This is a genomic window from Methanosarcina sp. DH1 (assembly GCF_020804205.1).
GTDB classification, from domain to species: Archaea; Halobacteriota; Methanosarcinia; order Methanosarcinales; family Methanosarcinaceae; genus Methanosarcina; species Methanosarcina vacuolata.
This window is the reverse complement of sequence record NZ_WJBJ01000031.1, coordinates 1-57671: the sequence shown is the minus strand read 5'-3', so window position 1 is coordinate 57671 and position 57671 is coordinate 1. Positions and strand designations below refer to the sequence as shown.

47 protein-coding genes and 1 pseudogene are annotated in these 57671 nt (G+C 39.3%); 25 read left to right on the top strand and 23 right to left on the bottom strand.

Translation table 11 applies throughout. The annotated features are described in order from the left end of the window. Positions 1-827: 827 nt before the first annotated feature. From FXW07_RS17130 to FXW07_RS17110, 5 genes are all read left to right on the top strand, one after another. Positions 828-1349: a thioredoxin family protein gene (locus tag FXW07_RS17130; protein WP_229396663.1), complete on the top strand. Its 522-nt coding sequence runs from the start codon at positions 828-830 to the stop codon at positions 1347-1349. A gap of 111 nt (positions 1350-1460) precedes the next feature. Beyond that, a complete protein-coding gene (locus tag FXW07_RS17125; RefSeq protein WP_048121153.1) occupies positions 1461-1694 on the top strand; it encodes a hypothetical protein in 234 nt (77 codons plus the stop codon). Between the two features lie 515 nt (positions 1695-2209). Continuing rightward, on the top strand, positions 2210-2677 hold the full coding sequence (locus FXW07_RS17120; protein WP_229396662.1) for a peptidylprolyl isomerase: 468 nt from the start codon (positions 2210-2212) through the stop codon (positions 2675-2677). Positions 2678-2989: 312 nt separating this feature from the next. After that, positions 2990-4675: an adenosylcobalamin-dependent ribonucleoside-diphosphate reductase gene (locus FXW07_RS17115; RefSeq protein WP_229396660.1), complete on the top strand. Its 1686-nt coding sequence runs from the start codon at positions 2990-2992 to the stop codon at positions 4673-4675. 175 nt (positions 4676-4850) lie between these two features. After that, a complete protein-coding gene (locus FXW07_RS17110; RefSeq protein ID WP_229396658.1) occupies positions 4851-5816 on the top strand; it encodes a DMT family transporter in 966 nt (321 codons plus the stop codon). A 291-nt stretch (positions 5817-6107) separates the two neighbouring features. Here the strand turns inward: FXW07_RS17110 and FXW07_RS19415 are convergent, their stop codons facing one another. Continuing rightward, on the bottom strand, positions 6108-6236 hold the full coding sequence (locus tag FXW07_RS19415; RefSeq protein ID WP_255679123.1) for a hypothetical protein: 129 nt from the start codon (positions 6234-6236) through the stop codon (positions 6108-6110). A 193-nt stretch (positions 6237-6429) separates the two neighbouring features. Here FXW07_RS19415 and FXW07_RS17105 point away from each other — a divergent pair, with 193 nt between their 5' ends. From FXW07_RS17105 to FXW07_RS17095, 3 genes are all read left to right on the top strand, one after another. Beyond that, positions 6430-8628 (top strand): PKD domain-containing protein, encoded by a 2199-nt coding sequence (locus FXW07_RS17105; RefSeq protein WP_229396656.1) that lies wholly within the window; start codon positions 6430-6432, stop codon positions 8626-8628. A gap of 1157 nt (positions 8629-9785) precedes the next feature. Continuing rightward, entirely contained in the window at positions 9786-11666 is a 1881-nt protein-coding gene (locus tag FXW07_RS17100; protein WP_229396653.1) for a HEAT repeat domain-containing protein, read from the top strand. A 953-nt stretch (positions 11667-12619) separates the two neighbouring features. Further along, positions 12620-14491, top strand: a complete 1872-nt coding sequence (locus FXW07_RS17095) for a tetratricopeptide repeat protein (protein ID WP_229396651.1) — start codon at positions 12620-12622, stop codon at positions 14489-14491. 118 nt (positions 14492-14609) lie between these two features. Here the strand turns inward: FXW07_RS17095 and FXW07_RS17090 are convergent, their stop codons facing one another. Beyond that, positions 14610-14912, bottom strand: coding sequence for a phage integrase N-terminal SAM-like domain-containing protein (locus tag FXW07_RS17090; protein WP_229396649.1), 303 nt, complete (start codon positions 14910-14912; stop codon positions 14610-14612). A gap of 65 nt (positions 14913-14977) precedes the next feature. Here FXW07_RS17090 and ileS point away from each other — a divergent pair, with 65 nt between their 5' ends. The 4 genes from ileS (at position 14978) to FXW07_RS17070 (ending at position 22085) form a co-directional block, all read left to right on the top strand. Then, entirely contained in the window at positions 14978-18154 is a 3177-nt protein-coding gene (gene ileS, locus FXW07_RS17085; RefSeq protein ID WP_229396647.1) for an isoleucine--tRNA ligase, read from the top strand. 71 nt (positions 18155-18225) lie between these two features. Beyond that, positions 18226-18858, top strand: a complete 633-nt coding sequence (locus tag FXW07_RS17080; protein ID WP_048123948.1) for a 6-hydroxymethylpterin diphosphokinase MptE-like protein — start codon at positions 18226-18228, stop codon at positions 18856-18858. A gap of 1601 nt (positions 18859-20459) precedes the next feature. Next, the gene (locus FXW07_RS17075) at positions 20460-20681 is read left to right on the top strand and encodes a hypothetical protein (protein WP_229396645.1); all 222 of its coding nucleotides are present in this window, start codon (positions 20460-20462) and stop codon (positions 20679-20681) included. Between the two features lie 1182 nt (positions 20682-21863). After that, on the top strand, positions 21864-22085 hold the full coding sequence (locus tag FXW07_RS17070) for a hypothetical protein (RefSeq protein WP_048121128.1): 222 nt from the start codon (positions 21864-21866) through the stop codon (positions 22083-22085). Between the two features lie 332 nt (positions 22086-22417). Here the strand turns inward: FXW07_RS17070 and FXW07_RS17065 are convergent. Then, a pseudogene (locus FXW07_RS17065) lies at positions 22418-22666 on the bottom strand (IS5/IS1182 family transposase); the annotation flags it as partial. 975 nt (positions 22667-23641) lie between these two features. Between FXW07_RS17065 and FXW07_RS17060 the strand changes: the two are divergent. Continuing rightward, a complete protein-coding gene (locus FXW07_RS17060; protein ID WP_229396643.1) occupies positions 23642-24136 on the top strand; it encodes a hypothetical protein in 495 nt (164 codons plus the stop codon). Between the two features lie 1307 nt (positions 24137-25443). Further along, entirely contained in the window at positions 25444-25749 is a 306-nt protein-coding gene (locus FXW07_RS17055; protein WP_048156397.1) for a DUF3303 family protein, read from the top strand. A gap of 317 nt (positions 25750-26066) precedes the next feature. Here the strand turns inward: FXW07_RS17055 and FXW07_RS17050 are convergent, their stop codons facing one another. Continuing rightward, the gene (locus FXW07_RS17050) at positions 26067-26747 is read right to left on the bottom strand and encodes a LysE family translocator (RefSeq protein ID WP_229396641.1); all 681 of its coding nucleotides are present in this window, start codon (positions 26745-26747) and stop codon (positions 26067-26069) included. A 137-nt stretch (positions 26748-26884) separates the two neighbouring features. Then, positions 26885-27682 carry an alpha/beta hydrolase gene (locus tag FXW07_RS17045; protein WP_229396639.1) on the bottom strand — a complete coding sequence of 266 codons (798 nt, stop codon included), beginning with the start codon at positions 27680-27682 and terminating at the stop codon, positions 26885-26887. A gap of 211 nt (positions 27683-27893) precedes the next feature. On the opposite strand from FXW07_RS17045, the gene FXW07_RS17040 reads away from it, so the two are divergent. Both FXW07_RS17040 and FXW07_RS19410 read left to right on the top strand, forming a co-directional pair. Further along, positions 27894-29108, top strand: coding sequence for a multidrug effflux MFS transporter (locus tag FXW07_RS17040; RefSeq protein WP_229396638.1), 1215 nt, complete (start codon positions 27894-27896; stop codon positions 29106-29108). Between the two features lie 47 nt (positions 29109-29155). Beyond that, complete coding sequence (locus FXW07_RS19410; protein ID WP_255679120.1) at positions 29156-29278, top strand: hypothetical protein; 123 nt, start codon at positions 29156-29158, stop codon at positions 29276-29278. A gap of 24 nt (positions 29279-29302) precedes the next feature. On the opposite strand, the gene FXW07_RS17035 is transcribed toward FXW07_RS19410, so the two are convergent. The 9 genes from FXW07_RS17035 to FXW07_RS16995 form a co-directional block, all read right to left on the bottom strand. Further along, positions 29303-30658 (bottom strand): NosD domain-containing protein, encoded by a 1356-nt coding sequence (locus FXW07_RS17035; protein ID WP_229396636.1) that lies wholly within the window; start codon positions 30656-30658, stop codon positions 29303-29305. 778 nt (positions 30659-31436) lie between these two features. Further along, on the bottom strand, positions 31437-32045 hold the full coding sequence (locus tag FXW07_RS17030; protein WP_229396634.1) for a HemK2/MTQ2 family protein methyltransferase: 609 nt from the start codon (positions 32043-32045) through the stop codon (positions 31437-31439). Positions 32046-32110: 65 nt separating this feature from the next. Then, positions 32111-32947, bottom strand: coding sequence for a 16S rRNA (adenine(1518)-N(6)/adenine(1519)-N(6))-dimethyltransferase RsmA (rsmA, locus tag FXW07_RS17025; protein WP_229396703.1), 837 nt, complete (start codon positions 32945-32947; stop codon positions 32111-32113). A gap of 200 nt (positions 32948-33147) precedes the next feature. After that, positions 33148-33870, bottom strand: a complete 723-nt coding sequence (locus FXW07_RS17020) for a DUF655 domain-containing protein (protein ID WP_048156383.1) — start codon at positions 33868-33870, stop codon at positions 33148-33150. Between the two features lie 355 nt (positions 33871-34225). Next, on the bottom strand, positions 34226-34579 hold the full coding sequence (locus FXW07_RS17015) for an RNA polymerase Rpb4 family protein (RefSeq protein WP_048121107.1): 354 nt from the start codon (positions 34577-34579) through the stop codon (positions 34226-34228). 636 nt (positions 34580-35215) lie between these two features. Further along, entirely contained in the window at positions 35216-35509 is a 294-nt protein-coding gene (locus tag FXW07_RS17010; protein ID WP_048106216.1) for a 50S ribosomal protein L21e, read from the bottom strand. Between the two features lie 148 nt (positions 35510-35657). Further along, positions 35658-36953, bottom strand: coding sequence for a tRNA pseudouridine(54/55) synthase Pus10 (locus FXW07_RS17005; RefSeq protein ID WP_229396632.1), 1296 nt, complete (start codon positions 36951-36953; stop codon positions 35658-35660). A 139-nt stretch (positions 36954-37092) separates the two neighbouring features. Next, positions 37093-37728 carry a tRNA (pseudouridine(54)-N(1))-methyltransferase TrmY gene (trmY, locus tag FXW07_RS17000; RefSeq protein WP_229396630.1) on the bottom strand — a complete coding sequence of 212 codons (636 nt, stop codon included), beginning with the start codon at positions 37726-37728 and terminating at the stop codon, positions 37093-37095. A gap of 256 nt (positions 37729-37984) precedes the next feature. Further along, entirely contained in the window at positions 37985-38353 is a 369-nt protein-coding gene (locus FXW07_RS16995) for a hypothetical protein (protein WP_229396629.1), read from the bottom strand. A 173-nt stretch (positions 38354-38526) separates the two neighbouring features. Here FXW07_RS16995 and FXW07_RS16990 point away from each other — a divergent pair, with 173 nt between their 5' ends. After that, positions 38527-38799: a hypothetical protein gene (locus FXW07_RS16990; RefSeq protein ID WP_229396627.1), complete on the top strand. Its 273-nt coding sequence runs from the start codon at positions 38527-38529 to the stop codon at positions 38797-38799. Between the two features lie 339 nt (positions 38800-39138). Here the strand turns inward: FXW07_RS16990 and FXW07_RS16985 are convergent, their stop codons facing one another. Next, entirely contained in the window at positions 39139-40443 is a 1305-nt protein-coding gene (locus FXW07_RS16985) for an ISNCY family transposase (protein WP_229396625.1), read from the bottom strand. 408 nt (positions 40444-40851) lie between these two features. Further along, positions 40852-41118, bottom strand: a complete 267-nt coding sequence (gene trxA, locus FXW07_RS16980; RefSeq protein WP_048123938.1) for a thioredoxin — start codon at positions 41116-41118, stop codon at positions 40852-40854. A gap of 43 nt (positions 41119-41161) precedes the next feature. Between trxA and FXW07_RS16975 the strand changes: the two genes are divergently transcribed. Together FXW07_RS16975 and FXW07_RS16970 are read left to right on the top strand one after the other, a co-directional pair. Continuing rightward, positions 41162-41305, top strand: coding sequence for a hypothetical protein (locus FXW07_RS16975; RefSeq protein WP_157206079.1), 144 nt, complete (start codon positions 41162-41164; stop codon positions 41303-41305). A gap of 1098 nt (positions 41306-42403) precedes the next feature. Continuing rightward, positions 42404-42598 (top strand): hypothetical protein, encoded by a 195-nt coding sequence (locus FXW07_RS16970; RefSeq protein WP_229396623.1) that lies wholly within the window; start codon positions 42404-42406, stop codon positions 42596-42598. Between the two features lie 342 nt (positions 42599-42940). Here FXW07_RS16970 and cofE read toward each other — a convergent pair whose 3' ends face one another. From cofE to folP, 4 genes are all read right to left on the bottom strand, one after another. Next, positions 42941-43750: a coenzyme F420-0:L-glutamate ligase gene (cofE, locus tag FXW07_RS16965; RefSeq protein WP_229396621.1), complete on the bottom strand. Its 810-nt coding sequence runs from the start codon at positions 43748-43750 to the stop codon at positions 42941-42943. A gap of 473 nt (positions 43751-44223) precedes the next feature. After that, positions 44224-45102, bottom strand: a complete 879-nt coding sequence (locus tag FXW07_RS16960) for a methylenetetrahydrofolate reductase (protein ID WP_229396619.1) — start codon at positions 45100-45102, stop codon at positions 44224-44226. A 306-nt stretch (positions 45103-45408) separates the two neighbouring features. Then, entirely contained in the window at positions 45409-46023 is a 615-nt protein-coding gene (locus tag FXW07_RS16955; protein ID WP_229396618.1) for a methylenetetrahydrofolate reductase C-terminal domain-containing protein, read from the bottom strand. A 2-nt stretch (positions 46024-46025) separates the two neighbouring features. Continuing rightward, positions 46026-47252 carry a dihydropteroate synthase gene (folP, locus tag FXW07_RS16950; protein WP_229396616.1) on the bottom strand — a complete coding sequence of 409 codons (1227 nt, stop codon included), beginning with the start codon at positions 47250-47252 and terminating at the stop codon, positions 46026-46028. A gap of 1464 nt (positions 47253-48716) precedes the next feature. Between folP and FXW07_RS16945 the strand changes: the two genes are divergently transcribed. Next, complete coding sequence (locus FXW07_RS16945; protein ID WP_048121095.1) at positions 48717-49124, top strand: DUF1699 family protein; 408 nt, start codon at positions 48717-48719, stop codon at positions 49122-49124. A gap of 646 nt (positions 49125-49770) precedes the next feature. Here FXW07_RS16945 and FXW07_RS16940 read toward each other — a convergent pair. Both FXW07_RS16940 and thiD read right to left on the bottom strand, forming a co-directional pair. Further along, on the bottom strand, positions 49771-51069 hold the full coding sequence (locus FXW07_RS16940) for a TrpB-like pyridoxal phosphate-dependent enzyme (protein ID WP_229396614.1): 1299 nt from the start codon (positions 51067-51069) through the stop codon (positions 49771-49773). 790 nt (positions 51070-51859) lie between these two features. Further along, the gene (gene thiD, locus FXW07_RS16935; protein WP_229396699.1) at positions 51860-53206 is read right to left on the bottom strand and encodes a bifunctional hydroxymethylpyrimidine kinase/phosphomethylpyrimidine kinase; all 1347 of its coding nucleotides are present in this window, start codon (positions 53204-53206) and stop codon (positions 51860-51862) included. A 436-nt stretch (positions 53207-53642) separates the two neighbouring features. On the opposite strand from thiD, the gene FXW07_RS16930 reads away from it, so the two are divergent. From FXW07_RS16930 to purF, 3 genes are all read left to right on the top strand, one after another. After that, the gene (locus FXW07_RS16930; RefSeq protein WP_048121098.1) at positions 53643-53861 is read left to right on the top strand and encodes an LSm family protein; all 219 of its coding nucleotides are present in this window, start codon (positions 53643-53645) and stop codon (positions 53859-53861) included. 148 nt (positions 53862-54009) lie between these two features. Next, on the top strand, positions 54010-54180 hold the full coding sequence (locus FXW07_RS16925) for a 50S ribosomal protein L37e (protein ID WP_080942245.1): 171 nt from the start codon (positions 54010-54012) through the stop codon (positions 54178-54180). A 49-nt stretch (positions 54181-54229) separates the two neighbouring features. Further along, the gene (gene purF / locus FXW07_RS16920; RefSeq protein ID WP_229396612.1) at positions 54230-55663 is read left to right on the top strand and encodes an amidophosphoribosyltransferase; all 1434 of its coding nucleotides are present in this window, start codon (positions 54230-54232) and stop codon (positions 55661-55663) included. 75 nt (positions 55664-55738) lie between these two features. Here purF and FXW07_RS16915 read toward each other — a convergent pair whose 3' ends face one another. Next, positions 55739-55879 (bottom strand): hypothetical protein, encoded by a 141-nt coding sequence (locus FXW07_RS16915; RefSeq protein WP_229396610.1) that lies wholly within the window; start codon positions 55877-55879, stop codon positions 55739-55741. A 278-nt stretch (positions 55880-56157) separates the two neighbouring features. Here FXW07_RS16915 and FXW07_RS16910 point away from each other — a divergent pair, with 278 nt between their 5' ends. Both FXW07_RS16910 and FXW07_RS16905 read left to right on the top strand, forming a co-directional pair. Next, positions 56158-57222 (top strand): hypothetical protein, encoded by a 1065-nt coding sequence (locus FXW07_RS16910; protein WP_229396608.1) that lies wholly within the window; start codon positions 56158-56160, stop codon positions 57220-57222. A 110-nt stretch (positions 57223-57332) separates the two neighbouring features. Beyond that, on the top strand, positions 57333-57602 hold the full coding sequence (locus FXW07_RS16905) for a hypothetical protein (protein ID WP_229396606.1): 270 nt from the start codon (positions 57333-57335) through the stop codon (positions 57600-57602). The last annotated feature ends 69 nt before the right edge of the window (positions 57603-57671 follow it).

Sequence of the window (57671 nt, the reverse complement as noted above, 5' to 3'; positions counted from 1 at the left end):
TTCTTATGATGGTTCACTTTACTTTCTTCATAGTATTCTTATCCTAACCAGTTATCAAAGCTAGGTTCCTTGAGTTCTTGATATTGTCGTGAGCTTCACACACAAACGTTACCATTTATGCATGTCACAGTAGGATTACCTCAAATGGAAAAGGTAGCGCATGACGCAATTCATAGTATAGCTTCTTGTCGCACTGCGGAAAGTGGGAAAGAAGTATCAATTTCCAATTTTTAATACATAATCTTTCAAAGACAGGCAATAAAGCAAGAAAATTCCTTAACCGATGGCAGTGAAATCTATTCAGGCTTTACCGAAGCGAGGAACAAAAAGCTAAAAACGATATCGTGTGTACCTGAAAACAATATTAACCAAATTCATAAAAAGATATCTATTTTTGTAACTATTCAGCCTATATAATACAGAATCAATAGCCATCTTTGCAAAAATTCAATAGACAAATTTCTGCAAATTGATTTTATGGAACTGTTGGCAAATGACTGCGTTTCGTCTTCTTTTATAGGTTATTTCTTTGATTTCTTGCTTTCACTAGAATCAATATCAATAGACATATTTTGATAGGCTGAATAGTTACCTATTTTTTAAAGTTTTTAATAATAAGGATAAATTGTTCGGCTGTTTTTATTTATTATCTAGTTATATACATTTATGCTCTTAAGTGGAGTAAATTTTGGCTCATTATTTCAACAATATGAATACATAGTCCAGATGACTTTATAAATTAATTATTGAAACTGTTACGAGATGTTTAACACTTACAGATTTTAAAAAATCAATCATCTAATATTGAAATTAATGGAAGACCAAACATGAAGAAATCAGTTACATTACTGATCTTGCTTGTATTAGTACTCTTTACGGCTGGATGTGATGAAAAAAATCCAAAAAACTCAACAAGCTCAGAAGCAAACACGGAGAATAGTGTTGTGGCTATAACTCAACTTGAGCAAGTAAACACATCACTCCAAAAAACTCCCGTCTTTGTGAAGATAGGATCTAGATGGTGTCCAGAGTGTCGGTCTTTAAAACCTGTTCTTGATAACTTAGCAGTAGAATACCAGGGAAAAGCGACTATTGCTGCCATAGATGCAGACAAAAACCCTGAACTTGCAGAATATTTTGAAGTAGAGTTTATTCCTGACTCTTTTGTGATTGTGGGCATTGAAAATGGAACATATGTCTATATGCAGGAGAATGGAAATCTCAGCGCAGACAGATATAAGGCCAGGTTTGTTGGACGAAATGATACTGACGAAGAAATGTTTAAAAAAGTTCTGGATCTTGCCCTTGTTCAACAGGAAAAAACAGATGCAAATGAAACGAAACGTTGACTAACAACTTTAATCACAACGTCCATATATAAATCGAAAACTAAAGCTTAAAAACTAAAGCTTAAGGTAAAATTAAGGTTCCGAATAAAATCAAAGACCAAGAGGATAGCTATGGTTTGCCCAGTATGTGTAGTTGGAGGAATCGGATTTATTCTCAGTCGAATTTTTGGGTTCCCTGATGTTTGTGTTGCTTTCGTGGTTGGGATGCTGGCGACTTCGATGGCCTACTGGATGAATCATGTCATGGCAAAAAGATGGAGGAAAAGGAAAGGTCAACTTGTAGCACTCAATATCCTGTCAGGGATTATGTTTTTGTATTCTCTAAAATTGATCGGACTGTGGTAAGGTAGAGATACGCTTTCAATCTCTTACATTTATTTTATTCTTGAATCAATTTTCCTCAGTAAAACTTCACTCTGTCATAATTTTTATGTAATCCATTTTCTGTTGACCTGCAACCGTTGCGCCGTTTGATCACAAACCGTTGCGCCGGTTTATCACGCCGATAGGGTTTGGGGCTAAGTTCATCAAATTCAAATGTTGCTGAGGTTTTCGGTCAAGCCTTTTTTGAAAAGGGTTGCAGTAAATCCTTTATTAAAAAGGGTTGTAATCACTCCCTCCACAGGCCCAAAAAGAAATTAGGGTAAATCAACCTGAATGCATTGAAAATGTGGCTTTTTTACCTTCCCCGAATTCAGCCCTCTTGAGCGAACGAAGTGAGCGAAAAGGGCTCCGTCCTCCCGAGACGGGACTCGGGCAGCGAAGCATTTACATGTAAGGTGAACATAAAGTGCACGAAAAGCCGACAAAAAGACAGGCGAAAATAAAAATAAAACTGGATGACTAGCTGAGGAAAAGCAATGGCTGTATGGAAAGGAAAGAAAGTGGTTCTACATACCACTATGGGTGATTTAACAATCGAGCTCTTTGAAGACATGCCGATTACGGCAGGAAATTTCGCAAAACTGGTGGAAAAAGGTTTCTATGACGGAGTTGTTTTCCACAGGGTAATCGACAAATTCATGATCCAGGGCGGAGACCCAACAGGTACGGGAATGGGAGGTCCAGGTTATGAGATCCCGGATGAATTCACAAGCCATAACCGCAATGATAGGGGCACTCTATCCATGGCAAACGCAGGCCCTAATACCGGCGGCAGCCAGTTCTTTATCAACCTTGTGAACAATAATTATCTCGACAAGATGCACCCTGTCTTCGGAAAGGTAGTGGGGGGCATGGATGTTGTGGATTCTATAGGAAAAGTGAAAACTGACCGTCAGGACCGCCCGAAAACCGAAGTAAAAATTATAAAAGCTGAGCTGGTCTAAAACTTCTTATACTTAGGGGCAACCCCCGCTTTTTATATTTCCTATCTTTCCAGCTTTCTATTTTTATACATTCTGCTTCTTATTTCTATTTTTTACCATCATTTTGGATATTCGTCATTCTCTATGGATAAAATGATTTTTAATCCCGGACCGCATTGGTTTTTATGAGAAAGTTAGGTTTTGGTCATTATTTCTGACCATTATTTTTGACCATTATTTCTGATCGCAATTTCTGATCATATTTTCGGATACAATGATAAAAAAGCCCGCCTAATAAGAGTAACTTCTTTTATCGGAGACTAAGCCTGTTGAATGCTCACAGGAGAAGAGATTTTTGTGTGGGAAACAGAAAAGGGACTGGATTTTCTGGCAAGTGAAACCCTTAAAGCCAGGTATCTGCGTGAGGGAGAAAAGGATTGGGAGGAGGTATGTGAGAGAGTTGCAAAGGCAGTAGCAGCAACTGAGGAAGAGTATCTTGATTTTAAAGACCTTATGGTCAGAAAGATTTTTCTTCCGAGCTCACCCACGCTCATGAACGCGGGCACCGAACTCGGACAGCTTGCAGCTTGTTTTGTAATTCCTGTGGAGGACAGGGTTGAAGAAATCTTCGATTCGATAAAAACTGCAGCCCTGATCCAGAAAACCGGAGGGGGCACAGGTTTTGATTTCTCAAAAATACGCCCTGAAGGGTCTTCCAGCACATATGACAATGACACGACGAGCAGTCCTGTAGCTGTCATGAAACTTTTTAATGAAGCGACGGAGATCGTAAAACAATTTGGAAGGCGACGGGGTGCCAACATGGGCATCCTTGATATTTCCCACAACGATATCCTTTCTTTCATCAGGGCAAAGCATGTCGAAGGCGAGTTGAGCAACTTCAATCTCTCGGTTATGGTACCTGATGCTTTCATGGAACTTGTTGAAGCAGATAAGGCTGACGAAGTTTGGAACAGGCAAACCGGTGTAACAGTTGGGCGCATATTTTCCGAGATTGTAGATGGGATCTGGAGAAACGGCGAACCGGGTATTCTTTTTTATGACCGAATAAACAGGGATAACTTCACGCCTGCACTTGGTGATATCACGGCCACAAACCCCTGCGGGGAAGAACCACTTCTGCCTTTTGAAGCCTGTAACCTGGGCAGCATAAACCTTTCCCTTTTCGTTATGGACGAGAAAGTAAACTGGGACTTTCTCAGAGAAGTAGCTGGAAAAGCTATCCGTTTTCTGGATAACGAAATTGATAAGAACACATATTCTGCTCCGGAGATCGAGGCTGCAACTAAGAGGACCAGGAAAATAGGGCTTGGAGTAATGGGGCTTCACGACATGCTTTTAAAGCTAGGGCTGCCCTACGACTCACAGGAGGCTCTCAAGCTTGCGGAAAAGCTTATGGAACAGATTACATGGGCTTCTATCAGGGAATCAAGGAAGCTTGCTGTGGAAAAAGGAAGTTTTCCGGAATATGAGAATTCCACATGGGAACTTCCTATGAGGAATGCTGCATTAACCGCAGTCGCTCCGACAGGCACGATCAGCATTCTTGCCGGTTGTTCGGCAGGAATTGAACCTGTTTTCAGCTGGGTCTACAGGCGAACTCAAACCGTAGGCAGAGAATTTATGCTTGTGCATCCGTTTTTCAAGGCTCATTTCAAATCAAAACTGTCGGAAGCTGACTATAACTGGCTTCTGGATCATGTCTATAAATACGGTACGTTGCAGGATGTGGAAAGTCCAGAACTTGTAAGCGAAGAGGAAAAGCAGCTTTTCAGGTCAGCCCTTGACATTGACTGGAAGGCCCATATTGATATGCAGGCTGCATTTCAACGACACTGCCATGCCGGTATTTCGAAAACTATAAACATGCCTGGTTCTGCAGGAAAAGAGGATATCAAACAGGCTTTGGTTTATGCCTGGAAACAGGGGTTAAAGGGGCTTACTATCTATAGAACTGGAAGCAGACAGCATGTGGTGCTCAGCCTCCAAAAATTTTGAAATTAAAGCCGATCTAACCTGTAAAAAATACAAAGGTTGTAGCCTGTAAAAACGTTTGTGATCTCAAAACTGAGTTTGGGACCTGCAAAGAATTATATTTTTAAACAGTGTAATAAATATTAAAAAGTGATATCTTACTAAAAATATATATACATTTGATCACTCTAAATAATCTATGACTGATACTTCTAAACATCACCTTGAATTGCTAGTCGCATGCGTCATTTACGGCACCGTTGGGATCTACATGCAACAGCTTGAGGATATGTCCATAGGCTCAATTATTTTCTACAGAATACTCTTTGGACTAACAGCTCTTTTATTCTATCTTGCAATTTCCGGGAATTTAGGCCAGCTCGCTCTAAAAAGAAAGAAGAAGTACCTGCTTCTCCTGGGAGTCTTCTATGTTTCGCAAATGTTTTCCTATTATTCGGCAATTCGGTATCTAGGAGCTTCTTCAGCTGTTCTTCTTCTCTATACAGACCCGATTTATCTGACTATTCTTTCCCCTCTGCTTCTGGGAGAAAAGAACACGGGAAAAACTATTCTTGCCCTTTTCCTTGGTTTGATAGGGATCTTTTATATAACAAGGCCTGAAGGAGGTTTTGAACAGCTTGAGTTTGGCAGTAGTTATCTTAAGGGAGTGCTTTTCGGGCTTATTGGAGGTCTTTTCAGCAGTGGCGTAATAATCTCGGTTCGTTATCTCAGAGATGAATATAACGGACTTACTCAGCTCTTCTGGCAGAGTGCAATTAGCCTTTTCTTCCTTTCACCGTTTGCAGTTTCCGTTCCACGGGATACACTTACAACAAACCTTCCAGTCTTGGTGCTCTTTGGGGTATTAATCACAGGAATCGGTGCAGTATTTTATATAAGGGGTGTAGCAGGCGTGAATGCTATTACAGGCAGTCTCCTTACTCTGCTTGAGCCGGTTTCCTGCATATTCTTCGATTATACGGTACTTGGAAGCCCGATTCACAGTGGGATGCTTATCGGCTGCGTTTTCATCCTTGCTGGAGCAATTGTAATAAGCCTTGATGATTCATTTTCCATGAAAAAACTGCTTTTCCGGGACAGGGCAGCCTTTGGCAAAAGGACTTTTGTCAGAAAAAAACCGGTTTTAAGATCTCCGGATAAATAAAACTCTATATTTAACAGGTTGTCTCAAAACTACATTTAATTCTACAATTGAGATAAAATATCTTACTATAAGGTTAATTGCTACCTGAATTTAGGAACAATTCCCTATCTCAATTTAAAGTCAACAATGTCCGGTACCCAATTGTAGAAATGAGCTGAGTTTTGAGGCAGCCTGAGTTGTTCCATTTCCTTTTAGCATATTTTTGAGTAAAAAATAGAACTTGAAGCTTAAAAACAATTGCTTGCTTCACTGGACATCAATCCTGATGAAATTGAGGTAAAAGGGCAATACTTATCGGGCGGCCGCAGGATATCTGCAGGACAGGAGCAGATAACTTGTCGAGCACCACGGCCCAAAATAGATCAATACACCGATTACAACGATCCTTTCGACGTATTTGATTGTTTCTTCCGTTGACATTTTTTAATTCTCAAGAATGTTTTTTCGTTTTTCCTCTTTTTGGTTTATATCCGGTCCTCTACCTTTCGATAAATTATCTCATGTTACATAATTTATAAAAGTTTCAATTTAAATAAGAAAGTTTAAAAAGTATTTGAGTCATTATTATTGACCTTTCTTAAATAAGAAATAAATAAAGATAAGGAGCAGGATAATGAAAGATAGCAAAAGATTGAGTTCAGTGGCTTTAGTATCGGCAGCTCTGATTTTATATTTAATTATCGTTTCTTCCGCGGCTTCAGCCTCTGTAGAACAGTGGAACATGACCTTTGGTGGACCTGATGACGAATGTGCAAGATCAGTTCGACAGACTTCGGATGGAGGATATATTATAGCAGGATACACTAAGTCATACGGAGCTGGTGGTTTTGATGGTTGGTTAATAAAAACTGATGGTAATGGTAACAAGAAATGGAGTAAGACCTTTGGGGGAGAAGATTGGGATGATTTTTATTCAGTTCAACAAACTTCTGATAATGGATACATTATAGCAGGAGTGACAAAACCATACATCGGTAGTTGGAATGATGCTTGGTTAGTTAAAACTGACAAAAATGGAAATAGACAATGGAGTAAAATATTTGGCGGATCTGATGAGGATTATGCATATTCAGTTCAGCAGACTATTGATGGGGGATATATACTGGCAGGGGCTACTCCATCTTATGGAGCTGGTGGATCTGATGCCTGGTTAATTAAAACTGATAATAATGGAAATGAAATGTGGAATAAAACGTTTGGTGGAACTAATTGGGATTATGCAAATTCTGTTAAGCAAACTTCTGATGGTGGATATATACTGGCAGGACATACAAGATCGTATGGAGCTGGCCAAGAAGATTTTTGGTTAATTAAAACTGATAGCAATGGAAATGAAATATGGAATAAGACCTTTGGAGATACTGCCGGTGATTTTGCATATTCAGTTCAACAGACTGTAGATGGTGGATACATTATAGCAGGAGATACGTGGTCTTACGGAGCTGGCAATGATGACGCCTGGTTAATTAAAACTGATAGTAGTGGCAACAAGAAATGGAGTAAGACCTTTGGAGGACCTTCTTTTGATGCTGCATATTCAGTTCAACAGACCTCTGATAAAGGATACATAATGGCAGGGACAACCTGGTCTTACGACAAATATAATTGGGAAGATGCTTGGTTAATTAAAACTGATAGTAATGGTAATGAAAAGTGGAATCAAACGTTTGGTGGGTCCAGTTGGGAGAGAGCGTACTCAGTTCAACAAACCTCTAATGGAGGATATATTCTAGCAGGAATTACTTCTTCATACGGAGCTGGAGGTACTGATGCTTGGTCAATCAAAGTTGCTCCTGTAATTGATAAACCTCCGGTTGCAAACTTTGCTGCTAAACCTACTTCAGGAAAAGCACCTTTAACGGTTGCCTTTACTGATACAAGCACAGAAAAACCGACTAAATGGAAATGGACTTTTGGAGACGGAACTAATTCAACCAAACAGAATCCAACGCATAAGTATTCAAAAGCAGGAAATTACACAATATCACTGACAGTGACAAATGCGGCAGGTAGTAATACTTTAACAAAATCCAATTTCATAAAAGTCACATCATCTACCCCAAAGCCTGTTGCTGCTTTTTCTGCCTCTCCAACCTCAGGCAAAGCCCCATTAAAAGTTCAGTTTACTGACAAAAGTACAGGTTCGCCAACTTCATGGAAATGGAGTTTTGGAGATGGAAGTACTTCAACATCCAAGAGTCCTGCATATACCTATAAAAAAGCAGGAAAATACACTGTTAGCTTAACAGTAAAGAATGCAGCGGGAAGCAATACGAAAACAATAAAAGAYTATATTACTGTCACAACAACTGTAAAGCCTGTTGCTGCTTTTTCTGCCTCTCCAACCTCAGGCAAAGCCCCMTTAAAAGTTCAGTTTACTGAYAAAAGTACAGGTTCGCCAACTTCATGGAAATGGAGTTTTGGAGATGGAAGTACTTCAACATCCAAGAGTCCTGCATATACCTATAAAAAAGCAGGAAAATACACTGTTAGCTTAACAGTAAAGAATGCAGCGGGAAGCAATACGAAAACAATAAAAGATTATATTACTGTCACAACAACTGTAAAGCCTGTTGCTGCTTTTTCTGCCTCTCCAACCTCAGGCAAAGCCCCCTTAAAAGTTCAGTTTACTGATAAAAGTACAGGTTCACCAACTTCATGGAAATGGAGCTTTGGAGATGGAAAAACTTCAACATCCAGGAGTCCTGCATATACCTACAAAAAAGCAGGAAAATACACTGTAAGTTTAACAGTAAAGAACGCTGCTGGAAGTAATACCAAAACTATGTCTGGATACATTAAAGTATCGTAACTATTCAGCCTATATAATACAGAATCAATAGCCATCTTTGCTAAAATTCAATAGGCAAATTTCTGCAAATTGATTTTATGGAACTGTTGGCGATTGACTACGTTTCGTCTCTTATATAGGTTATTTCTTTGATTTCTTGCTTTCACTATAATCAATATCAATAGACATGTTTTAATATGCTGAATAGTTACACAGTATCTAAAAAATGAAATTTTACATTGAAAAAACGATAACATGATCAAGTCTAAAGAGGAGTGGGGGAATTTATATAAAGTTCATTTGAGTTCCTGCTATTCTTGATCTGGTAACTTCTTCCAACCACAAAACTTCATTTATCGGCTTGCTGTTGAGGTTAACTTCGATTTTTACTCATTTTACCACTTGATTAAATTCGGAATAATTCCTGGCAAGCTGAGCTCAATTCATACAGGATAACCATGGAAAAACCTTACAACCTGAAAAAATTGCGTCTTTCTTACTTTAATTCTGTGTTTTTCACTTTCCACTGGTTTTAGCTCATTTTAGATTTCTAGCCGCCGAAAAGATGTAAAGAAAAATCTTTTTGCCTTTATCATAACAAAGCTTAAATCAAGTACAGTAATTACTGAATAAATTGATTGACGCGTGGAAGGTCCGTTTCCTTCAACAGGTAAAGGCATTCTTTCCCGAATACTGATATTGTGTTCGTTAAATACTTATTTGAAGTTTAATATATAAGCGGCCGGTAGTAAAGTTTTCCAACAGTCCACCGGTTAGAAATCTATTGTCAATACTTATCGGGCAGCTGCAGGACATCTTCAGGACGAGACTGCACTGACCGCACTTTCACTTTAGCTAATCTTCTTCAGGGAGACCCTATATGATAGAGGATAGTTAAACCTGAGATCTTTTACTTTCTCTTTGAAGAAAAACGATATAAATTCCTTCACGAAAACTAAAAAGGAAAATTTTTAAACACCAACTTGATATGATTTTACGGTGTTTGGCAGTTGATCGATCAAGATAAAATGWCWYAACYTATRWCTRARCAATGATSWAGATTRGWRYGTGAGGTCYARGSMTGCTRAAGCWMTTRAWWCTKMATTTTTCWCAMRTGCCAGAYAARCARCAGGYATGGAAWGACTTAATTAAACTGAACAATRATGAAAATYSGTGMTGTGAGGTATAGGGCTGTCTCTGCTCTTGATTCTGCATTTTCTCAAGTGCCAGATAAACAACAGGCATGGAATGACTTAATTAAACTGAACAATGATGAARATTGGTATGTGAGGTCTAGGGCTGCTGAAGCTCTTAGTTCTGCTTTTTCTCAAGTGCCAGATAAGCAACAGGCATGGAATGATTTACATAGACTGACCAACGATGAAGAAAGGTCTATGAGGTCTATTACTGCCTCTGCTCTTAGTTCTTTGTTTTCTCAAGTGCCAGATAAGCAACAGGCATGGAATGATTTACATAGACTAACTAATGATGAAGACAATTTTGTGAGGTCTATTGCTGCCTCTGCTCTTAGTTCTGCTTTTTCTCAAGTGCCAGATAAGCAACAGGCATGGGATGACTTACATAGACTAACCTCTGACGAGGCCCGTGATGTGAGGTCTAGGGCTGCTAAAGCTCTTGGTTCTGCTTTTTCTCAAGTGCCAGATAAACAACAGGCATGGGATGACTTACATAGACTAACCTCTGACGAGGCCCGTGATGTGAGGTCTAGGGCTGCTAAAGCTCTTGGTTCTGCTTTTTCTCAAGTGCCAGATAAACAACAGGCATGGAGTGACTTATGTAGATTGATCTATGATGAAAACGAATATGTGAGGTCAGGTGTTGCAGAAGCTCTTGGTTCTGCTTTTTCTCAAGTGCCAGACAAACAACAGGCATGGAATGACTTACGTGGACTGACCTTTGATGAAGACGAGTTTGTGAGGACAAACTCAATTCATTCTCTTGGAAGAGTTTCTATATTCAAGGCTTCCCAGGCAGAAACAGATGAAGATTACAAAAAGGAATTGGAAAATGCAATTGAATTTTTTGAATTTGCAGCAGAGGAAACACCTTACTATAGTCCATCAAAATTTTGTCTTCCTTTTTATCGTTCTTTCTATACAATAGTTTTCAGAAAACAGGAAACTAGAGAAGAAGCGGATCAATATTTGGAAGAAGCTAAAGCTGCAATTGAAGGCTCTGAGAGCAAGAAACAGCTTTTTGAAGCTGTTGAAAACCTCGCAGAAGCACTAAAAGAAGTCCAAAGTTTAGGAAATCTAGATTTTCAGGCGATGAAATATGAGCTTAATTTCTATAGGAAGTATTGTGATCGTGCTACAGAACTAATTAAACACGCTGATGAAAAAGCACTGTTTGCTACAAAAGTTCTAAGAAAAGGGCTACCCATTCTGGATAGAAATCTAAAAGAGCTTCTCGAAGAAATACAGGAAAAAGCAAAGAAAGTATGTCAGGCATCTCAAAAAACTGCTATCAAAGAAATTGCATGTTCTGTCAATAAAGAAGTTCGAAAATGGGAAATAAAAAGTCAGGAAGAAATGAGTTTTTATGTAAACAGTCTTGTTGCAGTTCTTAAATCAAAAATTCCTCACAATACCGAAAACAAAGAAATTCTTGATATGATTGAGGACATGAAGTTTGAAAAAGACCTTACGAAACAATATAGAACCTTATCTGTTATTGTTGGGCTAATACCTACAGTTAACGTGGTTGCAGTAGATCCTATTGTAGAAAGTATAAACAAAGCAGGAACAAAAGTAGACGGTCTTTCTCAGAAAGTGGACGAAATAAGAATTAGTCTGAAACCTGGCATAAAAGAAGAAATTGAGATATCTGTAGGAACTGAGATTTTAGGTACTGGAGTAACACACAAAATTATGATTCCTTTGCAGGAAATTTCTTATGCGGAACTAAAGGACGATTTAATAAGAATAAAGGGGAAGCACATTACTAAATTATCCAAGCTTCCGGAAAGATTAGCTCGAAAAATTAAAGGTTATTTATTACTGAATGACAGAGAAGACATTATTGAGCAGTTAACTTGAAGTGGGTTATCTCTAGCAATCAGTTAACGATATAACTATTTGATCAAAGCATTTAAACTGATAATGCAGAAATTGTTACATCTACTTTCCAGTTATCCCAATTACGAAAGTTTCTACAACCTAACTTTGTTGATGTACAAAGAATAGTCAACAGAACTCTTTTTCTCACTAGAAAGATACAAATAAACTAAATTTTGAAAGGAGGGAAGGCAAGCCTTCCCTCCCGCTTCGGCTTAACTTCCTCTTTTACCAATTTAGGCAATCAATCTGTACCAAATCTAGAAAGGATTAAGAAAAATACCTCTTTTTGCTACCCTGCCCGCAGGGAAAGACCGGACAAAGAATCCAGCTCTAGGAAAACCTATAGAGATATACCTAAAGTTTCATCCAGTCTTTACACGCAAAGAGCAAGACCAGCCTACCCACATGCACCGCCCAAGCCATGCGACAGGTCTTAGACCCTTAGCACCCGCACCTGATACCAACTGCCCACAGATACCACCGCGAGCCATACGTAGGTATTAAGAAACCCTTATACCCTCATTGAGACATTACCCGCCAGCCCAAGCCATACGTTCTCAAACTCTAGAACCCCGATTTTGTACCTTAGATCATGTATAACAGCCCTATCGTTACCCGTTATTTAAAACAAGTACATGCCTAAGGCGACAGGGCATAGTGTTTTATCAAGTCACCTTAAGTATGGGACTTGCACCTAAATTTAGGAACTAATAAAAACTGTTCTACTTTGGGCAATAATTTTAATTTGTAAAGTCATTAGCTAAAATACAGATATAAATAAACTTTGTGGAAATTCTGGTAAGACGTCTTATTTAGTTATCAGTATTTTTATAAAGGCCATATTAAAATAGAAAACTTTAGCAATTATTTGTATAATTCCTGTATTCATTCAATACTTTTCGAGAATATTGCAACCGGAGGATAAAAATATAATGAAAAAGAGGGAAAAATTATATCCACTTGTTTTAGCTTTAACAGCCCTCTTTTTATTTTTAATTATTTTCTCATCGACTGCACTGGCAGCCAACAATGAGAATGCTCTTGTATTTCAGGGGAATTACGAAGAGGCAATAAAGGTCTATGATAAAGCCATTGAAAACAATTCTCAAAACTCAGAAGCATGGTATAACAAAGGACTTTGTCTTGCAGAATTAGGTAATTATGAGGAAGCAATAAAGGCCTTTGATAAAGCAATTGAAATTACACCTCAAAATACGGATGCTTTGGACAATAAAGGATATTATCTTGAATGTTTAGGCAACTACGAGGAAGCAATAAAGGCCTTTGACAAAGCAATTGAAATTAATTCTCAAAATTCATACGCGTGGTGTAATAAAGGACTTTGTCTTGGGTATTTAGGTAATTACGAAGAAGCAGTAAAAGCTTTTGATAAAGCAATTGATATTAACTCTCAAGACTCAAAGGCATGGTACAATAAAGGATATTCTCTTGAATGTTTAGGCAATTATAAGGAAGCAATAAAAGCCTTTGATAAAGCAATTGACATTAACTCTCAATATTTAGATGCATGGTACAATAAAGGATATTCTCTTGAGTGTTTGGGCAACTACGAAGAAGCAGTAAAAGCCTTTGACAAAGCAATTGATATTAACTCTCAAGATTCAGACACGTGGTACAATAAAGGAACTTGTCTTGCACATTTAGGTAAGTACAATGAAGCAGTAGAAGCTTTAGATAAAGCTATTGAAATTGATCCTCAATACTCATATGCTTTGAGTCTAAAAGAATCAATTCTCTTAAACTCAAATAAATCGCTTTTCTCTAATAGCAATATGTTTGTGGAAGAAGATGATTTACTTGAATATGCGCAAATTTATTTGAAAACCTATGAAGATATTATAAATGAATCTAATCTCACAAGTGATGATTTAGGGCTATTTTCTTTCTATCAAAACTATCCATATTCAGTGAACGCAACTATTTCTAACACAAATGGGGCATCTGTAACGTTTATTCCACATTCTACTGACAAAAGCAAGGTAACTAAAGTACCATATCCAATTGAAAAACTGATTCCTATAATAAATAATGAAGAATTGAATAGCCCCTCGATAAAGGGCGTATCGATAAATGGTAATAGTTCTGATGTTTGTGCAGTACAAAATATCTATGGGGGTAATGTTTCTAGTATTTCTGATATGAATAACTATAGCTTTAGGGATGGATTTGTTTACACTAATAACTCTAATAATAATTCGTTACATCAACTTACGAATAACGCCCCCATCATATTGGGCGAAGGAGCCTATTTTAATGGCCTTACCTACATTGATTCCAATAAGGTGTTCCGAAAAGGAGAATTAATTATCAACGGCACTTTAGTATTGAATGATTCAAAATTAATTATAAAAAGTGATTTGAAAGAAGATTGGACAAAAGAAAGGGCAGAAGAAGATGCTATAGGCCTTATATACAAAGAACAAATCGATAGAATTTTTAACTACAGTAAATTAACAGGAATAGGTTATCGTGAGATTGGCAAACTAGTTGCTGATTATAAAGAAAAGGAAACGACTGGATATTATGAAACAAATAGTTACGCCAGATTGAGAGATGCAAACGTAATATTCAGTAAAGCTGATCAATATGGAATCACACGTGATTCGGTTTCAGAGTTATTAAAGAATAAGCAAGAAGAAACATCAATTGATAAAATTTTTAGCCTGATGGAGCGATTTTTAACAGTTATTGGAATTATTAGTTTGATTAAAATAAAATATATATACCAAAAGTTGAAAAAATATTTTTGCAAATTTTTTAATGCCTCACATAAATCTTCATAAGGGACTTGAGGCTTTACTAAGTTCTTCTTGTGTACTTCTCCCTACTCCGCACATGCCGGCTGAATGTGGAGTGATGGAGCTTCGAAAGGGGAAATTGACACCCTCCAAAAGTTAGGTCTTAGTTCTTCTGTGATAAAATAATGGGCGGTTCTCTCCTTTTTACTTTGAGTTTTATACTACGCGCCCCTTCGGGTGATATAGTGGATAGAAACTTTTTTAAAACAGCTTTGTATTGGTACAATGTACTATCACTATAATTTTTGGGCTTTAGTGATCTGAGGTAAGCCAAAACAGTTTTGTCTGTAATCTCTTGTCCATCAAGCCATTTAATAAAAGGTTTTAATATGAATATGTTATTATCCAATGTTCGTTTACTTAATCCATCATCCTCTAACCGTTGCAAGTATTCATCAAAGATCAATTCGTTCCCCATGTTTAGATATATAAACTAGATCCTATAAAAGATATCACGTTTGAGGATTTTCTATGATAAAAGAAATCACTGCCAAGTATAACGCAGAGCAAATCGAAAAAAAGATAACGCAGCTCTGGAAAGATAGCGATGCTTATCGAAAGACCCGAGAGCACCGCAAGACTGGAAAAAGACTTTTTTTTGTTGACGGCCCCCCGTATACGACCGGACATATCCACCTGGGAACTGCCTGGAATAAGATCATTAAAGATTCCATTCTTCGCTATTACTCCATGAATAACCGTAATATTCTCGAGCGTCCTGGCTGGGATATGCACGGCCTGCCGATTGAGGTCAAAGTTGAAGGCGTGCTCGGCTTCAAGTCCAAAAAGGACATTGAGAGCTTCGGGGTAGAGAATTTTATTGAGAAATGTAAGGAATTTGCCATCAACCAGAAGCAGGAAATGACTGAACAGTTTCAGAGGTTAGGGGTCTGGATGCAATGGGATGCCCCCTACATGACCTTAAAAGACGATTACATTGAAGCTGCCTGGTGGGCCCTCAAGCAGGCCAGTGAGAAAGACCTTCTGGACGTGGGCAAACGTTCAGTCAACTGGTGCCCTCGCTGTGAGACTGCAATTGCAGACTCAGAGGTCGAATATGCCGAGAGGACAGACCCTTCAATCTATGTGAAGTTTAAGATCAAAGGTGAAGAAAATACTTTCATAGTCATCTGGACAACAACCCCCTGGACAATTCCCGCAAACGTAGCTGTAGCCGTACATCCTGGTTTTGAATACTCGAAATTCAGGGCAATCAGGCAGGACGGCTCTGAAGAAATTTTGATTGCAGCTACCGACCTGATCGAGAACGTCCTTAAACAGGGCAGGTATGTTGACTACGAAGTGCTTGAGACAATGTTCGGGGAAGACCTGACGAAACTTGAGTATGAAAGCCCTGTTGGGGACCTGGTGCCTGTGCAGAATGAGATAAAGCATGGCATTTATCTTGCCGATTACGTAACTGCAGAAAACACAGGCTGTGTACATATTGCCCCAGGGCATGGTATGGACGACTTTAATGTTGGCGTGAAGTATAACCTTCCAATCCTCTGCCCTGTGGGCCCGAACGGTGCCTATACTGAAGAAGCCGGGGAATATGCGGGCAAGAACGTCAGAGAGGCAAATCCGATTGTTATTGAAGACCTGAGAAAACGCAACAGACTGCTTGCAGAAGGAACGGTTACGCACAGGTACGGGCACTGCTGGCGCTGCAAAACTCCCATAATCTACCTTGCAACCGAGCAGTGGTTCCTCAAGGTTACAGAGATAAAGGACAAAATGCTTGAGGCAATTGATGCCGTAGACTGGTACCCTGACTGGGCAGGTTCAGCCAGATTCAGGACCTGGGTAGAAGGTGCCCGAGACTGGTGCATTTCCAGGCAGCGCTACTGGGGAATTCCGATTCCGGTCTGGAAGTGCAAGAAATGCGGAAAACTTGAGGTAGTAGGAACTAAAGCCGAGCTGCTGGAAAAAGCCGGAATAGTCGGCGATGTTGAACTTCACCGCCCCTATGTGGACAAACTAACTATCCCCTGTGAGTGCGGTGGAGAGAAAAAACGTGTTGAAGACGTTTTCGATGTCTGGTTTGATTCGGCTGTTGCTTCCTGGGCTACCCTGAAGTTCCCTCAGACCAGGGAGGAGTTCGATAAATGGTGGCCTGCTGACTTTATCACTGAGGGACATGACCAGACTCGCGGTTGGTTCTACTCCCAGCTCGGAGCAAGCATGGTGGGCTTCGGAAAAGCTCCTTACAAGAGTGTACTCATGCATGGTTTTACGCTTGATGCCGGCGGAAAGAAAATGTCCAAAAGCCTTGGAAATGTGGTTTCCCCTCTTGAGATCATCGACAGATACGGAGCTGACACCCTGCGTGCCTATGTGCTCTCTTCAAGTGCGCCCTGGGATGACCTTAAATTTAACCTGGAAGAAGTAGAAACCGTCAATCGTTCAATCAATATCCTCTGGAATGTCTTCAGGTTCCCGCTGCCTTATATGGCACTTGATAATTTTGATCCGCTTAAGGTCAGCCTTGATTCCGTAAAAGACGCTCTCAGGGAAGAGGACAGGTGGATTCTCTCAAGAGTTCAGTCTGTTGTTAAGGCCGTAGATGAAGCAATGAGTGGGTACTTTTTGCATAAGGCAGTGCGTGAGATTCTTGAATTTACTCTGGAGGACCTCTCACGCTGGTATATTCAGCTTATCCGCCCGAGAACCTGGACTGAAGCTGATGACCCTGACAAGCTTGCAGCTTACTGCGTGCTTTATGAAGTCTACGTGACCCTTACAAAATTGATCTCTCCTTTCATGCCTTACCTGGCTGAAGAGATGTATCAGAACCTTATGAGAAATGTAGACCCGAATGCACTGGAATCGGTTCATATGTGCGACTGGCCAAAAGTCAATGAAGCCTATCTTGACCCTGAACTCGAAGCGGCCATGAATACTGCACGTTCTATTGTCGAAGCTGCTTCAAACGCCCGCCAGAAAGCAGGAAGAAAGCTCAGGTGGCCTGTTTCCCGAATAGTTGTTTCCCCTGAAAATGAGGATTCAGCAAAGGCTGTCGAGAAACTGCGCTCAGTCCTTATGGACCAGACAAATTCCAAGGCAATTGTCCTGACGCCAGTTGGTGAGAGCTGGGATGAACTTGGGCTTGAAGTAATCCCTGACCCGAGCAAAATAGGTCCTGTGTTTAAGAAGGATGCAGGAAAAGTCATTCCTGCCCTGCAGAAAGTTGACGGTTTTGTTTTGAAGAAAGCCTTTGCCGAGGCTGGTGAGTTTGAACTCTCTCTTGCAGACGGAACAACAGTTACAGTTACTCCGGGTATGGCAAACTTCAAAGAAACTCTGCCAGAAGGTACAGCAAGTGCAGAATCTGATGCCGGTCTTGTCTATGTGGACGCAAACCTTACTCCAGAACTGGAAGCTGAAGGATATGCAAGGGAAGTAATTCGCAGGCTTCAGGACATGCGGAAAGAACTTGACCTTGTAGTGGATGAAAACATCCGTGCCTCAGTCCAGATCAAAGATGAAAGAGTCCTGAAACTTATTGAAACCCTCAAAGACCTGATTGCAGAAGAGGTCAGAGCCGATATCCTTGACCTTGGCAGTGATATCGATGTTTCCGGAGCCCTTGTAAAGGATTGGGATGTCGAAGGCATTGCCATGAAGATGGGAATTGCAAAGAAATAAACTCTTAAAAATAGTTGGAAATTTAAGAAATTTTGAATTCAAACTGTAAAACGGAAAGGAAACTGATTCATATGGATTTTGCTACCTGGGAACCGATTTACGAAAGAATCCTTGAGGATTTCGGGTTCGACCGAAAAGGCGATGAAAAGGCAGCTCTTTTCCTTTCCCATAAGCTGACAGAAGAAAACACGGTCAGCCTGTCTGAACTCAAAGCAGTAATTTCCGGAAAGCCTGTCCTGGTCTGTGGAAATGCTCCAGGGCTCAGGAGTGACCTTTTGGAAATCAATTTTTCTGCTTTTACGGTAATTGCAGCCGATGGAGCCGCTGCTGTACTAATGGATATGGGCATAGTGCCTGAGGTCATCTGTACCGACCTTGACGGCAATTCCGAAGCTGATATCGAAAAAGAGATCCTTGCCTGTGAAAAGGGCTCAATAGTCCTTATTCATGCGCATGGGGATAATATAGATAAGCTTGAGAAATATGTTCCCCGCTTTAAACGATTTATTGCAACTACCCAGGCAAAGCCTTTTGATGATATCTATAATTTTGGCGGCTTCAGTGATGGAGACCGATGTTTTTTTGTAGCCAGGGAATTTGGAGCTAATAAAATCAGACTAGCAGGTTTTGATTTTGAAGATAACAATGTAAACCCGATTAAGAAAAAGAAATTGAAATGGGCAAAGAAACTGATAGGGATCTAAGATTTTTAAAAAGAAACCATTCTAACTGAAAGTGCCAATTCTCCCACTGAAACTATTATAAAGACAATAAATTGACAAATCCTATTTTTTTTTATTCATAAGCTGAATCAAAAAAATTATCCTATTTAATAGTCGCCCTTTATATTGATATTTTGCATAAAATAAAAAGACTAAAGTTATAAAGTTAAATACTAAAAAGAGTTATACTACTTTTTCAACAAAATTCAGTTATTTTCAGGCTTTAAATTGGATTTAGCCAGGAAATAGAGCTGATTAAGATTATTAAGGTAATATTTTTTGGCTGAATATTCAATTACAGATTTTTATTCCTGATTTATTGAGAGTTTTTATAGAACTAGAGATTGTAGAGTAAATTCAAAAGTAAGCTTGTTTAATTGATAGAGGGTTTCTTCAATTTTATATAGATTATTTATATTCAGAAACAGTTATTCTAGATCTTTTATATAATTTCTAATTATATGTTTAATTGTACTTTCATGGGAGAACATGGGAGAACGGTTTCTCTCTAAAAAGAAATGAGTACTCTAATAATTTCTAAAAAGTTGCCATGAAAGTATGATTGGGGGTGGGTGAAAAAGTTTGATTAGAGCGTGCAATTCTCTAATCTAAAAGCCTACCTGTATAGTATCTGAAAAGTATAAAATAACATAGCAAAATCCTGGAGGTAAATATAATGTGTGGATGGTTTGGTGGCTGCGGCTGGGGCGGCGGCTGGGGCTGGCGTCGTGGCTGGCGCCGCTGCGGCTGGGGCGGCGGCTGGGGCGATTGGTGTTAAGAATAATCGCCAGGTCAATCGTTGAGCCCGTGAAATGTTAAGTATGGATGAATAAAAATAGCTATCAATTCAAGATAGAAAGATAACTTCTGATTAATTATCTTGAATTGATGGCTATGCATTTTATTAACTGCAAGTTAGCAACTACGAGCTTCATGTGTTTGAAAGTGGGTTTCTATTCAGGCTAATTAAATCAAAAGTTCACTATTTTGTAGGAATAATTTATTTTAGGAACATTTATACTTTCGTCTTAATTTTTAAGAGTTGCCAAGTTAAAAAACAGAATGAGTAGTACTCTTTTCTTTTACTAAACGCATACGCTTTGAGCCCCCAAATTGATTATAATTAGAAAATATGGCATATCTATACCATCCAGGTTTTATTTTTGCATAAATATTAAATTTCAGACTATAAATCCTGATTTCTTGAGAGATTTAAAAACTCAAATTCCATAAATTAAATACAAAACTAAACATGACTCATCAGCGCATGGTTTCCCAGCTTTTTCAATGACTATTTAATGTTAAGAATTTATTATTCTATTCGATTTATATAATTTACAATTATATTATCGATTGTACTTTCTGGCAATTAAAGTTAAATCTGCTTCTTTTTAAGTGAAGATAGGTTACAACGTGATTGTCAGGAGTAATAATAGAGTTGGGGAGTCGATATAAAATTTGGTTGGAGAAACATGTACTCAAATCTAAAATTATATCTTTCCCAATATATAAAATATTATATAAAAATAGAAAGAAAATAATAAAAAATCTATAAAAATATAGTAAATATGGAGGTAAATATTATGGGTGGAGGATTTGGATTATTTGGAAGAGGAAAATTTGATGGTTGCGGCGGCTGTGGTGGCGGCTGGGGCGGCTGGGGCGGCTTTGGCGGCTTTGGCGGCTGTGGCGGCGGCTGGGGCGGCTGTGGATGTGGTAAGCCCGAGGCTAAATGCATAACAGCAGTTCGTGCCTGTAAGATTAAAGGCGGCGGCTGTGGTGACGGCTGGTGGGGCGACTGTTAAGAGCAATCGCCAGGCCAATAGCTGAATGCTGACTAATCGAACCATGGATTGAATAGATAAATGTAAAACATAAAACCAACGATGGCTCATTCATACAGCCCTTTTCCAGATATAGAATCAGGGAAATCTTGATTGCATCAGAGTTATAGATGTATTCAAAGACCTCTTCTGCAACTAATCGGTATCCTTTAAAATGGATTAATGAATGAGCCCATCTCTCTTTATTCATTAGCATTAACACAGTTTAATTGAAAAACCAGTCGCATAAGAGTTCAAAAAATATAATTCTGAGAATTTTTGCAGATCTGTTTTTGGATCTGCATTTAATTTGCTTTTCCACAAGCTATCCTGACTTTTCATATTACCTACTTGCTAATCATATAATAGTGTTAAATACTGTTGAGTCAATCATCAAGGATTCATTAATTTGAATAATTGCAACCGGTTTTATACGACATTTTGCGGTTGACTCAACACGACTCAACAATAGAGTCTCATCTTGTTTTCCTAATTACAGCTTCAGATTACAGCTTTAGATTACAGCTTCAGAGTAGTTTTTTAGTTCAGTTTTATAAGTAATTTATCGAAAATTAAGTGTTTAGAAGAAACAGTCAACTTTATCAATTATTTACTTTTCTATAAACACATTAGAGTATTAAAGTTCAAAAATTAGATAAGTAATAGTATTTTCGTCTGCTAAATTCACATGTATTAAGCCTCTAAAAAGGTTATAATTGGATAATATAATTTCTTTATGCCATAGAGACTATATTTTTGAATAAATCATTAATTGGAAGCTTGAAATCCTGATTTTATATAAATTAAAGGAACTAAAATTCGTAAATTAAACGTAAAATTAAACGCATTTTACCGAGCATGATTTCCCAGCTTTTTCAATGACTATTTAATATTAAGGACATATTATTCTATTATGCTTATATAATCTACAATTATATTATAAATTGTATTTTCTGACAACTGAAATTAAATCTGCATCTCTTTACGTGAAGACAGACCAAAATACGGTTGTCAGGAATAACAGTAGAGTTGGCGAGTCGATATATAATTTGATTGGAGAAATACACTTCAGTCTAAAAAGTATATTTGCTCCGATATGTAAAAAGTTGTATAAATTAACTAAAAAGAATAAAACAATAAAATATAAAATCTGGAGGTAGTTATATGGGAGGATTTCCATTCTTTAAAAAGTTCGATGGTTGTGGATGCGGCGGCTGCGGTTGGGGCGGCTTTGGCGGCTTTGGCGGCTTTGGCGGCTTTGGTGGCGGCTGGGGCGGCTGTGGTTGTGGATGCAAAAAGGAGAAAGAGGCTTGCTGCATAACAGCAGTTCGTGCCTGTAAGATTAAAAGCGGCGGCTGTGGTGACGGCTGGTGGGGCGACTGCTAAGAGCAATCGCTAGGCCAATAGCTGAATGCTGACTAATTTAACCACAGGTTAAATAAATATCTATAAAGACATAAAAACCGATTGTGGGCTCATTTGTACAATCCTCCGCCGGGATATATAAGCAGGAGAACCTTGATTGCATCAGAACCCTGAAACGTATTGAAAGGTTTTCCTGCAATTAACCGTCACTCATAAGAAAGGACTAACGAATAAGCCCAGTCTCATTTTATTCATCCAGAACTGAGAATTCAGTTGAAAAACTAATTACATAAGAACTCAAACAATTTAATTTTGGGCACTTTCATTTACTTTTATTTTATGGTGCTTTTTTCTTAACTCCCAGCCAAGTGTTTTAATCCCTTTTTATCACTAATAAAGAATGCAGTAATTTTTCCTGTCAAAAATACAGCTAAAGAACAATAATTTTTACAGAATGCATCGTATATCGGTGTAAATTTTCCATATTGAACGTTTTTTGGTCACTTTAAGTATGTCCTCAATGAGAGATCTAATAGGCTTAAGTCCCCCCAATTTTACATTATAGTTCAAAATTTTGCTATAAGTTCTTTATATAGGCTCTTCTTCATTCTCTGTGGATAAGATGATTTTCAATTCAAGACCGCATTGGTTTTATGAAGACATTACAAGGATATCCACATAAACAACGAAGAGCCACAACGAAGAGCCAAAAGAAGATCAAAAGGAGTAAGAAGGAAAGAGAAATAGGTCAAAAGAAGAAGGTCAGAAGAAAAGAGAAAAAATAAAAAGAGTAAAACAAAAGTTAAAGGGGCTGCGTTTGGTTTTCATGCATATATTTCTCGGCAAAGAATTCAGAAAGTTTTAAAATAAAGAGGGCATCCGTCTTTTGAGAGGAGGAACGGAGATAGATGGAGGGTGTTTAAATGAAGAGTACACAGATGCCCAACTAAATATAATACTTATCAATATATAAAATTGAGTTTATACTGCTATATTATGAGATTTTATTGAAGTACTTAAATTATTTGTCGGGTAAATCGGGAGGATTACTCCTCCTTTCTCCCCAGGAACCGTACGTGAAAGTTTCCCTTCATACGGTTCGAGTGTTTTCAAATCTTTTCTGTATCAGGCATCAGCTATTTGCATAATTGATTTTGTGATTCTTGATGACAGCCAACTGACATTACTGTCTGTAAGCCTCTCACCTATCAGTGTCTTTGAGTACCTTACATTCGTGAGTTTGCTTCCGTTCTCTTAAAGGGAACAAATAGGGCTTACTCATTGTTCATCGGTTAAGGAATTTTCTTGCCTGAAAGCTATCGATTTTGCATTAGAAGCCGGCGTTAAATTTTGGCATATTTACATGAAGTCAATACCATATTCCATTTTCCAGTCTATTGCCATATTTTATATATGTTGAGGAAATTGACGCAATTTGTCATGATTTCTCACTTAACCGAAGACACATGAGTATCTTTTTGTTAAGATGTTCCGTTTTCCACAATAAAAGTTGATTAAGAAGCGTTTTATATAATCATATTAGTAAATAGATACATAAAATCACAGGCGAAAATCACATGACTCACGACGATTATATGCTAATTCTGGGATCAAACGTCTATGCAGACCAGGCATACATGGTGTCATATCAGACAGATATAAAAACCGGAGACAGAACAAACCTGTTTACCCTGGAAAACTCCGATGGCAACCTTACTCTGACAACCGAGATCAGGGATGAAAACTCAGAACTCATAGCAAAAATCGACAGGAACGAGCTCACTCAAATTAACAAAAACTTTGATGTGCAGGGAGAAATCGAGACCGAAAATGGGATCACGTTAACAAAAAGGGAAAACGGTGATGTTATTTTCAATGCTAAAATTACAGAAGACGGATATGTAGCAGTGAGCGGAGTTTTCTATGTAGGAGGAAAGAAAATTCATATAACTGACCGTACTGTGGAAATAAACGATACTCCCAGGCAAACCATAAACGGTGTAAATGTGCATGATACCTTTTTTGTTGGAAACTACGATATCACAATAACCGATGATGGCTTGAAGTTTTAAGGCTGATAGGTAGTTGTAATTTAGGAATGATAAAAATATAACTTCAAATTTGCAGTTCAGAAATTGATCCGTAATTTCAGTATCTCAATAATGATTCTTGGCAACAAATACCTTGATGTTATACTTGAATCATTCCTTAAAGAAAATAGTAACTCGTAGTGTAACGCAATTCATAGTATAGCTTCTTGTCGCACCTGCGGAAGGGCGGATTTATATAGTGATGTTACACTTGCTTTTATCACTTGATTTTGGAACTGAGTCGTAGTCTGAGAGGATAGCTTTTTCAAAGCTACATATCTTGCTTAGTTATTTTTCAGTGACATTACTTGTTGAGCTCATCCCAAAACTAATTTTATTCCCACATCAATAAGAGTTTCAGAATTATTTTTTCAGGATCAGAAGCTCTTATTGATAATCCAGAATACGGGATTCAGAGAAGCAATTTTGCGTTTTGGGATCCGCTCGTTATGAGTTAAAATATTTTAATAAAATAAAGTTTTTCAGTTTAAAAAATGTATAGATAAAGTCCTTTGGGACTTATTTTTCAATCTTTACTCTCTTAAACTTAAGATAAACCAGTAACATCCCTACGAAAACACCGAGGACTAAATATTTCATAAGTTTATTTGATTGTGCCACCATCATCACCCCCATATTATATATACAGTTAATATGTCGTATAGATATTAAAACCTTCCTATCAAAAGTCAAATTGGATTATTATTTATCTTATGTGTAGTTTTATTTAATATTTTGGAAGAAATCTGAGTTTTATATATGTAGTGAGAGCGTTGTAAAAGTCTAGAAATTCTAATTAATTACATACAGTCCTCGAAATTCAATTTCATAAATCGGCATTATATAAAATTATGAAATTTATTTGCTATGATATGGTCGGCTGATTTTTATCTACATCGGCAGCAAGCGCGTCATAATATCCAAATATTTTTAATTGTTATTTTTTACAGGTTCACTTAAAAACCAGTATCACGCGAATTATATATCTGGCAGTGGCGGTCTTTTATTTCACTTACTAATAATATATATTAATTATGTAATTGTTACTATTTGGTACTTTTTGATTTAAAATGAATCTCAAAAGTTCTAATAAAACGATATAACTAGAAAAATTGAATGGATTTTTATGTCGCATCTGCCGAAAGCAGGATTTTAGTTAATTTTGGACTTTTGCGACTCTCTCTTTAATATAATCATTTATCTGTTTACAAAATATTTATAAGTTAAATGCGCTATATTGTACATATAAAATTATTATAGATTACAAGACCAGATCAGGAAATAAAAATATGTTATTATTGGACATAACAACCTTTGACCCTAAGAATACTATAGAGCTATTTAAACGATGGGAACAGGTCGAAAATACGGTTTTTCCAGATGGGTTGAAGATTATTAACCAGTGGTTTGATGCAGGGGGAGGACGTGTAATAACTCTATTTGATGTAGAAACTGTTAAAGATTATCTGGCTTATAATTTGCCATTTACTGATTTATGCCAGATTGATGTGTTTCCTGTCATAGAGGCCGAAGATTTTAAAAATTCCACAGTATACCAGATTGAAAGATTGAGCAGGCCAGATAATTCTCAATAAAGTACGAATATTCTTTACTTAAAAAAATGAAAACCATATATGATTGTTGAAATTTTTGAGTAGTTGAGCTTTAATAGTGAAACTCAATGTTTTCAGTTCTAACTGTATTTTTGTAGATTCTCTTAATGATATTCAGTTCTAACTTTGTTTCTGCCAGAAAGCCAGCCGCAATTAAAAGACGTCAAGGTTAATTTTTTTAACGACGGCCAGCTTTAACTATTAATTTTCATGATTTAGCATGAAAGTTCTTTCAAGTACTTTCATTTTTTATTCCTGTGATTAGAAGGATTTCATGTGTGTTTTCATTGATTTCCGGTTCATTTATGAGTCAATGCAAGTTTTATCCCAATAAACGTGAAAATTCCTGCTTTTCCCCAGTTGATATACCTGCCAACTCCCGGCTTCTGTATTATTCTCTCACCAACGGTTCCGGCAAAAACCGATACAGCGAAAAAGATCAGCCAGGCCTGAACCATGAAAATGATTCCCAGAAATATCATCTGCATGGGGACGTTTCCCGAATCTATGTTTACAAACTGGGGCAGGAAGGCGAGGAAGAAGAGGGCAACCTTTGGGTTTAAAACGTTCATAAAGATCCCGCGCCTGTAAAGGGCAAAGGTATTTGTTTCCCTAAAAGGGGCCGAAGATACCAGCTCTTCACTTTCTTTTAAGGCGTGCCAGGCAAGGTAGAGCAGATAAGCTGCACCTGCGTATTTTACAATTTCAAAAGCAAGAGCAGACTTATATACAAGGGCAGAAACTCCGACTGCGGCTGCGGTAGTATGGGCAAGTACGCCTGTAGAGAGGCCGGATGCTGTTGCAATTCCTGCCTTTTTGCCCTGCGAAATGCTCTGGGTAATTACGAATAGAATATCAGGGCCCGGAAGAAGCGTAAGTGCCGCAGAGGCTGCAATAAAATAGATTAACTGAGACTGTTCTATCAAGGTTCTCACTGTTCCTTTTTTGTTTTTCTCTTTTCCACTTTTCCTTAATCCCACTTTTCTTTTTTACTTAGTACTCGTAGTGAAATAACTTAGGCACGTTTTTATACTGTACTCAAGTATTTTCGCAAACAAGCTCAACTATTTATTTCAAATATAATTGTATGTTGCATAGGTTATTTCGTTGCGGGCACTTAAATCTCGTTCCTCAGTAAACTGTAAAACCTTTCCTTTGCTTCCCTTTCAATCCAGGGTTTGTGCCCGCATTTTTCCAGCAAAATGAACCTGAAATCCTTCAAAACCCCGGAAAGAGGGTCTCTAACTCCTTCAAAAGGATGGGGGTCATAGTCACCATGAATTGCAACTACCTGGCAGCGGATTTCTTTTCCTATTTCGAGCAGTTTTCCTTGGCTTCTCAGTTCACTTACTTCTTCCCATACGCCTTTGAAGCTCTCGTAGTTGCACTCAAGCACCTCATCTTTATGGGGAAGCGGATCATAAGTATCGGCTTTCGACATTAACTTCCCAATATTGCACAGGGCTTCATTCCGGTTTTTAGCTGAAGGATCGTTCAGGGTTTCGGTCAGGCGAATGAAGTTCTCCCGGTCTTCTTTTCCGAGCCGGTTTATCCGGGTCTTCACTACGCACTCAGTATATTTTTCTTCGTATGGGCCGCTCCCGATAAGTATTAGCTTTTTTACCAGATGGGGATACAGGGCAGTAAAAATAAAGCTGAGCATTGCACCCCAGGAAAAACCGATTAATGTAACCGGCAGGTCGCTGTGGTCTTCCAGAACTTCCTTGAGCTCCCTGACCTGCCCTTCAACGGTTACTGCGGTTTGAAGCGGTTCAAGTACGCCTCCAAAATCGGAGAGTTCTCTTGCAACAGGTGCCATTTCCCCCGGAGCTCCCGGGCCGCCATGGATTACAGCAAGACCAAAAGGTGGGTTTCCGTATTTTCTCAACTTATTTATGTTTATATAATTTTTCATTATAGTATCCAGTTCTGTTTTTTGACTTTATTATAAAAGGGTATCAAATTTGCCGGGCTTCATTTTTACTATCGTAATTGTTATATACAATTATATTCCTTCGGTATTCATACGACATAGTTGCATATGTAACCATATTTTGAATTAATAACTTCCATTAATAACTTCCATAAATAACCTTCTAATGTCAATAATGATAAAGGATTTAGCTATGGCTTTCAAACAAAAAACAAACGCTTCTAAAGAGAAAATACAAAAAAATTTGAAAGTGACAGTGCCGCTTCTGGCACTTCTGTCTGCCTTTCCTCCTCTTACCACAGACATGATTTTACCGGCCCTTCCCTCTCTGGCCAAAAGCTGGAACGTCTCTCTATCGCTAATTAATCTGAACCTGGTTTTTTTCTTTGTGACCTATGGGCTTTTCCTTCTCTTCTACGGCCCGATTTCTGACCGTTATGGACGTCGACGTCCTCTCCTTGTAGGGCTTGCAGTGTACATACTGACAAGCCTGTTAGGTGCTTTTGTGTCTGGTGCACCCATGCTGATAGGTACTCGCATACTGCAAGCTGCAGGAGCTGCTGCCGGTTCCTCTATATCCATGGCAATGACTAAAGACATTTTCGTAGGTCCGGAAAGGGAAAGAATTCTTGCATATATTGCTGTAATCATGGGCCTTGCTCCCATGCTTGCTCCGATCATTGGCGGGTGGATCCTTCTGTATCTGTCCTGGCACTGGATATTCTTAATGGAGGCATTCATGGGAATTATCGCACTGTTTGGCGTTCTCCGTTTTCCTGAAACACTGCCAGAAGCATCTGAAGCTCCTTTATCTCAGGTCATGAATACCTACAGCAGATTGCTGCTCAATCCCTCGTATATGATCATGGTTCTAGTCATGTCAGTCAGTTTTTTCCCATTGTTTAGTTTCATTGCAGGTTCTTCTGCCATCTATATTAACGAGTTTGGCCTCAGCGAGCAAAAATACAGCTACTTTTTTGCCTTCAATGCCCTTGCCATTATGAGTGGTGCCTTCTCTTGCCTTCGGTTAACAAGAAGGGTGAATTCAAAGCACTTGATGACAATCGCATTTGCGGGAGTTTTCCTGGGTGGTATTTTCCTGCTTTTTATGGGACAACATGGTCCCTGGAGCTTTGCTCTTCCCATGTTTATGGTTTCGTTTTCCCTTGGTTTAAGCCGTCCTCCCAGCAATAACCTTGTGCTGGAACAGGTTGACCGGGATATAGGTTCAGCTTCGTCCCTGCTGATTTTCACTTATTTCACCTTTGGGGCTGTGAGTATGTGGTTCATCTCTCTGGAATGGGCGGATAAGATCCCTGTGCTCGGAACCACTGCCGTAGGCTGTGGGGCTCTGGTGTTTGCAGCATGGTTTATTATACAGAAAAGAGGGGTAAAGGGAATTGCTTGAACATAGGCAAGGGATAAAACTTTATTTCTGTGTATATGCACAGATACATGGGTACAAAGACGGTCTCAATCCGGAATGACACCTGCGAGCTTCGGAACTTTGGTTATTCGGAACTACTCTCTGTTTACCGCCTGAAGATCATGGTTCCTAAATTAGGGGTCTCTATGTAAATTTCAATGGAAATGTCCGGGGCATTATTTTGGTTCAGGAATTCTGATTGTGACTTCAAGATCCACCCCGGCTGCGAAAGGAGGTCTGGCAAGTGGAAGATAATCAAAATCGCTTCCATTAATCTGGAATGGCAAATCGCAGATACCATCCGAGTTTGAATCATTTGAGACCTGAGAGAAGCCGGTTCCTTCCGGATCTGCCCAGAAATTTCCACCCAGGTTTGGTCCTCCTACGATGTTTGTCCCTGGCGACTGTGTAGTATTCCAGATATTTCCTTTAGTATTCTCGGCTTTAACATTTATGCTATTATTGAAGTAGTTGTTATAAATGAGGTTATCTGCACTGTAGTCCAGCAAGTAAATGCCAGATTCGTTACTCGCTGTTATTGTATTGTTAGACAGCTCATTATCGTGGCAGTCCTCTCTTAGAAAAATGCCTGTGGTCCCGTTTGAGATAGTATTATTATAAACTCTGGAATCGAAGACAAAAGTTAGATAAATCCCTTTCTCGCAGCCTATAATAATGTTATCACGTAGAACGGTCCTTGCCTGAACGTCATAGATGTCAATTCCATTACTGCAGTTTACGATTTCATTCCCTGAGACTAGATTGTTTCCACCACAGCAAGCAATACTTATTCCTTCACTGTTTGAAACCCGATTCTGGAACATTATATTGTCCCAGCAGTTAGCCCCAATAATGAATTTACTCTCTTCAATAGAATTATTTATCAGCAGGTTTTTGCCGCACCCTTCATCAAGCCAGATCCCGTTACGGAAAAAAGTATTCTTCAAGACTGTACTGTTCTTGGAGTCCTGCAAATAAACCCCGTACTGTTTTCCGAAAAACGTGTTATTCTCAATTGTGCAGTTGTTAACCTGCTCAAGGCAAATTCCTGCTGCAGGACAACCTAATCCATCCCATTGGTAAACAGGCTTATCTGGCCCTGAACCGGAACCCTTCCCAGGATTGGTACTCTCTGAATTATTGGAATTATTGAAATTATTGGAATTATTGGAATTATTGGAATTATTGGAGTTATTGGAGTTATTGGAGTTATTGAAATTATTGGAGTTACTGGAATTATTGGAGTTACTGGAATTATTGGAGTTATTGGAGTTATTGGAATTACTTCCCATTTCGGAAAAATTTGTAGAACCTGAAATATTGGAGATGCTAGAAACAGAAATGTTGGAAGCCTCATCTGAACCAGTTATATTGAAGCCGCTGACAGTTACATTATCGGCTTTAATCTGAAACACGCTGGAATTTTCATTCCTGGCCCTTATAAGCACATTTTCAGGGTTCTCAAACTCCGAACTGATCTTTATCCCTGAAACATTGACAATAATATTCTCCTGGTATTCCCCAGCTTTCACAATGATTAGATCTCCGGATGTAGAGTTATTTACTGCAGCCTGGATTGAATTACTAGGTTCTACATAAATAACCTCTGCACTTCCAACACCTGCTGAATACAGAAATAAGATGGTAACAAATGCAGCACTGAACCTCCATCTGTTACGATAATCTTCGATAAGCGCGATTCCCAGAACTAAACCCCCATAAACTTTACATAGTCACTCCGGCTTATAATATGATATAATTAAGCCAACAGTTATTGATTTTAATGAAGATCATTTGTTAATATACAGATGAAATTAATAATTTATATATTAACTACTTCCTTGTTTTTAAATATCTCTTCATTGGTCATCGGTTAAGGTTTAAAACGTTAGACACTTTTTAATTTATTATGGGGCAACCAAAATTTAAATTAACTTTGGGAAATTATTTTAATAACTTTTTAAAATTTATGGAATAACCAAAATCCTTGGTAAAGGAATTATTATTTTGTCATCAACAACTGGTTTTACCATTGATTTATCTATTGCGATGTTTCCTTTTCCCATAAATCAAAAATTATCTCAGTATACTTAAAATTTTATTGTTTCGCACAATTTAGAGAGAAAATCTGGAGACCAGAAAGTAATAAAAAGTCTCAAAAAGTAATAAAAAGTTTCAAAAAGTATCAAAACGTCTTAAAAGAATTTAAAGGTTCTTAGAAACTCCCAAAAAGTCTCCAAAATATAAAACGGAATAAAAAACTATAATATTTATAATTTTAGATCAATATTAGTTTCAAGGTAGACTTGGTCACAAAAGTTTACCTTTAACAACCATCAGCTCTTCAAAAGAAACCTTTTTCCTCGCTACAACTTCAACTGCAAACCCCAGCGTCTCCATTTTCTCCTTAATGGCATCCAGCCCGGTAATGGAAGAGATAAGCACAAGAATCTCTCCTCCAGGCTTGAGAGAATCTCTTACTTCGTCCAGAAACCTTTCCAGAGTGTCTCTTCCGCTAATCCCGCCGTCAAAAGCATAATTCAGCCAGCCTGGAACTTTTTCTTCTTCAGAAGTCGGAAGGTAGGGCGGATTAAATAGAATAAGGTCAAAAAGAGTTTCAGGATTTTTGGACTTTATCCCCCTGAAAAGATCAGTACGAATAACCTCTACACCGTTCATTTTTGCACAGCGTGCGGCATGGGGGTTAATTTCCGTAGCGACCAGACGAATCTCTTTCAGGTTTGCAAGAAGTACAGCAGATACAAAACCCGACCCTGTTCCAATTTCAAGAATTCGCATTCCTGGTTTTGCTTCTTTAAGAGCGGCATCGGCAAGTAAAAAAGAATCTTCTGCAGGCTCATAGACAAGGTCCGTGTCCCCGAGCTTTATCCGGGCTTTTCTGTATTCAATTTCAACCATAATTTTCGAGTTCTTTATTATTCTTGATTTTTTACTGTTCTTAGTTTTTCAGTGTTCTTGATTTTTTACTGTCCTTTTAACTCGTTCGTAAGAAGTGATGACTTTAAATCAATTATTTGATTTGCAACTTTTGCAAGCTCTTCAGGAGTCAAGTTTTCAGCACGTTTGCTCATCATATCCTCTGGGAGCTGGGCAATTACCTCTTTAATGCTGGGAATCTTGAGTACATGGTTCATGTTCAGAATCGCATTTCTCAGTTTTTTCCGTCGCTGGCTGAAGACTGCGGCCACAAAATCCATGAAAAAAGCCTGGTCTTTGACTTCGAATGGTGCAGGGCGGGGAACAAGTTTGATAACTGCAGAATCAACCTCCGGTGCCGGCTGGAAAGCATTTTTTGGGACTTTCATCAAAATAGAGGCATCAGCAAAATAACAGGTATCAACCGTAAGGCGCGAGTAATCCTTGCAATTGGGCGAGGAAACCATCCTGGCTGCAAACTCATACTGGTACATGAGAACGCCAAGTTTGAATTTATGGCGAAGGAGCTTGAAAGTTATCTCTGAAGAGATGGAATAAGGAAGGTTAGAGACGACCTTATCAAATTCTGGGAGCTTGATTTTCAGTGCATCTCCTGCAATAATCTCAATATTTTCGATTTTATCGAAACGGTCATGGAGAACTCTTACAAGGACAGGGTCAAGTTCAACTCCGATTACTTTTTTTGCCTTTTTTGCAAGCCTTTCAGTCAGGTTTCCGATACCTGCACCGATTTCAAGAACTACATCCTCAGGCCCAAGCTCAGCAGCAGCCACTATTCTGTCCAGATAGCCTGCATCGACCAGAAAATGCTGATCAAAAGTGCCGCCTTTTATATTATATTTTTTAAGAAGAGAACGAACCAGACTGAAACCTCCTGAGTAAATTTAGTACTTTGCTGAGTAAATTGAGTACTTTGATCTAATACGGAACCTTTGGTCAATAATGGAATCTTTAGCCAATACGGAATTACTATATTTTAAATGACAAAAATCAAAAACTGAAAAAGTCAACCTTGAGAGCCATACTGGAAAAAATAGAACCGAGATAGTTCATCTCACTCGGCTTACTGTCGGCGCGGTGGAGCTGTGAACAGCCTGTACTTGATGAAATCATCCTTGAGTTCCTCTTCAATCCTGTGGGCAAGGACTTTAGCCGGGTCATGCAGGCTTGGGATTCTCTCCCGGATATCCTGAAAACTCTTGAAATCTCCCTTTTTGCGCTCATCGATTATAGACCACATGAGTTTTTTGCCTATTCCGGGAAGGAGATCAAGCATATGCAGGCGGGTAGTTATAGAATGAGCCTCGTTGAAAAACTTTACAAAGCGTACCTCCTGATACCTTACACACGCCTCAAGGATAAAAGGCAGTTCGAGATTCGCTCCTGTCGTAAGATCTAAATAGCCTATTCTCTGCTTTACGTGGTCGATTTCATCCCTGTCTCCCGATCCGATATAAACTCTTGACTGGATCTGAGGAACCACACCGTTTTTGGGAACAAGCTCCATAAGAGTAAATTTTTTATCTCCCACAGCCTGAACAAGAGGCTTTTTTTGGTATGCGGCAGTGCCGTCAACTGATTTCCCATAGGGAAGATAGTCGAGAACCCATGCATATTCCTCCCTGTCCTGTGAGCTTTCCTGGGACTTTCTGGATGAGCGCGGAGCTCTTTCTGATTGTCTCTCGGATTGCGGTTTGCCTGTCGGACGCCTGCCGCCATAAGAAGGTTTTTCAGCAGCTGATCTGCCAGCGTACGGTCTACCTGATTGCGACTTCTCTACTCTCATCAGCACCCATCCTATCAATTAATCTGAAATCCCATGGAAATCTGTGTTCAGGATATTCAAGATATATCTTATCCTGATATGCTTAACTCGGTTCCATCCGGTTTGAAATCTATCCATTAATCGGAACTGCCGACAATTCACAAATTTCTGGTGTTCTATATGTCCCGTAAAACTTTAGACTACCCTGTAACCGACATCCCCGGACTCTATATCTTCAACAACCCAACGAGTCCACTATGTTTGAATTCGGGTCAGGCACTCCCTGACACTTTAAAGTACTCTAAGTTTTGGATACTTCCCTTATAAATAAGAAGATGAAAACTTCTATATAGGTTATTCCCTTTGCGTCTCAGTTTTATTCAATAGCTTCCAATACATAATCGAGAATTTGATCAAGTTCCTCGTTGCTCAGGGTATATTTTTCTTTAGCGTAGATTGATCGGATTTCATCCCTGGATTGAGGCAGAATATCTGCGATCCTGATCGCAATTGAAGGCTTCATTTTTTCGAGTTCTAACAGCTTGTTAACCAGTTCCCTTGATTTTTCTCCACTGATCTTTGAGAATTGTTCAGCATGGTGCAGAGCTTTTCTAAATCCATATCCTACTTCAAGCCCCTTCTCTCTGCGCTCTTCGGCGATCCTGTTAAGTAGATCTCTGACTTCGGCTAAAGTCAATAATTCTTCACTGAGGACTTCCTTAACTATCATTGGAATACACTCTTTTCGACTTAAAAGTTGTAACAATTTGCCATTCCCTGCTGAGTAATCTCTTCAGGTCACTCTTCAATTCTCCAGGAGTTCCTGGCAAGTAAATTTCTGCCTGTCAGCATCCGGAAATCTGAACTGGCCTTGAGATAGATTGCTTAATTCTTTTCATATATAGGCCTTCTTCAGATTGCCGTTATGCACGAAATTCGATCGTATTTAATAATAATCTGAAATTGTTCCGAATAATCTTTTCCTTATCTGGATCGGTATATGTCTGACAACCGATATATAATTATAGATAGTCCCATCTCGAGATAAGAGATATCCATATCGGGATAAGAGATCATCATCTCAGGATAAGAGATCACCATTTCGTGATAAGAGATCACCATCTTGAGATAATAAACCATTATATAGGGATAAGAGACAAGTTTTTAAAATCAGTTTTCTTTAAGTCCCCTCTCCCTTTAAGCAGTTATCCAGGAGTCATTGAGTTTCTTACATTTAATTACAGACCCAGCCCTTACAAATTACTGAAAACCCCTAGTAGGAGCCCGATCCTACGGTAAATGCCTGCATACTGTAAACTCAGATAAAATGGGTTAGGTTTTACAACCTAACTGCCTGGAATGGGAATTAATACTTCTGCGGTTTAAGGTGCTGAGGGAGGGAAATAACTTCCTTCATCGCATTTCCGTTGCGGACTTCAAGAATGTACGAACGACCGCGCTGTCCGAGTATCTTTCCGGTAGAACCCTGGAACTTCGGATTGGGCATACCTTTCTGAACACTCGGATCAATGTCAATGTGGACCATTTGTCCTTCTTCGAATTCCTGAATTGCCTTGCTTACAGGGGAAATCCCTCTTTCACGAACTGTCTTCTGTAGTTTATACCTTGTGCAGCGTTTTTCGCCGTGGGAATTTGTCATCGCATGTTCCTCCTTAGAATGCTCGATTAATTAGTCTATAGTATATACAGTTTTTCTCTAGATAAGATGGATATTATTTAAATAAGACGTTTCGTCAGGCAGTATTTTCCTGACTCTATGTATTAAATAACGCTGATTCAGATTGAGTTTAAATATCAACGTTGACCACATCAAGATCTTCCACAAGCGCAGGAATCCCTAAAAGTCCGCTCAGGCTCGGGTTTGTCCTGCCCTCATCTCCGGAAACAAGCTCTTTTACATACAGCCCGCCTTCGCAGTTTACTGTTATGTAAGCGTAACCTTCGTCTGTCAGTTCGTCAAGCTTGATACGGTGCACATGCCTTTTTCTGACAAGGTCAGCCCGCCTGTGAACTACCCGCGTTGGAGTCTGCTGTGAGATCTCTATGTCACTCAAAGCCTCAAGGCTGGATTTAAGCTTTTCCTCCGAAACAGGCTCTTTAAATGTAACTTTAAGCTTATAAGTTTTATCCGCCTTTGAGCTTTTCAAGGTCTCAATCATATCCTTTCCAGTGAAAGAAAACTCTCTTACCTCAACTTTTCCGGCAGCTTTCTCATTAATATTTCGCATAAGTTCTTCAAGGTCTGTGCTTCGCTTTACAGGAGATTTTGCTTCTACTACAAAAGGCCTGCCACTTCCCAGCATCAGGGCATCGATATCTTCCCTGCCCGAACCATGAAAAGCCGTATCAATGGCCTGGAAAGCCTCAACTACAGGCCCTTTTATAAGTTCATCTACGGATTCCTGATACTGTTTCCCTGTAAAATTACAGCGCTCACATCCTTTTCCCTTGCATTTCCTGCAAGGCCAGCGTGTCTGAGGAATTCCCCTGATAAGTTTGCGGTAGCGCCCTAAAATATATACCGAGCGGAGCTGGAGATCAAGCTCGTTTTTTCCAAGGTCAAGGGTAATTGTAATATCAGGGTTTTCGAAATCCACGTCTTTATGGACTTTCTCTGCTATCCGCTTGCCAACTTCCCTATTAAGCTCGGTCTTAAGCTGTTCGGCATATGCAGTCCCAGCCTCAGCCCAGAGCAGCTCCTCGTTTTCACTAAGAAGTCCGCTGACCTTTGTGCCTACAAGAAAGGTAGAATATTCAAGTCCTTCAAGGGCTTTTGCAGCTTCATCGGCCCATTCATCCAGCTTTTTAAACTGGTCAAGGCAGACCCAGCACTGTTCATCTTCGCTTTCTGTTCCTAGAGCCTTTCTCGCAAATACACTGCAAGGAGCAAGTTCTTTGAGAAGAGAATCATCGTTTTCAGCTTTATAGATCCGGTCCCCTTCCAGGACAAGGGCGAGTTTCAAGGCCTGCCCACGTTCTCTATTGCTCAGGCCTGTGGATAATTTTGCAAACTGGCGGCCCAGACAGTGGTCACATATCGGGCCTTCATGCAAAATCTTTTTTGAAATATCGAGTACGTCCATTTTCTTTCACTTTCTTTCACTTTCTTTAAGCTTTTTTCGGGAAATTGACCTGGGGATGAGTGACAAAATTAAGGAATAAGTAAGAGATGAAAGCTCCTTATCACTTAATATTTCTGGTCATCATTAAATCTGTCACCACTCAATCTTCAACCCTGCTGTCAGCTTCTCCGGGGACCTCTCCTCTTTCAGCTTCAGCTCTGTCAAGTTCATTGTGTATAAGGGTTATGCAGTGATTAGAATGGAGAGAAAGAGGACCTACCGAGATGATTTTCACCCCTGCCTTAAGGAGCTGTGCTTCCTCTTCTTCGGTAACTCCTAAATGGTCTCCCAGGATGAAGACCGGGTCGCGGATTTCACTTGCAATTGCTCTGATATCCTCTCCATCTTCTCTCAGATAGAACAGGTTGCGTCCCTCAAATTCCGAGAGTAGGGAATCTAGATCTCCTTTGCGAACCCAGACGCCTGGAGTGGAACGGATATCCTGTTCGCTTGCATCTTTTTGAAGGGCTTTCTGGATAAGCGAACCGCTGCTCCGCTCGTCCGGGTTAAGGTATCTCAGGTGTAGTCCTTCAAACCTGAGGATTTTTCCGGGATTGGGTTCTCCCAGAAGGAGCAGGTGCACATTTACATCCCTGCGCATTCCGAAAGAGAGAAAAAGGGCAGAACTCACGCAGCGGCAAAGGATATCCATTCTTCCTGCAGAACCTGGAAGGTCATTTAATGTAAAGTCGCCGCTTGTGTTTGCTTTATGCCCTATAATAACAATATCGCGCATGGGCACTATATTTACGCAAGAGGTATAAAAGATGTACGTAAGCTTTTTTGGAAAAAAGGGGATGAGAGTAAAAATGGTTCGACTCATCAAATTAGATCAGAAGATTGGCGCTACCCTGACTTTCGACCCTCAGGTCATTGAGAAAATAGATAGCGAGTGCCGTTATATGCCTCGAAGCAAATTAATCAACGACCTAATTTAAAAGCTTATGGAGAATAAGCAGACGGTACGGTTGAGAGAGGCATAATAAATCTAATTATGACATGTTACCTGGAGTCCCTACCGGAGGATCTCCTCGAAGAGGCATGGTTCCATTAGCTGGCATACCATCTGGATTGCCTCTTGGAGGCATTGTTGAATTTGATGGCATCTCACCCGGATTTCCATTCGGATGTATAGTAGCGTTACTTGGCATGTTATCTGAATTTTTTCGAGAGGACATGTTAGCGTCAGGTGAGATGTCACCGGGTTTTCCTCCAGGAGGTATAGTATTATTATGAGATACATTGCCTGCATTCTTTTCTGTAGGGGCGACAGTGTTAGATGTTTTACTGCCAGTACATCCTGACATCGCTACTATTGACATAAGTAGCAAGCCAATTACTAAAAAGCTAATTTTTTTCATCATATTACCTCTCAGATAGCCTCGCCTTTCCTAAAAAATGACTTTAATACTAAAAAACTTTTTTGTGTTGTCCACCCGATATATTCACGATCTCTTTTTGAAAAATGATTTAGTGCAAAACATAATCGTACACTATCCACCAACCGAGGCTGGATGGAACTAAAACATGAAATATGGTACCAGACTGCGGAAACCCAAGCATATGGTATGAGTGTGAAAATAACGCGCAAGACAATAGAAAGCTGTCTGGTTGCAGGGTAATTCCCGAATCCACCGTATGTCTGCACCAGGGACACGACAACTTAACTCAATATGACACTACCAGAGGCTTCCTTTTTCAGAGGATGAAGTCCGGGCTATTAGGACACATCTCACTGAGTGAGGTTTTAAGGCGAGCTAACACTAAGGAGTCGTCACAGAATAAATTATGTACAGATTTCGATTGAATAACTTGATTTTCAAGATTTTTATCACCAATTGAAAATAAACTTTATGAAAAATCGGTGTAAATTATTTTATTACAGTTACTAAGTCTCAATTTTATAAATAAATGTATTCTCTGACTCAGTTTCATAATTTAGTGATTTCTCATTTTTTCCGTCCTTAAAACTTCACTTTTCTCTGCTAACTGCTCAAATAAACTGTAATAATCCTTGAGAAATGATTTCTTTGGCAGGAATGCCAAAGAATTATTTTACTCCGTTAATTGTTTCACTGAATTTTTTGACTAAAATCGATACGCTCCGCTACTTAATCCTTAACTCAGCTCTCAAAAATATCTTTTACTAAAGCTTAAATGGAGTAAATAATCTGAACAATTCCAGAAATGACTTTTGTGGTTTCTTGAGCAAATTTAATCTTCTCATTTGAGCAAGTTTGATCTGATTCTCAATTCCTTTATCAGTCCTGAACTGCTTCTTGTTATCCGTTTTTAGACTTTTTGAATAATAACTTTCAATAGGATTATTTGTCGCCGGCGCTCCTGGAAGATAATGGAACAAAGTAAGATTTAGCCAGTGTTTATTGATCATCCACAATCGTTTTTGAACCAATTCATCATATGTTCTTATATTTTCCATTAATTTATTGAAGTTATATTTTGCTTTTTCAAGACTATTAAGTGGAAGATTTTCCTTTTTCCGTCTTCTTTCAAGCTTTAATTCATTTCTATACTTGTAAAATTTCTTTTTTGCGTTTTTACTCCATTCCTGATGTTTTTCTTCTTTATTAACTAGATTAGGTTCTTCAGATAGAAGTTCTTCCAGAAATTTAATTTCATTCTCTCGATTGTAAAATATATTCAATAACCTGTACTTCAATAATTCCTGTTCAATTGTTGTATTTTTTGGGAAATCACTAACAATAAGCTTGTTTAAGTGCATTAAACAATATTGATGGACTAACTTATCCCCAAAAATTTCCTTTAATATATCAGGGTATCTCTTATCAAAGTCCGTAACGATAAACACAGGCTCTGATGCATCCAGATTTTTCTGTAAAAATCCCTTGATGGTTTCTGAACTCTTATCTTCAAAAAGTTCATCTGCTATCGTTCTTTGAGTTTTTGCATCCAGTAAAGTTAAACGGTATTTCTGACATCTTCCTTCTTTTGGATGTTGTTCGTCATAGTGCACCATATGTATATTTTCTGAAAATGGAACAGTTTTCTGTTCCATTTCTTCGTAGAATGCTCTTAAAATAGTGCTTTTTGATCTCGGATAGATGAAGTCCATTATATCAGAAATTCCATCGTATGAAACGTTATGGTATCTGAGTAACTGGAAGAAATCATTGAATGAATTAAAAAGTAAAGTCTTCAGATCTTCCCAAAAACTATGATCTTCTTCGTGTGTATTACCACAATTTGAGCATTTATATCGACCAATGTTGATTTCTCCAAGACCTTCTTTAGTATGAGGATTATAGCCATTATGAACCATTGGAGTACTACAAATTGAACAGACTGGAGGAATTTTTCTACGAAAAATTCCTCGTGTGGTATATTCATAATCGTTTCCAAAACAACCAAAAACGTCTAAGAGAGCAGGGAGCTCCGAAAAGTTATTAAGAGTAAGGTTTATAGTTACCATTGTTTTTGCCGTAACATCATTACATAATTATAGAATTATAATTTTGTGTAGTGATGTTACACTTACTTTTATCACTAGATTTTGGGACTGAGTCAAAAATGAGAACATTAAATCCTATCAATTTTCCACCAACATACTATAATATTAGGATGAGTTTTAAAGTACTATTAATAAATATGCTCAGTTTTAAAACAAATACTAAAGAATACCGGCAACAAGACTTATTCTATTTTAGGGATATAGAAAAAGCTCAAATCAAAGTTGCGCTGGCGCGCCTCGCTGCAGGCAACGGGGTATGTTCGCGCCCTCACTCCAAATTCGACTGAAATAAACAGATAAAAAGGATATGGAAAAAGATAGCCCCAGGTTTCTGGAACCCCGGGCAGTCTTTATCAGAAAAACTGAGGGTCAGAGGATCTTATCGAGTTCCGACGCCAGTACACTACCCTGGGTAACTCCCATGAAGCGCTTCACCTCAATCCCATCTTTCTGGATAATCAGCGTTGGGACAGCATGTATGCCATATTTGGAGGCCATTTCCTGGTTTTCATCCACATCTACAACTTTGAACTCAACCTTATCCCCGTACTTTTTCTCAAGCTCTTCAAGAATAGGTTTTTGCATCCTGCAAGGTCCACACCATGTTGCGGAAAAGTCCAATAACATTGGTTTCATAAAATCACCTTTATATTTTGAAACGTCTGGGAATTTCTCTATTTTGTTTAATCCATTCCGGGAAGCGTACAGAAGAGTCGTACATACACTGCCTAAAGGCCTGTACGACAAAGCTGCCGGAAACCCAATCCTGATGATAGGCGACATGAAAGCTGGATTTACCAAATACAGGGTCGGGACTCAATAATTGTATATTATCTTCGATGATGTGAAATAATTCCAAATATCCAATTATATATTCCTGCTTCATTCTCTCTACCGATAATAAATCCACAGGCCCTACCCTGGAATCCCCAGGTGAATTATTTCCATATCGAAGTGGAATAGTCTTATATTGATCGCTGCATTTATATTTCTATCGTGTAAGATCCCAAAAAGGATCAAATCAATACTATCCGTTAGAAACCAAATTCTAATTGAGATAGTAGTAAATATGTACACGATTGGGATAATGGCTTAAAAGTGCCAATTTGCAAGTATTTTTTCCAATACCAGAGAGCTCTATATTCCAATCGGGAGATAAAGCTGCTCATGAAGCATCACTTATTGCCTACGTAAGTTTGTGGTTTTCTTCGGATTATTCATAATACTGTGTTTATTTGTAGAGCTCATCCCAAAACCAATTTTATTCCCACATCAATAAGAGTTTCAGAATTATTTTTCAGGACCAGAAGTTCTTATTGATAATCCAGAATACAACATTAAGAGAAGCAATTTTGCGTTTTGGGATCAGCTCGTATAATACTGAATTTATATACTGCGTTTCTATAGCTAGTGTCATGAAAATGTAATTATTGAGCAAACCTTTGATAGCTTTCCATCAACAGATAGCGATTCAGAGTTAACATGTGACCAATAACTAAATTTTCAAGATACTAGCCTTATTGGATAGGAATTAAGGCTATTAAGGTGTTAACACAAAACTGAACCTATTTTTTAGCTAGTAAGCTGAACCTATTTTTTAGCTAGTAAGTACAAATTCCCCAAAGTTATTATTAATAAGGAATAAATATTCTATTACTATTATATAATATATAATTATATTTATACTTGTACTCATGTCAATTAAAGTTGAACATTTTATCCCAAATAGAAAGGAGAAAAATGAATCATTTCTAAAAATAACTGCCACGGGTACATTACAGGATTGGGGAGGTTGATGAGGAATTTAATCAGATTGTATCCTGATTTTAAAAATCATCTCCTCCAGTATGCAGAACGAGTATTAAGAATATGAAGCAAAAAAATATTAAAAGAATATCGTAAAATCATGGAGGTAAATACAATGGGTGGAGGATTTGGAGTATTTGGAAGAGGAAGAGGATTTGATGGTTGCGGCGGCGGTTTTGGAGGCTTTGGAGGCTGTGGTGGATTTGACGGTTGCGGTTTTGGTGGCCGCTTTGACTGTGATGATAGATTCAGGAGGCGTCGCGGCGGCCGCAGAAGAGGATGTGGTCGTGACTTCGACTGGGACTGCTAATAATAACGGCCGAGTCTGAAAAAATTACTAAGTATGAAAGGAAAAAGCATAATAGCTATCTTTTCACGGCATGAAGGACAAGTCACTGAAACTCGGTTTTTCTTGAACCGATGACTATTTATTTTTCCTTTTTTGGAATATACTTTTTGAATATTAGAAAGCTATCACAAGCTCTCCAATAGGAGTTCCTGAAGGAATAAGATCTGGACTTTGGACTCCATTTATTAAGTTCACTAACGTGATAATTCCCGCAAGAAGACCAGCTAACTCGAAAAAACCTTCAGTTTATTGAAGAGCAGTTAGAAAGAAAAATCCGCTTTTATCAGGGAACCAGTTAAGGAATCATACATTTTTCTCGCAGTTTTTATCCTCGAGCCGACCTTTTATTATATTGCCGAAATACATACAGCCTTCCATTGGAATCGTTGGCATATCAGGTGACTCATTTATCATACTTACCGGAGCACCACGGATAAGCACGCATGGCACTCTTTCCCCAGCTTCTCCCATCAGGAGTTCGGCAGCCGAGACAAGGTTATCTGCTACAGCCTTGTATGTAATACGGAGAGGTTTCCCGTATATATCGTCAGTTCCCCGCGCATCTTCCACAGGCACAAAGCCTGAAACTCCAAGCGCAATTCCCGAGCAACCAAGCCTGAGAGGTTGAGTCCTGCTGTCCCCTATAATTACCCCTAGTCTGCATGAGTAACGCTGCTCAAGCCGGCCTCTGATAATCTCGGAACTTTTTCGCGGGTCTTCGGGGAGCAAGATCACATAGCCTTCAGGGGCATTTGAAGCATCAATCCCTGCATTAGGAGCCAGAACGCCTTTTGTAATTGTAAGGGCAGCTCCAGGTACACCTCCAAAAATCTCATCGCATTCCTGAAGCACGAGTTCCATTTCCCTGGGATCGATCCCGTACTGTTCCCCAAGCACTTTTGCCTTTTCACCTGGAGTCACACTTGCAAGCCTGACGGCTCTTCTTTCCGCAGTGCCAACTGCAGATTCTGCAAGTACGAAAACATCCCCATCAATAGGGACAAGCCCTGCTTCCTCCAGAGCCTTCTCTAAAATCTGTACGATATCATCCCCTTCCCTTATAATAGGGGTCTTAATCCCAAACATCTGGATGGAAGTATTTTCTGAACTCATACTCTGCTGCCCTTAGGAGTTAATGACTAGATTGGTTTGCTGAATCTAAAATAAATGCGAAATCAAATCGTAAAATGCCGGAGGATATTGATAAATGTATCCGACGGCTCCCAAAAAGATGTGAGAAGGTATCCAAGAAGATGTGAGAAGGAATTCAAAAAGATGTGAGAAAGCATCCAAGAAGATTTGAGAAAAGATCTAAAAAAATATAAGAAATCGCCAAAAAAATATTATGAAGTATTCAAAAAGATGTGAAGAAAAATCTAAAAAAATGTGAGAAAAAATCTAAAAAGATGTGAGGTAAAATCTAAAAAAATGTAAAAAGTGGCCCAAAAATATGAAAGGATACCCAGATAAAATAATCGATGAGAATAAAAGCCTGAAGAAGAGAATACAGAAAGTAAAAATCTTACCGCTGAAAAAGAGGAAAAAGAGTCTTCCGGTATAGATAGTGATTTTTACCTGTAAGAAAATTATTTCCCGGAAATTCCAGCCATCGAAAGCAGTCTTGCGGTATTTTTATGAGAGCCCACAGGCATAATATGAACCCCTCGTGAGAGTTTCATAAGCTCCTTTATAGTCTCTGAAGCTATTGAAAGACCTTCTTCGACAGGATCAGGTGCATCTTTTATACGAAGCATGATTTCTTCAGGAACATGAATTCCCGAAATGTTCCTGTTCATGAATTCAGCCATACCCAGAGATTTTAGAGGAATCAGGCCTGCAATTACAGGCACTTCAAGGTGGCTTATAGCCTCCATAAACTCCTCAAACATGCCCACATCATAGACCGCCTGAGTCTGGATAAAATCAGCTCCACAGCTGACTTTCTTTTCAAGCTTTATGAGTTGCAAAGGTTTTTCAGGGTCTATACCAGAAACCGCACCTGCACAGAAAGAGGTGCCTCCGTCCAGCCTGTTTCCTGCAAAATTAATGCTTGAGTCAAGCTTCCGAACAAGTTGAAGGAGCTGTACGGAATCAAGGTCGTATACGGGCTTTGAACCTGGATGATCTCCACACGAAGGAAAATCTCCTGTCATCACACAGATGTTCCGAATACCCAGAGCATACGCTCCGAGAAGATCGGACTGAAGTCCTATCCTGTTCCTGTCCCGACAGGTGAGCTGCATAATAGGTTCATGTCCCTCATCAAGCAAAAGCTTGCTAAAAGCCAGGGAGCTCATGTGCATAATTGAGCACTGATTATCCGTAACGTTTATAGCATCTGCAATACCTTTGAGCTGGTGAGCGTCTTCAAGGGGAACTGAGAATCTTGTGCCCTTAGGAGGGGAGACTTCAGCAGTGACCAGAAATTTGCTGGAATTCAGTTTTTCACGAAAATTAAAGAGCATTGAGTAAGAATATTAGGGATGAAATTATTTAAACCATGCTCCTGAATCGTGCACTATCAGTCGGTTAATATTATTTTCAAAAACCTTTATGCCGCATCATCCCTTTTTGCAGATCAGACAAGTTACTTTTTGCAAATCATAAAGGTTACTTTTTGCAAATCAGACAGGTTACTTTTTGCAAATCAGACAGGTTACTTTTTGCAAATCAGACAGGTTATAGCAGACTTGCACTGATGCGTCAAAGACATGCATTTCAAGCACGGGAAAAAATATGATTTAAAAATTAAATAAAAACTGTGAATGAATTTAATCAACTCTATGCTCCTGAGGGGCATGAACTGTGTAAAGGAGATCAAGCCTATTGATTTTTTTCAACCTATTATAAATTAAAGTCCATACGCAATCGTTCTCTCTGTTGACTTCACACATCCCGTCAATAGCTCCCCCACAGGGCCCATTTAGAAGTCCTTTGGGGCATCGTGATTTAGGACAGATACCTCCAAATTCACCAATTGTGCATTTTCCACACATTATACACTGGCCTGAAAGCAGCTTGCCTTCGCTTGAACCTCCCAGAGAAAGCGTATCATTTGAGCCGAATACAGGAACCTCCGCAACACCGGAAACCGTTGAAACTCCACTACCGCAGCCCATAACCAGAATACAGCGTGCTTCAGTTATTTTTTCATTCTTTTGGACCAGGGAGTCAAAAGACCGGACACTGCAGGCTGCTGTGGGGAGAGCCCAGCCTACTACACGCTTTCCGCTTTTCTCAAGCTGTCTGATCATCTCAAGCACTTCGGGTTCTCCACCGGTCTTCAGTTTTGCAGCACAGACATTGCATCCGATAATAAATATGTCATCTTCGTCCTGTAACAGGGCCAGGATTTCTTCAAGGGGTTTTGCTGAAGTTATAATCATAACTACCTCAAATATCGATATTCCAGATCGCTCCGCTTTGCAATACATTCGTGGATCATTTCGGCAATAAGTGGTAGGGAGCGCGCCTGCCCTTCAAGTTTCCTGGCAAGGCGCCCAAGCTGAAGCAGAGTACCCATTACAAGCACATCAGTCATCTCCGTTTCGTGGGAAACTGCATTCCTTGTCAGTGCTGCATCCCCTCCTCGAGAGAGTATCTCCTGTTTTATTATCAAAGCCTCTGTGGTCGTAAGATTACGAATTTTCAGCATAAGATGGATACTTTTATTCTGCATTACCTTTGAGCCTGTCGTGGTAACTCCAAGTTTCCGCATTGCAATGGCTGCATCCTGTGGTGTCTTTACCTTAACCACAGAGACCTCATACCTTCCCTCTTTTACTATACTTGGACTACTCCTGATAGCTCCTGAAAGCTTTACAACGTCAGCGGTCTCAGGTACATCATGTGTACGGACAATATGAGCACCTTTATAAACTGCAATAGCTGCGGCAGCCAGGCTTCCATAGAGCCTCTCAGTTGCGGGTTTTCCAAGTACATCTCCTATGAATGATTTTCTTGAGAGCGCTGCTAACAAAGGCTTTTCAAAAATTTGAAGGCGTTCAAAATCGTCAAGAGTTTCAAAGTCATAAATGGAAAGTTTTTCTTCGATCCACCTGCCGGATGCAGGATCAAGTATGAGTTTTTCTGGGTTTATGCCACCTGCTTCAGCAGCCTGTATAATAGAATCAAGGGATTCTATAACGGCATCCATTCCAAGGGGATCACCCGGAACTTTATTTGAGGCCATGACAACAGCAGGGCATCCGTAGTCTGCCACTACTTCAATCATTCTGGGGTCTGCAGTAAAACCGGAGACGTCATTTATGATATCAGCTCCCCTTTTGAGAGCTTCTTCTGCGATTTCAGGAAACATCGTATCCACAGAAATCACAGCATCCACATTGCCTTTCAGTGCTTCAAGCACTGGCAAAATACGTTCAAGTTCCTGTTTCCTGCTAATAGGTTCGGCATGCAACCAGGTTGAACGGGCTCCAAGGTCCAGAAAGGTTGCTCCTTCCTCAACCATTTTTAGAGCTGTCTCAAGCGCAGAATCAGGGTTTACGACCGAATTTCCGTAAAAGGACTCAGGACTAAAGTTAATAATACCCATTACATGTGCAGGGTATCGATCTCCTATTTTTATACCACATATTTCAGTATCAACAACCATTTTTGACAACCAGGATCTATAAATTTCAATTAAAATAACGCTAGCTTGCGCTTAATAAACATTGGTAAATAGGTACTGGTGGAAGCCGGCTTTACAGAGCTTTCTCACTGTCGGAGATTTCAACGATATGCCTTTAAATCGCGAAAATATAGTTTATTCCGCTTTACTACATTCCGTGAAAAATCTTTCTATTACGTCCGCAGAGGCTTCCAGACAGAGGGAACTTTATTTATCAATTATTATCAGGATTAAACAATAATCACTATAATCATATATTAATTAATACATATAAACTGACTTTATCAGGTATACTTGTTTAAGGAATTTTTAAGATACATTAAAGCAGGTTTCAAGCCTTGCTGTAGGCCTCATTTTGCCGACCGAACATTATATATTAATAGGATTATGTGTAAAACCAAATAATTATTTTGAATATTATTAACAGTAAACGCTATTATAGTATTATAAGCTCCAATAATACATAAAAATATTGATGTGTAGAATTGATATGGTACAATTAGGAAAGCAGCGTTTTATGGTTATTAAGAATTATGATTCTTCATTGTTTTGTGTGGATATCCTCGTAATGTCTTCATAAAAACCAACTCGGTCTCGAATTGAAAATCGTCTTATCCACAGGGAATGACGAAGAGCCGAAATTATCTCTAAAAACAATTACTAATATTGTAAACTGGTAAGAGCGAAAGAATAAGGTTGCTTTCCCTAATCTGGTACAATTGGGAAAAACAATTTTTCTTGCTCTAGTATAAATGATTTTTACCAAATCTAGTGTATTGATTCCAAAGTATGTTAAAAATTAATTTTTTGAAAACCAAAGAATACACGGAAAACACGAAAATGAGTGATAAAGACCTGGTTCTTCCGTGCTTTCCATGTTTTTCGTGGTTGTAACATCCAGATTGGATCACTCTTTCAAATCACTCTTTCAAATCACTCTTTCGAATCACTCTTCGGAAGACTGCGTTTTTCATGTAACAAAATTGCCTATGAGTTCAAAATAATATTTGAGTTATAAATTGTAATTATTTTTTTAATATGTGTTTATTTGATAATCGATGCATTACCTTATGAAACCTTATGACTGACATTCCGATCCCTGTCAAATTGAGACAACAATCAATTGATGTTGGCCATTTTGCTAATGGATTACTATAATAATTATCCTTTTATGATTTGAATTATATAAAAGTATCAAAAATCGGGATGTGCACTATGAAACATTTTTATATTTTTCATATTTATTAATATTTTATAATCAAATTATATAGATTTGAAATATAAAAGTATTTTTTAGCTTTTTAGTTCTGCTTTTTCCATATACTTCTTTTTCAGTATTCTCAATATAACAGGACAAAATCGAGGAGTACACAAGAAAAATATTTAAATAAAGTAGTGTAACTTATTTTATTGATACTTTAGTAAGTTTTGGGTCGGGGGATCTATATGAGAATACGAGTTATCAGTTCAAGAAATGAAATTCTGTCACTGAATCCGAATGAAAAGGTAGTTCACTTTGCATTCAGGCCGTCAAATAAAGATATTTTTCTGCTTGTTGAGACCTGTCCAAAACTGGAAGTAATCCAGCTTCCAAGATCATACATAAGGACAGTTTCAAGAGCCATAGAGATGTTTATGGAAATGCAAAAAGTTCAGCTCATAGAAGGGGATGTCTGGGGCCACAGGAAAGACATTAATGAGTATTATACTGTTCCCTCATCCGTAATTTCAAAAATGAGAGGCATGAAAGCTGAAGGCATTCCCAGTGAAAAAATTGCGGAGAAATTAGCGCATGAGAGCAAACTTAGTCCTGAAATGATTTCTTACATTCTGAACAAAAAAGATTTGGAGTGAGAAAAAAATCTCTGCCCTTGTCCAGCTAGCCTTTTCAAAAAAGGCTTGAGAAAAAACCCAGCAATGACATGGTCGGAGTGATCAACCGGCGAAACGGTTGTAGAACAACCCTTTTCAAAAAAGGCTTGACCGAAAACTATTGCTAAACCTAAAACGTCATGAAAGCGTGATCAAAAGGGGCAACGGTTGCAGGTAAATGGTTTCTGTGCAACATTTGTGCTCAAGACGACGAGTTCAAATTCATAATCAAGCAACACATCTTTAAAAAAGACTATAAATAATCAAAAAAGCAAAAATATTTAAAAAGAACATAACTTTTAAAGAGGTTTTTGATTATACAAGAAAACGTCTTTCTATATAAAGTTATATGAGCAAATATGATTTTGGAATGTAAATATTAAATTTTTAAACTCTTAAACATCCTTGAGACCAAATAATCCTGAAGTATTTTGACCAACTTGAGATTTCATGGAGTGTTCCTGGTTCTCTTGGCTACATCTGTACAGATGCGGTTTTTATAATGTCTTTCTATTCTCTGTAGCATTATTGCAGAAGGAGTAGAGGAGTGTGAGTTTCCTGATTGTCAGGATGCCTTTAAGGCATCCTGTTTAGTTATATCCTGAATTTTGTTTTTTTCAGTTGTTTTTCAGGCGAGTTCCTTGTTGAAATATTTATCATAGGAACTCATGTCGAAATGCCCGTGTCCACTGAGGTTAAATAGGATTGTTTTTTCTTCTCCGGTTTGCTTGCATTTGAGAGCTTCGTCGATTGCACAGCGGATAGCGTGGGAGGATTCCGGAGCAGGGACTATGCCTTCAGTCCGTGCGAACTGCACAGCGGCATCAAACACCGGGTACTGATCATATGAAACAGCTTCAATAAACCCTTCAGCGCAGAGTTTACTTATGATTGGGGAGTCACCGTGGTAACGGAGTCCGCCTGCGTGGATGGCAGGAGGCACATGTTTGTGGCCGAGAGTATACATTTTAAGAAGCGGGGTCATTTCCGCAGTATCTCCAAAGTCATACCTGTATTCTCCTTTAGTCAAGGACGGGCAAGCTGAAGGTTCGACTGCAATTACTCTTGGATATCTCTTTCCTTCAATCCTGTCTTTAATAAACTCAAGAGATATTCCCGCGAGGTTGCTTCCGCCTCCACAGCAGCCTATAACTATATCAGGATAGGTTTCAACCTGTTCAAGTTGCTTCTTGCATTCGGCCCCGATTACTGTCTGGTGGAGCATAACATGGTTGAGGACACTTCCTAGGGAGTACTTAGTGTTATCGTGTGCGATTGCATCCTCCACGGCTTCACTGATTGCTATCCCCAGGCTTCCCGGCGTTTCCGGCTGCTCTTTCAGAATCTGTCTCCCGAATTCGGTATCTTCGCTTGGAGAGGGCACAACATTTCCTCCCCATACTGTCATCAGGGATTTCCGATAAGGTTTCTGGTAAAAACTGGAACGGACCATATAGACTTTACATTCGAGGTCAAAGTAATTGCAGGCAAGAGCTAATGCACTTCCCCATTGTCCTGCCCCTGTTTCAGTTGTGATCCTCTCGGTTCCTTCTTTCATATTATAATAAGCCTGAGCAAGTGAAGTATTTGTCTTATGGCTGCCTGCAGGGCTTACCCCTTCATTTTTATAGTATATCTTTGCAGGAGTTTTGAGAAGTTTTTCCAGCCTGTGAGCCCTGTAAAGAGGACTGGGCCTCCAGAGCTTGTAAATTTCAAGTATCTCTTCAGGGATATCAATAAACCTTTCACTGCTCATTTCCTGCTTAATAAGACCTTTCGGAAAAATAGGTTCAAGAGCTTCAGGAGTTATAGGCTCCCAGGTCCTCGGATCAAGAGGAGGCTCGATAGGAGAGGATAAGTCTGAAAGGACGTTATACCACTGTTTAGGCATTTCATTCTCGTCAAGGATAATTTTGGTCTGTTCCATAGGTTTTCTCCGTAGTCGTTTAGGTACAGATTCGTACTTCGACGTATATAAGTGTTATTTATTTTACATTTAAGGTGTTCGCATCCCATTTATGTACTTTTGGGAAACAGGTGTTTGATGTTTTATCCCAAAATAATTTCGCTTTTTTAATATTTTTTATTTTAATCATACATCATATACAGTTGACCCACTATTTTACTCCAATTTCGAACTTGTTTCATTTTACATGATTAGTCCACAATACCAAAATGGAATTTTACTTACTCMACGTTTAACTCTTTGCGTCGCCTGCTGTTGTATTGGGTATTAAACGTTTAAAGGATTTTGAATCTGCGAAATTATTTCAGGATACAACAGAAACAGGTGTTTGAAGAAAAGCTACTTATTAAAACTAGAACTTGAAAAAAAGAAAGACTGTCAGAAGTTGGAATTGAAAGAAGGAAAAACAGTTAGAAGCAAAAACCGGGAAAAAAGTAAACCGGACAGAAATAGGAACCGAATAAAACAAAAAAGGTCAGAATCTCTCAATTATATAAACGTTTGATTCTACAAATATTCACTTGATATTCTGAGAGGTTCGCTTGATATTCTGAGAATCTCACTTGATATTCTGAGAATCTCGCTTGATATTCTGAGAGGTTCGCTTGATATTCTGAGAATTTCACTTGTTTAGCATGAAAATGCCGCCATCCGCAAGCATCTTCATTGGTTGTGCATGTTATTCAAAGAATATCATGTTTGTTTAAGATGGCTTGTAGATAACTGAAATTATTGATTCTTAACCGGATTTTTACTGTATCTGTTCTGCAAGCTCCACAGCAAGTTTTGCCACTTCAGTGGCACATCTCCCGAGAAGGCGTATCATTGGTTCTTTTCCCTGGCCCCCTTTATCATAGATGACTTTCGGCACGCTTCCGTATTTTTTGATTGCTTCGGCTGTACCCCAGTCCATAGTGCTGGAGTTTTCCGGTTCTTCGGCCCTGTCAAAAGAGGAAATTCCAAGTTCCATATCTCTGCAGGCTGAAAGTGACTCCCTGGAGTATTTTACGTTAATTGCGGCCCTTATTTCAGGATCATAACGAAGGGACGCAAGAATAATACTTGCTATATGCCGGCTGGCTCCAAAATCCACACAGCCCACAGGAACTGCCCGTCCCCTGTACCTCACTATCCTGCCTTCAACGGCAGCAACGTCTTCGTAGCTGCCAGCTTCGGGAATAGCCATTCCGATGTTGCAGCCTACTTCGGGAATCAGGCTTGAAAAATCAGGGCTGCCTTCAAGGATCGAAACTGCCTTTTTTACATTTCTTAAAACCAGGTAGCGCTCTTTTTCCTCCAGAACCGCTCCAAGCTGGTTTACAGGACTTACTCCCCTGCCTGCAGGCCGGCTCTTGAGAATTGCCTTTTCAACGAATTTCTTTGCTTTCCTTGCAGCTCCTTCCAGGTTATCTCCAGAGGCTAAGAAGGCAGTCACTGCCGCAGAGTAAGTGCAGCCCGTGCCGTGTGTCCCTCCTTTAACAAAAGTGCCCGGAATATGGGTAAAAGTCTCAGAATCAGCTTCATAAATCAGGTCAGTGGCATCCAGATGTCCTCCTGTAATAATGACAGCTTCAACACCCAGGTCAGTGATTTTTCGAGCTGCAATTTTCGCGTCCTCAGGAGTTTTTACAGACATGCCAGCCAGTACACCTGCTTCGGATGCATTAGGTGTCGTAACCTTGCATAAGGGCAGCAGTTCTTCAGTAAGGACAGAGATAGCTTCTTTTCGTAGCAGGTTCCCTCCTGCTTCAGCAGCTATAACAGGGTCCAGCACAAGGGAAAGCTCATATTTCCTTACTTCTTTTGCAACTTCCCTTACGATCTCCGATGAGGCAAGCATACCACTTTTTGCCCACCTGACCTCCATATCGGTGCAGACAGCTTCAATCTGGCTGGCGACAGTTTCAGGAGTGAGGTCAAAGGTTTTCAGCACTCCAGTAGTATTCTGTGCAGTAACCGATGTAATAGCGCAGGTTCCGTGCACTCCAAGAGCGGCAAAAGTCTTCAGATCCGCAGCAATTCCTGCTCCTCCACCTGAATCCGAACCTGCTATAGTCAGAACAATTGGGGTTTTTATTTTTAAGGGTTTTTCGGTCATGGATGTCTCTCTTTCTTTCATTCGTGTTCCTGCTACTTTCTAGAGCTCTTTCTTCTGGAAATATGAAATTAATTTAATATTGTGCCTTTCAGGAAGATTTTTATAAGTTTTAATAGAATTATTTGTAAAAAATCTTCTCAACAGGTTTAGATGATCCTTTGTTTTTTCTGAAGGGTTATCTTTGTCCTGAAGGAATTCCCGTTCATTTTGCATTTATATCAGGGTATTTTGTAGAGAATTCCCGTTCATAGCAGGTTTTTTTTCTGTATGATAACTTAAAAAGTGATATATTGCTTCGATACATTTATATATTGTATTTGCGACTTTGATGCAAATAATCAAATTTAAGACGCGGCGATCAATTTAAATCTGGATTAACTATTTATATTGATATAGATAATGACTTGATTTATAATGTTTTAAGGGGACTGTAAGGATGGCAAACCGACCTCTGGATATTTTGAACAACGCATTGGACACACCTGTAATCGTTAGATTGAAAGGCGCACGCGAGTTTAGAGGTGAGCTGAAAGGATATGATATTCACATGAACCTCGTGCTCGACAATGCTGAAGAGCTAAGAGAAGGAGAAATTGTAAGTAAGTTCAGCAGTGTCGTTATTCGCGGTGACAACGTGGTATACGTATCTCCGTAATCTATATCAAGCACTTCATCTATTATCGTAAAACCTCGATGACCAGGACTTATTGTGACTGGCCGCAGAGAGTAAATTCAGATGAATAGAATCGCTTCAGATTATCGAATACTGCTCTAACAAATTAATTTTATCAGGAGATTTAGGAATGAGTAAAGGTACGGCATCAATGGGAAAAAGGCAGAAACGCACACATGCTAAATGCAGGCGCTGTGGGAGTGTTTCTTTCAACGTGCATACAAAACAGTGTACTTCATGTGGTTTTGGAAAAACATCTCGAATAAGAGCTTACAAGTGGCAGGCAAAGTGCAAGTATTAAACCTGTCTGTACCACTTTCTCTATTTTTTACCTTCACCGGAGGTCGAAATTGAAAGAAGAATGTGGCGTTGCAGGCATAATTCTACCAGGCGACAGGCCTCAATCCAATACTGTCGCATTCAAGCTGTATTACGCCTTGTATGCCCTCCAGCATAGGGGACAGGAATCCACTGGCATAATGGTATATGACGGTACATCCTCTCATTCCATTAAAGGCATGGGCCTTGTTCCTGATGTATATAACAAAGATTCTCTGGGGCACCTGATCGGAAATGTAGGAGTAGGGCATGTCCGCTACTCAACTACCGGAGGATCAAAAATAGAAAACTGCCAGCCCTTTATCCTGAATTTCAAAGGAGGAGCAGTTGCAATTGCCCATAATGGGAACCTTGTTAATGCCAGAAAGCTCAAGGATGAACTTGAGTGTGAAGGCCGTATTTTTATCAGTGATTCCGATACCGAAGTTATCGGCCACCTTCTTGTAAAAGAACTGATAAAACACGACCCCATAGAATCTATTCGGAATGTCATGCGCAAGCTTGTCGGTTCCTATTCTCTGGTTATCCATATCGGCGGTGCTCTGTATGCTGTGCGGGACCCTCTCGGTCTTAAGCCGCTTTGCTTCGGAAAAGTCGATGGCGGATACGCAGTTTTCTCGGAAAGCGTGGCCCTTGATACCCTTAACGGCACCCTTATCAGAGATGTGCGGCCAGGTGAGGTAATAGTCTTTACGGGCGACGGCTTTGAGAGCTGCCAGATAGGAAACGAGCCTCATCCTGCTCATTGTGTGTTTGAGTTCATTTATTTCGCAAGGCCAGATTCTATTATTGATGGAAAACTGGTCTACAAAGTGCGGGAAAATATTGGAAGGGAACTCGCCAGAGAGCATCCGGTAGAGGCTGACGTTGTTTCTCCTGTTCCGGACTCTGGGATTACCTCGGCAATTGGTTATGCCAGGGAATCAGGTACTAAATACCTCGAAGGCCTGATGAAGAACCGTTACATAGGGCGTACATTTATCCTGCCTGGCCAGGAATTGCGTGAAACCGCAGTCCGACTTAAAATGAATGCTATCCAGGATAATGTCAAAGGCAAACGTGTCGTTCTGGTTGATGACAGCATTGTCCGGGGTACAACTTCCAGGCGGATTATAGATATGGTCCGCAGGGCAGGTGCGTCAGAAATTCATTCAAGAGTAGGAAGTCCCGCAATTATTGCTCCCTGCTATCTGGGTATAGATATGGCTACCCGGCAGGAACTTATCGCATCTTATAAAACCGTAAAAGAGGTTGAAAGCCTAATTAATGCGGATTCCCTCGGATATCTGAGTATTGACGGACTTATGAGGGCTCTTGAGTGCGATAAAAGTGACATGTGCCTTGGTTGTCTCACAGGAGAGTATCCTGTAGAAATCCCTGGAGAAAATTGCACAAGGAAACAGACACGTCTGGATGATTTTGACAATAAACCGGAAAGTTCCTGAACGGCTCTTCCCAGTCAAAATAAGGAACTTTCTTCACTATTCTTTTTGAATTCTCACTATATTTTTGAATTCTCACTATCTATTTGATTTTGCCCCTACTCTTTTTGAATTATCGCTATCTATTTGATTTACCCCTACTCTTTTTGAATTCTCACTATCTATTTGATTTTCCACTAATCTTTTTGAATTCTCACTATCTATTATGTTGTTTTTCAATAACTCACACACGAACATCTACGATATTACTAAAATATATTTTTTCAAGCTGTCTCAAAACTACACATAATTCTACAAATAGGATAATGTACTATAATTCGAGGCAAATAAATACCTGAATTTCAGAATAATTTTCGATCTGAATTTAAAGTCAACAATTTCAATTATCCAATTGTAGAAATGGGTTGAGTTTTGAGACAACTGGTTTTAGAGATTTTTTATAATTAAAGGAAACAATTAAATGCAAAATTGAGCAAAAATACAAAGAGGGTTGATTTATGGAAAAAAAGCTGGTATCAGGTCTTATTTTATTTATAATACTTTTTATTGTACTGCCCAATTCAGCAGTAGCTGCCGATGAGAACTTTCTTAAACATACAAGCTCAGGAAATGCCTTTGGGGGTGGTGAGGAACTTCAGATCAACCAGGACATTCAGGGAGACCTGGTGCTTGCAGGGTCTGAAATAGAAGTAAACGGGAACACAGGAGGTAATTTCCTGGGTGCAAGCGGGGATATAATTGTTAATGGAAATGTTTCAGGAAACATTCTCGCACTAGGAGGCTCCATACGGATAAACGGAAATGTAGGTGGAGATGTAGCAGCACTCGGCGGTCAGATCATTCTTTCTCGGGACAGTGTGGTTGAAGGGGATATTCTGCTTGGCGGAGGGGAAGTAACGCTTGACGGGATAGTTAACGGAAATGGGGAAGTCTCAACGAGCACCCTCAAAACCGGAGATGACTTCGAGCTTAAAGGAAATCTTGCACTTCAAGCCGATAATTATCCACCCAGTCTGAACGATAAGGTTGGCGGAAACCTGAATATTACGCAGGTAAATGCAAAGGAAGAAAGTTATGAAAGTGTTACCAAAGGATTTAGCATATTCTCATTCATCCTGAGATTGCTCGCGTCCCTGGCTCTGGGCCTGGTCCTTATCCACCTTTTCCCGGGTTTCGTAGGCGGGATTGCGGAACTAGTAAAAGATTCACCTCTTAAGGCAGGATTACTGGGTTTTCTAACTCTAATTTTCCTTCCAGTATTCTCGATAATCCTGCTTATTACTTTCTTTGGATGGAGCCTTTCGATCCTGATTATCCTGCTTCTGGCACTCGCACTCCTTATCGCGACAGTGCCGGTGAAACTGCTTGCAGGCGAGATAATCTATAAAAAAATATTAAAAAAGGAAACGGGAAAACTGATGTACTATCTTGTCGGGGCAGTCCTGTTTGCAATTGTATACGAAATTCCTTTCCTGGGAGGGCTTATACGTTTTATTGCCCTTATTATTGGATTAGGGGCAATAGTAGTCTGGCTTGCGACTCGCGCCAGACCAACTGATTAAACTGGCGGACTTTTCAAGTGAGTGAAATTTCAATTTTCTCGTGCAGGTGATTTCAGGCAGATTTTCAAAAAACTTGAGAAAAGCAGAAAATTTGGAGGGAATCAAAAAATTTGGAGAAGATATGGGAATTTGAAGGAACTTTGGCATATCTTTCATCTTTAATTTCATCAGGATTGATGCCAGTGAAGCCAGCACTTTTTTTAAAGCTTCAAGTTCCATTTTTTACTCCAAGATATGAGAAGAGGAAATGGAAATATTATTATATTTTTTCTGTGGTTGGAAACCCATTTAATTTGAAGAGAATAGACTCAGTCCCAAAATCTAGTGATAAAAGTAAGTGTAACATCACTACACAAAATTATAATTCTATAATTATGTAATGATGTTACGGCAAAAACAATGGTAACTATAAACCTTACTCTTAATAACTTTTCGGAGCTCCCTGCTCT

Excerpts from the sequence above, each read along its gene's own strand:
- FXW07_RS17130 (WP_229396663.1), top strand. The coding sequence starts at position 828 with ATGAAGAAATCAGTTACATTACTGATCTTGCTTGTATTAGTACTCTTT.
- FXW07_RS17125 (WP_048121153.1), top strand. The coding sequence starts at position 1,461 with ATGGTTTGCCCAGTATGTGTAGTTGGAGGAATCGGATTTATTCTCAGT.
- FXW07_RS17120 (WP_229396662.1), top strand. The coding sequence starts at position 2,210 with ATGGCTGTATGGAAAGGAAAGAAAGTGGTTCTACATACCACTATGGGT.
- FXW07_RS17115 (WP_229396660.1), top strand. The coding sequence starts at position 2,990 with ATGCTCACAGGAGAAGAGATTTTTGTGTGGGAAACAGAAAAGGGACTG.
- FXW07_RS17110 (WP_229396658.1), top strand. The coding sequence starts at position 4,851 with ATGACTGATACTTCTAAACATCACCTTGAATTGCTAGTCGCATGCGTC.
- FXW07_RS19415 (WP_255679123.1), bottom strand. The coding sequence starts at position 6,236 with ATGTCAACGGAAGAAACAATCAAATACGTCGAAAGGATCGTTGTAATC.
- FXW07_RS17095 (WP_229396651.1), top strand. The coding sequence starts at position 12,620 with ATGAAAAAGAGGGAAAAATTATATCCACTTGTTTTAGCTTTAACAGCC.
- ileS (WP_229396647.1), top strand. The coding sequence starts at position 14,978 with ATGATAAAAGAAATCACTGCCAAGTATAACGCAGAGCAAATCGAAAAA.
- FXW07_RS17080 (WP_048123948.1), top strand. The coding sequence starts at position 18,226 with ATGGATTTTGCTACCTGGGAACCGATTTACGAAAGAATCCTTGAGGAT.
- FXW07_RS17075 (WP_229396645.1), top strand. The coding sequence starts at position 20,460 with ATGGGTGGAGGATTTGGATTATTTGGAAGAGGAAAATTTGATGGTTGC.
- FXW07_RS17070 (WP_048121128.1), top strand. The coding sequence starts at position 21,864 with ATGGGAGGATTTCCATTCTTTAAAAAGTTCGATGGTTGTGGATGCGGC.
- FXW07_RS17060 (WP_229396643.1), top strand. The coding sequence starts at position 23,642 with ATGACTCACGACGATTATATGCTAATTCTGGGATCAAACGTCTATGCA.
- FXW07_RS17055 (WP_048156397.1), top strand. The coding sequence starts at position 25,444 with ATGTTATTATTGGACATAACAACCTTTGACCCTAAGAATACTATAGAG.
- FXW07_RS17045 (WP_229396639.1), bottom strand. The coding sequence starts at position 27,682 with ATGAAAAATTATATAAACATAAATAAGTTGAGAAAATACGGAAACCCA.
- FXW07_RS17040 (WP_229396638.1), top strand. The coding sequence starts at position 27,894 with ATGGCTTTCAAACAAAAAACAAACGCTTCTAAAGAGAAAATACAAAAA.
- FXW07_RS19410 (WP_255679120.1), top strand. The coding sequence starts at position 29,156 with ATGGGTACAAAGACGGTCTCAATCCGGAATGACACCTGCGAGCTTCGG.
- FXW07_RS17030 (WP_229396634.1), bottom strand. The coding sequence starts at position 32,045 with ATGGTTGAAATTGAATACAGAAAAGCCCGGATAAAGCTCGGGGACACG.
- FXW07_RS17020 (WP_048156383.1), bottom strand. The coding sequence starts at position 33,870 with ATGAGAGTAGAGAAGTCGCAATCAGGTAGACCGTACGCTGGCAGATCA.
- FXW07_RS17015 (WP_048121107.1), bottom strand. The coding sequence starts at position 34,579 with ATGATAGTTAAGGAAGTCCTCAGTGAAGAATTATTGACTTTAGCCGAA.
- FXW07_RS17010 (WP_048106216.1), bottom strand. The coding sequence starts at position 35,509 with ATGACAAATTCCCACGGCGAAAAACGCTGCACAAGGTATAAACTACAG.
- FXW07_RS17005 (WP_229396632.1), bottom strand. The coding sequence starts at position 36,953 with ATGGACGTACTCGATATTTCAAAAAAGATTTTGCATGAAGGCCCGATA.
- trmY (WP_229396630.1), bottom strand. The coding sequence starts at position 37,728 with ATGCGCGATATTGTTATTATAGGGCATAAAGCAAACACAAGCGGCGAC.
- FXW07_RS16995 (WP_229396629.1), bottom strand. The coding sequence starts at position 38,353 with ATGAAAAAAATTAGCTTTTTAGTAATTGGCTTGCTACTTATGTCAATA.
- FXW07_RS16990 (WP_229396627.1), top strand. The coding sequence starts at position 38,527 with ATGGTACCAGACTGCGGAAACCCAAGCATATGGTATGAGTGTGAAAAT.
- FXW07_RS16985 (WP_229396625.1), bottom strand. The coding sequence starts at position 40,443 with ATGGTAACTATAAACCTTACTCTTAATAACTTTTCGGAGCTCCCTGCT.
- trxA (WP_048123938.1), bottom strand. The coding sequence starts at position 41,118 with ATGAAACCAATGTTATTGGACTTTTCCGCAACATGGTGTGGACCTTGC.
- FXW07_RS16970 (WP_229396623.1), top strand. The coding sequence starts at position 42,404 with ATGGGTGGAGGATTTGGAGTATTTGGAAGAGGAAGAGGATTTGATGGT.
- cofE (WP_229396621.1), bottom strand. The coding sequence starts at position 43,750 with ATGAGTTCAGAAAATACTTCCATCCAGATGTTTGGGATTAAGACCCCT.
- FXW07_RS16960 (WP_229396619.1), bottom strand. The coding sequence starts at position 45,102 with ATGCTCTTTAATTTTCGTGAAAAACTGAATTCCAGCAAATTTCTGGTC.
- FXW07_RS16955 (WP_229396618.1), bottom strand. The coding sequence starts at position 46,023 with ATGATTATAACTTCAGCAAAACCCCTTGAAGAAATCCTGGCCCTGTTA.
- folP (WP_229396616.1), bottom strand. The coding sequence starts at position 47,252 with ATGGTTGTTGATACTGAAATATGTGGTATAAAAATAGGAGATCGATAC.
- FXW07_RS16945 (WP_048121095.1), top strand. The coding sequence starts at position 48,717 with ATGAGAATACGAGTTATCAGTTCAAGAAATGAAATTCTGTCACTGAAT.
- FXW07_RS16940 (WP_229396614.1), bottom strand. The coding sequence starts at position 51,069 with ATGGAACAGACCAAAATTATCCTTGACGAGAATGAAATGCCTAAACAG.
- thiD (WP_229396699.1), bottom strand. The coding sequence starts at position 53,206 with ATGACCGAAAAACCCTTAAAAATAAAAACCCCAATTGTTCTGACTATA.
- FXW07_RS16930 (WP_048121098.1), top strand. The coding sequence starts at position 53,643 with ATGGCAAACCGACCTCTGGATATTTTGAACAACGCATTGGACACACCT.
- FXW07_RS16925 (WP_080942245.1), top strand. The coding sequence starts at position 54,010 with ATGAGTAAAGGTACGGCATCAATGGGAAAAAGGCAGAAACGCACACAT.
- FXW07_RS16910 (WP_229396608.1), top strand. The coding sequence starts at position 56,158 with ATGGAAAAAAAGCTGGTATCAGGTCTTATTTTATTTATAATACTTTTT.